General features: G+C 65.0%; 40 protein-coding genes (2 of these 40 running past the window's edge). 27 read left to right on the plus strand and 13 right to left on the minus strand.

Features of this window, described 5'->3' with window-relative positions; translation table 11 throughout:
- The 3 genes from CHB87_RS14855 to typA form a co-directional block, all read left to right on the plus strand.
- A protein-coding gene (locus tag CHB87_RS14855) for a zinc dependent phospholipase C family protein (RefSeq protein ID WP_245818012.1) crosses the window boundary here: on the plus strand, window positions 1-1,305 show its 3' portion. 21 nt of this gene lie to the left of the window's left edge; 1,305 of the gene's 1,326 nt are visible here — the last part of the coding sequence; its start codon lies off the left edge, out of view; the stop codon is at window positions 1,303-1,305.
- A 111-nt stretch (window positions 1,306-1,416) separates the two neighbouring features.
- Window positions 1,417-1,854, plus strand: coding sequence for a hypothetical protein (locus tag CHB87_RS22635; RefSeq protein WP_245818013.1), 438 nt, complete (start codon window positions 1,417-1,419; stop codon window positions 1,852-1,854).
- Between the two features lie 235 nt (window positions 1,855-2,089).
- Window positions 2,090-3,922 (plus strand): translational GTPase TypA, encoded by a 1,833-nt coding sequence (gene typA, locus CHB87_RS14865; RefSeq protein WP_425432485.1) that lies wholly within the window; start codon window positions 2,090-2,092, stop codon window positions 3,920-3,922.
- A 93-nt stretch (window positions 3,923-4,015) separates the two neighbouring features.
- Here typA and CHB87_RS14870 read toward each other — a convergent pair whose 3' ends face one another.
- Window positions 4,016-4,627 (minus strand): superoxide dismutase, encoded by a 612-nt coding sequence (locus CHB87_RS14870; protein WP_089409224.1) that lies wholly within the window; start codon window positions 4,625-4,627, stop codon window positions 4,016-4,018.
- A 278-nt stretch (window positions 4,628-4,905) separates the two neighbouring features.
- Here CHB87_RS14870 and CHB87_RS14875 point away from each other — a divergent pair, with 278 nt between their 5' ends.
- From CHB87_RS14875 to CHB87_RS14915, 10 genes are all read left to right on the plus strand, one after another.
- Window positions 4,906-7,392, plus strand: coding sequence for a glycoside hydrolase family 15 protein (locus CHB87_RS14875; RefSeq protein WP_089409225.1), 2,487 nt, complete (start codon window positions 4,906-4,908; stop codon window positions 7,390-7,392).
- Between the two features lie 185 nt (window positions 7,393-7,577).
- Window positions 7,578-9,572, plus strand: a complete 1,995-nt coding sequence (gene tkt / locus CHB87_RS14880; protein ID WP_089409226.1) for a transketolase — start codon at window positions 7,578-7,580, stop codon at window positions 9,570-9,572.
- Between the two features lie 134 nt (window positions 9,573-9,706).
- Window positions 9,707-9,847 (plus strand): hypothetical protein, encoded by a 141-nt coding sequence (locus CHB87_RS22330; protein WP_176441784.1) that lies wholly within the window; start codon window positions 9,707-9,709, stop codon window positions 9,845-9,847.
- Window positions 9,848-9,893: 46 nt separating this feature from the next.
- Entirely contained in the window at window positions 9,894-10,745 is an 852-nt protein-coding gene (locus tag CHB87_RS14885; protein ID WP_089409227.1) for an oxidoreductase, read from the plus strand.
- Entirely contained in the window at window positions 10,745-11,374 is a 630-nt protein-coding gene (locus CHB87_RS14890) for an HAD-IA family hydrolase (protein ID WP_245818014.1), read from the plus strand. The genes CHB87_RS14885 and CHB87_RS14890 overlap by 1 nt, the downstream gene beginning before the upstream one ends.
- A gap of 20 nt (window positions 11,375-11,394) precedes the next feature.
- Window positions 11,395-12,300, plus strand: coding sequence for a phosphogluconate dehydrogenase (NAD(+)-dependent, decarboxylating) (gnd, locus tag CHB87_RS14895; protein ID WP_089409229.1), 906 nt, complete (start codon window positions 11,395-11,397; stop codon window positions 12,298-12,300).
- A gap of 135 nt (window positions 12,301-12,435) precedes the next feature.
- Complete coding sequence (gene zwf, locus CHB87_RS14900; protein ID WP_089409230.1) at window positions 12,436-13,959, plus strand: glucose-6-phosphate dehydrogenase; 1,524 nt, start codon at window positions 12,436-12,438, stop codon at window positions 13,957-13,959.
- A gap of 288 nt (window positions 13,960-14,247) precedes the next feature.
- Window positions 14,248-15,027, plus strand: a complete 780-nt coding sequence (gene pgl / locus CHB87_RS14905; RefSeq protein ID WP_089409231.1) for a 6-phosphogluconolactonase — start codon at window positions 14,248-14,250, stop codon at window positions 15,025-15,027.
- A gap of 236 nt (window positions 15,028-15,263) precedes the next feature.
- On the plus strand, window positions 15,264-16,310 hold the full coding sequence (gene glk, locus CHB87_RS14910; protein WP_089409232.1) for a glucokinase: 1,047 nt from the start codon (window positions 15,264-15,266) through the stop codon (window positions 16,308-16,310).
- Entirely contained in the window at window positions 16,303-17,067 is a 765-nt protein-coding gene (locus tag CHB87_RS14915) for a methyltransferase domain-containing protein (protein ID WP_245818015.1), read from the plus strand. Before glk ends, CHB87_RS14915 begins: the two co-directional genes overlap by 8 nt.
- A 6-nt stretch (window positions 17,068-17,073) precedes the next feature.
- On the opposite strand, the gene CHB87_RS14920 is transcribed toward CHB87_RS14915, so the two are convergent.
- Both CHB87_RS14920 and CHB87_RS14925 read right to left on the minus strand, forming a co-directional pair.
- Entirely contained in the window at window positions 17,074-18,732 is a 1,659-nt protein-coding gene (locus CHB87_RS14920) for a retropepsin-like aspartic protease (protein ID WP_089409233.1), read from the minus strand.
- Between the two features lie 150 nt (window positions 18,733-18,882).
- Window positions 18,883-21,441, minus strand: coding sequence for a zinc-dependent metalloprotease (locus CHB87_RS14925; protein ID WP_176441785.1), 2,559 nt, complete (start codon window positions 21,439-21,441; stop codon window positions 18,883-18,885).
- Between the two features lie 501 nt (window positions 21,442-21,942).
- On the opposite strand from CHB87_RS14925, the gene CHB87_RS14930 reads away from it, so the two are divergent.
- Window positions 21,943-24,534, plus strand: a complete 2,592-nt coding sequence (locus CHB87_RS14930) for a M1 family metallopeptidase (RefSeq protein WP_089409235.1) — start codon at window positions 21,943-21,945, stop codon at window positions 24,532-24,534.
- A gap of 316 nt (window positions 24,535-24,850) precedes the next feature.
- Here the strand turns inward: CHB87_RS14930 and CHB87_RS14935 are convergent, their stop codons facing one another.
- Window positions 24,851-27,037: an NHL repeat-containing protein gene (locus tag CHB87_RS14935; protein ID WP_089409236.1), complete on the minus strand. Its 2,187-nt coding sequence runs from the start codon at window positions 27,035-27,037 to the stop codon at window positions 24,851-24,853.
- A gap of 338 nt (window positions 27,038-27,375) precedes the next feature.
- On the opposite strand from CHB87_RS14935, the gene CHB87_RS14940 reads away from it, so the two are divergent.
- From CHB87_RS14940 to CHB87_RS14990, 11 genes are all read left to right on the plus strand, one after another.
- Window positions 27,376-27,567 carry a PExPT-CTERM protein gene (locus CHB87_RS14940; RefSeq protein WP_089409237.1) on the plus strand — a complete coding sequence of 64 codons (192 nt, stop codon included), beginning with the start codon at window positions 27,376-27,378 and terminating at the stop codon, window positions 27,565-27,567.
- A gap of 66 nt (window positions 27,568-27,633) precedes the next feature.
- Window positions 27,634-29,307: an exosortase J gene (gene xrtJ, locus CHB87_RS14945; RefSeq protein WP_089409238.1), complete on the plus strand. Its 1,674-nt coding sequence runs from the start codon at window positions 27,634-27,636 to the stop codon at window positions 29,305-29,307.
- A gap of 50 nt (window positions 29,308-29,357) precedes the next feature.
- On the plus strand, window positions 29,358-31,277 hold the full coding sequence (locus CHB87_RS14950) for a hypothetical protein (protein WP_089409239.1): 1,920 nt from the start codon (window positions 29,358-29,360) through the stop codon (window positions 31,275-31,277).
- Window positions 31,278-31,558: 281 nt separating this feature from the next.
- Window positions 31,559-35,422, plus strand: a complete 3,864-nt coding sequence (locus CHB87_RS14955) for a carboxypeptidase-like regulatory domain-containing protein (RefSeq protein WP_089409240.1) — start codon at window positions 31,559-31,561, stop codon at window positions 35,420-35,422.
- A 152-nt stretch (window positions 35,423-35,574) separates the two neighbouring features.
- The gene (locus CHB87_RS14960; RefSeq protein WP_245818016.1) at window positions 35,575-36,426 is read left to right on the plus strand and encodes an STAS domain-containing protein; all 852 of its coding nucleotides are present in this window, start codon (window positions 35,575-35,577) and stop codon (window positions 36,424-36,426) included.
- 38 nt (window positions 36,427-36,464) lie between these two features.
- On the plus strand, window positions 36,465-36,857 hold the full coding sequence (locus CHB87_RS14965) for an STAS domain-containing protein (RefSeq protein ID WP_245818017.1): 393 nt from the start codon (window positions 36,465-36,467) through the stop codon (window positions 36,855-36,857).
- Window positions 36,838-37,242 carry an anti-sigma regulatory factor gene (locus tag CHB87_RS14970; protein ID WP_089409243.1) on the plus strand — a complete coding sequence of 135 codons (405 nt, stop codon included), beginning with the start codon at window positions 36,838-36,840 and terminating at the stop codon, window positions 37,240-37,242. Before CHB87_RS14965 ends, CHB87_RS14970 begins: the two co-directional genes overlap by 20 nt.
- Complete coding sequence (locus tag CHB87_RS14975) at window positions 37,230-38,270, plus strand: ATP-binding protein (RefSeq protein ID WP_089409244.1); 1,041 nt, start codon at window positions 37,230-37,232, stop codon at window positions 38,268-38,270. The genes CHB87_RS14970 and CHB87_RS14975 overlap by 13 nt, the downstream gene beginning before the upstream one ends.
- A complete protein-coding gene (locus CHB87_RS14980) occupies window positions 38,263-40,137 on the plus strand; it encodes an ATP-binding protein (RefSeq protein ID WP_089409245.1) in 1,875 nt (624 codons plus the stop codon). The genes CHB87_RS14975 and CHB87_RS14980 overlap by 8 nt, the downstream gene beginning before the upstream one ends.
- Window positions 40,134-41,690 (plus strand): ATP-binding protein, encoded by a 1,557-nt coding sequence (locus CHB87_RS14985; RefSeq protein WP_089409246.1) that lies wholly within the window; start codon window positions 40,134-40,136, stop codon window positions 41,688-41,690. The genes CHB87_RS14980 and CHB87_RS14985 overlap by 4 nt, the downstream gene beginning before the upstream one ends.
- A gap of 36 nt (window positions 41,691-41,726) precedes the next feature.
- Entirely contained in the window at window positions 41,727-42,917 is a 1,191-nt protein-coding gene (locus tag CHB87_RS14990; protein ID WP_089409247.1) for a glycosyltransferase family 4 protein, read from the plus strand.
- On the opposite strand, the gene CHB87_RS14995 is transcribed toward CHB87_RS14990, so the two are convergent.
- The 4 genes from CHB87_RS14995 to rlmD all read right to left on the minus strand — a co-directional run bounded on the left by CHB87_RS14995 (window position 42,883) and on the right by rlmD (window position 50,543).
- Window positions 42,883-44,118, minus strand: coding sequence for a glycosyltransferase family 4 protein (locus CHB87_RS14995; protein ID WP_176441786.1), 1,236 nt, complete (start codon window positions 44,116-44,118; stop codon window positions 42,883-42,885). The genes CHB87_RS14990 and CHB87_RS14995 overlap by 35 nt on opposite strands.
- Before the next feature lie 140 nt (window positions 44,119-44,258).
- Window positions 44,259-46,310 carry a TonB-dependent receptor gene (locus CHB87_RS15000; protein ID WP_089409249.1) on the minus strand — a complete coding sequence of 684 codons (2,052 nt, stop codon included), beginning with the start codon at window positions 46,308-46,310 and terminating at the stop codon, window positions 44,259-44,261.
- Between the two features lie 10 nt (window positions 46,311-46,320).
- Entirely contained in the window at window positions 46,321-49,044 is a 2,724-nt protein-coding gene (locus tag CHB87_RS15005; RefSeq protein WP_089409250.1) for a ComEC/Rec2 family competence protein, read from the minus strand.
- Window positions 49,045-49,229: 185 nt separating this feature from the next.
- A complete protein-coding gene (gene rlmD, locus CHB87_RS15010) occupies window positions 49,230-50,543 on the minus strand; it encodes a 23S rRNA (uracil(1939)-C(5))-methyltransferase RlmD (RefSeq protein ID WP_245818018.1) in 1,314 nt (437 codons plus the stop codon).
- Window positions 50,544-50,710: 167 nt separating this feature from the next.
- Between rlmD and CHB87_RS15015 the strand changes: the two genes are divergently transcribed.
- Window positions 50,711-51,214 (plus strand): hypothetical protein, encoded by a 504-nt coding sequence (locus tag CHB87_RS15015; RefSeq protein ID WP_089409251.1) that lies wholly within the window; start codon window positions 50,711-50,713, stop codon window positions 51,212-51,214.
- Between the two features lie 60 nt (window positions 51,215-51,274).
- Here CHB87_RS15015 and CHB87_RS15020 read toward each other — a convergent pair whose 3' ends face one another.
- From CHB87_RS15020 to nadC, 4 genes are all read right to left on the minus strand, one after another.
- Window positions 51,275-51,988, minus strand: coding sequence for a hypothetical protein (locus CHB87_RS15020; protein ID WP_176441787.1), 714 nt, complete (start codon window positions 51,986-51,988; stop codon window positions 51,275-51,277).
- Window positions 51,989-52,146: 158 nt separating this feature from the next.
- Entirely contained in the window at window positions 52,147-52,950 is an 804-nt protein-coding gene (locus CHB87_RS15025) for a type III pantothenate kinase (protein ID WP_089409252.1), read from the minus strand.
- 22 nt (window positions 52,951-52,972) lie between these two features.
- Window positions 52,973-53,773, minus strand: a complete 801-nt coding sequence (locus CHB87_RS15030; RefSeq protein ID WP_089409253.1) for a biotin--[acetyl-CoA-carboxylase] ligase — start codon at window positions 53,771-53,773, stop codon at window positions 52,973-52,975.
- Complete coding sequence (gene nadC, locus CHB87_RS15035; protein WP_089409254.1) at window positions 53,763-54,659, minus strand: carboxylating nicotinate-nucleotide diphosphorylase; 897 nt, start codon at window positions 54,657-54,659, stop codon at window positions 53,763-53,765. Before nadC ends, CHB87_RS15030 begins: the two co-directional genes overlap by 11 nt.
- Before the next feature lie 82 nt (window positions 54,660-54,741).
- Here nadC and CHB87_RS15040 point away from each other — a divergent pair, with 82 nt between their 5' ends.
- Window positions 54,742-55,191, plus strand: coding sequence for a hypothetical protein (locus CHB87_RS15040; protein WP_245818019.1), 450 nt, complete (start codon window positions 54,742-54,744; stop codon window positions 55,189-55,191).
- Window positions 55,192-56,013: 822 nt separating this feature from the next.
- Here CHB87_RS15040 and CHB87_RS15045 read toward each other — a convergent pair.
- Window positions 56,014-57,671, minus strand: the 3' portion of a protein-coding gene (locus CHB87_RS15045; protein ID WP_089409255.1) for a valine--tRNA ligase. The gene runs 1,111 nt beyond the window's last position; 1,658 of the gene's 2,769 nt are visible here — the last part of the coding sequence; its start codon lies beyond the right edge, outside the window; its stop codon occupies window positions 56,014-56,016.

The following is a 57,671-nucleotide window of genomic DNA, read 5'->3' on the forward strand; positions in this document are numbered from 1 at the left end:
ATTCTCGCGATCCTGCTGGCCGTGCTGTTGCTGGCCCCGGCGCGTCCTGGCCGCGCCTACTCCGTCCTCTCACATGAGGAGGTGGTGGATATGCTGTGGCTACCGCAGATCGTGCCCCTCCTCAAGTCGCGTTTTCCCGGCCTGACCGACGAGCAGATTCGCCACGCGCATGCCTTCGCCTATGGCGGGTCGGTCATTCAGGACATCGGTTACTACCCCTTCGGCAGCCACTATTTCTCGGACCTGCTGCACTATGTCCGCACGGGCGACTTCGTCGAGCAGCTCATCCGCGACTCGACCACGCCGGACGAGTATGCCTTCGCTCTCGGTGCGCTGGCCCATTACTGCGGCGACACGATCGGCCACCCCTTCATCAACCAGATCACCGCCGACGAGTATCCCGCGCTCCGGAAGGTCTACGGCCAGTCCGTCACCTACGACCAGAACAGCACCGCTCATCTGCGCACGGAGTTCGGCTTCGATGTCGTCGGCGTCGCCAACGGCGTCTACTCGCAGGAGGCCTACCGCGACTTCATCGGCTTCCAGGTCGCCAAGCCGCTGCTCGAACGCGCCTTCCACGAGACCTACGGGCTGAAGATGTCCGACGTCATCCGGCACGAGGATCTCGCCATCGCGACCTATCGCTACTCCGTGTCGAGCCTGATCCCGAAGATGACCAAGGTCGCGCTGGTCAGCTATCACGACCGCATCGAGCAGGCGCATCCCGGCTTCGACCGCACGAAGTTCCTCTACCGCTTCAACCGCACGGAGTTCAACAAGCAGTACGGGCGCCAGTACAAGAAGCCTGGCATCGGCACGCATGTCGCCGGGTTCTTCATCCGCATCCTGCCCAAGATTGGCCCGTTCAAGGCGCTGCAGTTGAGCATCCCCAACAGCGACGAGCAGACGATCTACCTGCGCAGCGTCAACGCCACCGTCGACCGCTATAGGCTCTACCTCAGCAAGGTCCACGCAAAGCCTGCCGATGCGCCGGACGATCCCGCGCAGGCTCCCGTCTCCACGCGGCCGCCGTTCGTGCCGGAGCTTGCCGATCTCGACATGGACACCGGCCATCCGTCCGACGAGGGCGAGTATCGCCTCGCCGATCGCACCCACGCGCATCTGCTGTCGGACCTCGCCACGGGTCGCGCGCAGGCGCCGCCGGAGCTGCGGCAGATCATGCTGACCTACTACGCGCACGCGGCCACGACCAACGACGAGCTTCGGAAGAAGCCGCGGAAGTGGAAGAAGGTTCAGACAAACCTGACGAAGATGGAAAAGCAGGGAACGGGGAACAGGGAATAGGGAATAGGGGCGAAGAGGGCGGATGCCTTTGCCATGTGCCTATTCCCTCGCTCCGCAAGGACAACTTCCTTCTTCAAATCGGTGTCTAATTAGTTGCATCAGGAGGAAGTCATGCACGTTATGAAAGCTCTCGCACTGCCCGTTCTTGCCGCAGCACTCTTTGCCGCGACCCCCGCTGCCGCTCCCGCGCAGATCTCGATCGGCATCGGTGTCGGCGAGCCGGTCTGCCCTTACGGTTACTTCGATTACGCTCCGTACTCCTGCGCCCCTTACGGCTACTACGGCCCGGAGTGGTTCAACGGTGGAGTCTTCATCGGCGCCGGTCGCTGGTTTCATGGCCCCGCTGGTTTCCACGGCCACGTCGATAACCGCTGGGATCCGCACCATGGCTACCACGGTCCGCTGCCCGAGCAGCATGCGCAGCCGTTCAGCCACTTCCAGCCGAATGAGGCTCGCGGTCCGCAGGGCGTCGTCCATGAGGATCACCCGGAGCACTTCCAGGGTGGCGGACACATGGAAGCCGGTCACGCCGGCGGCGGACGTCGCTAAACTGAATCTCGCGGCATAACGGAAGCCCCGCTTTCGACCGAGTCGGGTCGCAGGCGGGGCTTCCGTGTGTCTGCCGAAAAGGATGAAGAAACGGCAAAACCGCTCATAATCCGGACGTTGTTCGTTCGACAGCCCATCCGTGCGCTAAACTAGGAGTGACGCGCAAATTGCCACCTCCAGCCATCCATGCAGTCAGGCCGGGATCAGCGCGCACAGAATAGGACATCCGATAGCCGTGAGCACCTCCGTAGAAGCCATTCGCAATATCGCCATCATCGCCCACGTCGACCACGGCAAGACCACGCTCGTCGACGCCATGCTCCGCCAGTCCGGCACCTTCCGCTCGAACGAAGCCGTCGCCGAGCGCGTCATGGACTCGAACGACCTCGAAAAAGAGCGCGGCATCACCATTCTCGCGAAGAACACGGCGATCCACTACAAGGATTCGAAGATCAACATCGTCGACACGCCGGGCCACGCCGACTTCGGCGGTGAGGTCGAGCGCGCGCTGAAGATGGTGGACGGCGTCGTTCTGCTCGTTGACGCCAGCGAAGGTCCGCTGCCGCAGACCCGCTACGTGCTTTCGAAGGCGCTCGAAGCCAAGCTGACGCCGATCATCGTCGTCAACAAGATCGACCGTCCCGACGCCCGTCCGCAGGAGGTTCTGAACGAGGTATACGACCTGTTCATCGACCTCGACGCCGACGAAGAGATTCTGGACTTCCCGGTCATCTACACCAACGGCAAGGCCGGCACCGCGACCATGGACCTCAGCGTCCCCGGCACCGACCTGCAGCCGCTCTTCGAGCTGATCTTCAAGACGATTCCCGAGGCCCCCGGCACGCCCGATGGCGACCTCCAGATCCTCGTCACCAACCTCGACTACTCGGACTACCTCGGACGTCTCGCGATCGGTCGCGTCTTCAACGGCACGCTGAAGGTCGGCCAGGAAGTGAATCTGTCGAAGATCGACGGCTCGCTCGTTCCGGTCAAAGTCACCAAGCTCTTTACCTTCAACGGTTTGAAGCGTGAAGACACCACCGAGACTGCGGTCGGCGATATCGTCGCCATCGCCGGCATCGCGGGCATCACGATCGGCGAGAGCTTCTGCGCGCTCGAAAATCCCAAGCCGTTGCCGATCATCAAGATCGACGAACCGACGATCGCGATCAACTTCTCGGTGAACAACTCGCCCTTCGCCGGTCGTGAGGGCAAGTTCGTCACCAGCCGCAATATCAAGGACCGCCTGGAGCGCGAGCTGCTGACCAACGTCTCGATCCGCGTCGAAGACACCGGTTCGCCCGAGACCTTCAAGGTGCTGGGCCGCGGTGAGCTTCAGCTCTCCGTGCTCATCGAGATGATGCGCCGCGAAGGCTTCGAGCTGATGGTCTCGCGTCCGACGATCGTCACCAAGCGCGTCGACGGCGCCCTGATGGAGCCCTCCGAGATTCTGACCATCGACATTCCGGAGAACTTCGTCGGTACCGTCATCGAGCGCCTCGGACCCAGAAAGGGCGAGATGACCCGCATGGCGAACCACGGTTCGGGTCGCGTCCGCATGGAGTTCAAGGTGCCCTCGCGCGGTCTGATCGGCCTTCGCAACGAGATGCTGACCGAGACTCGCGGCACGATCGTCATGAACTCGATCGCCGGCGACTATATTCCCTACCAGGGTGAGATTCCGCAGCGTCCCTCGGGCGCGCTCATCTCCGACCGCCAGGGCGTCACGACCACCTACGCGCTCGACGGCGTGCAGGAGCGCGGCGTGCTCTTCATCGGCGACGGCGTCGAGGTCTACGAGGGCATGCTGGTCGGCGAGCACTCGCGCGACAACGACCTGGATGTCAACGCAGTGCGTGAAAAGAAGCTCACGAACATGCGCGCCTCCGGTTCGGACGACGCTCTCCGCCTGGTTCCGTTCAAGGTCCTCACCCTCGAGCAGTCCATCGAGTTCATCGCCGACGACGAGCTCGTCGAGGTGACCCCGAAGTCGCTGCGCATGCGCAAGAAGGTCCTGCAGGCCAACCGCCGTCCCAAGGGCTCGCGCGGCGGCTCGCATCTGGAGTAGTTTTTTTATCGTGCGGCAACAAGCAAAAGCCCTCCGTCGCGGAGGGCTTTCGCTTTTGTTGCGGGACTTCATGCTTCTGGGCGCGAAGAAAAACTACTTCTTCGCGATCGCAAAGCGCTTGTTGATCTCGTCCCAGTTCACGGTGTTCCACCACGCCGCGAGGTAGTCCGGGCGCTTGTTCTGGTACTTCAGGTAGTAAGCGTGCTCCCAGACGTCGTTGCCGAGGATCGGGTAGAGGCCGTCCGAAAGCGGCGAGTCCTGGTTCGGCTTCGTCACGATGGCGAGCTTGCCGTCCTTATAGACCACGAAGCCCCAGCCGGCGCCGAACTGCTTGGCGGTGGTCTCGTTGAAGGTCTTCTTGAAGGTTTCGAAGTCGCCGAAGGCTTCCTTGATCGCGCTGGCGATCTCGCCCGTTGGCTCGCCGCCGCCGCCCGGCTTCATGATCTCCCAGAACATGGTGTGGTTCACGTGGCCGCCGCCGTTGTTGCGAACGACGGTGCGGACGTCCTCAGGCACGCTGGCGAGGTCCGCGACCAGCTCTTCGGGCGTCTTCTTGCCCAGCTCGGCATGCTTCTCGACCGCGCCGTTCAGGTTCGTCACATAGGTCTGGTGGTGCTTGTCATGGTGCAGCTTCATCGTTGCTTCGTCGATGTAGGGCTCAAGTCCAGCGTAGTCGTAGGGCAAAGGGGGAAGTTCAAAGGCCACGGTATTCTCCTGTCGTGCTTGAGTTGCGGTTGCTTTGGTTCTTGCTCTTCTTCGGTTGTCATTCCCTAAGGGAATCTGCTTTTGCTTCTGCTCTGCTGCGTCTTCCTAGAGTCTCACGGGCCGGTGAATGGAAATCTTTACCCGCACACAAACGGTTCGATGCCATCTTGCTCCAAGGCGATGCAACCTTACAAGTGTTGCTCCCGTTTCGGTGCGATTTCCGCCCGAATCGCTGCGCCCTCTGTCCGTCCGGCGCGTTTTGAGTTCTAATCAAGCCAATGAACGCTCTCTCCGCTGCATATCGCTGGCTGGATGACGACGGTCCTGCATTTGGATCGCCCGGGCTCGAACCACGCTGGACCTCGAGCAAGAAGGACGCCGTTTCGACCGCTTACGCCGCGTCGAGCCGTGTCTGGTTCACCGTCTCGCACGGCACCCTGAACGAGATCTACTACCCCACCATCGACCGTCCGCAGACCCGCGACATGGAGCTGCTCTTCACCGACGGCGAGACGTTTTTCCACGAAGAAAAGCGCGACTTCGAGTATGACTTCTCGTACATCGATGAGGACGCGCTCGCCGTGCGTGTGGTCGCGAGCGACCTCGGCGGCCGGTACACCGTCACCAAGGAGTTCATCACCGACCCGCACCATCCGGTCGTACTGATGAACGTCAAGATCAGCGGCGACGAGAGCGTACTCTCGCGCCTGAAGTGTTACGCCCTGCTGGCGCCGCATCTGAACGGCGGCGGCGCGGACAACTCCGCCCGCTCGATCGAGATCGCCGGCCAGCGCGCCATTCTGTGCTGGAAGGACGCCACCGCGCTCGCGATGGGCGTGGATTGCGGCTTCACGCGCAGCTCCTGCGGCTACGTGGGTTCGAGCGACGGCTATCAGGATCTCTCCGGCAACATGAAGATGGAGTGGAACTTCGGCCAGGCGCTCAACGGCAACATCGCCGTCATGGGCGAGATCGACATCGCGAAGCACCGCGAGTTTACCCTGGCGCTGGCGCTGGGCGACGGCCCGCACGCCGCGCTCGCCGGCATGATGCAGACGCTTTCGACGCCCTATGCGCTGCATGTCAAGCGGTTCATCGAGCAGTGGCACCGGGCGGAGTCGCCCACCAAGCTGGCCTCGGCCTCGACCGACAAGGGCCGTCTGATGCGCATCTCGCACCACATCATCCTGACGCACGAGGACAAGACGTACTCGGGCGCGTTCATCGCGTCGGCGTCGATTCCCTGGGGCGCGTCGAAGGGCGACGACGATCTCGGCGGATACCACCTGGTCTGGACGCGCGACATGGTGCAGTCCGCGACCGCGATCCTGGCCTGTGGACGAACGGACACCGCACGCCGTGCGCTGGTCTATCTGGCCTGCACGCAGCGGCCGGACGGCGGCTTCGCGCAGAACTTCTGGATCGACGGAACGGCCTACTGGACGGGCATTCAGCTCGACGAGGTCGCCTTCCCGATCATCCTCGCCTGGCGGCTCTGGAAGCTGGACGGACTAGGCAACTTCGACGTCTTCCCGTTTGTCGAGCGGGCGGCGGCCTTCCTGGTCAAGTATGCGCCGGTGACCCAGCAGGAGCGATGGGAGGAGAACGCGGGATATTCTCCCTCGACGCTCGCGGCGGTCATCTCCGCGCTGGTCTGCGCGGCCGATATCGCCTGCGACCACAAGGCGCAGGAGCTTTCGAACTTCCTGCTCAGCTACGCGGACTGGCTCGAAGCGCACCTGGACGAGTGGACCACCACCGACGACGGCGTGCTGCTGCCCGGCGTCAAGCGCCATTACATGCGCATTCGTCCGCCGGCAGTGGGCGAGCCCTTCCACAATCCGCAGGCCGCGCCGGGCACGATTCACATCGCCAATCGCGGTCCGGGCGAGAAGTACGACTACGACGCCCGCGAGGTGATCGACGGCGGCTTCCTCGAACTCGTCCGCTACGGCATCCGCCGCGCCGACGATCCGCTGGTGATCGACTCGCTCAAGGTTGTCGACTCCTGCCTGAAGATCGAGACGCCCTATGGCGATGCATGGCGCCGTTACAACCACGACGGCTACGGCCAGAAGAAAGATGGCGGTCCCTTCGAGCACTGGGGACAGGGCCGCGCCTGGCCGCTGCTGGGCGGCGAACGCGCCCACTACGATCTGGCCGCGGGCAAGGATGTGAAGTCTTATATCACGGCGTTCGAGCAGTTCAGCTCCATCGGAGGCATGCTGCCGGAGCAGATCTGGGATCACGACGATATGCCGTCCGAAGGGCTCTATCTCGGCCGCTCGGCCGGCTCGGCGCAGCCGCTGGTCTGGGCGCACGCGGAGTATATCAAGCTGCTCCGGTCGACCTCGGACGGCAAGGTCTTCGACCGCATCTCGGTCGTGGCCGATCGTTACGCCGTCGAACCGGGCACACGGACCTTCACCAGCGGCATCGAGGTCTTCCAGATGGCGCGGCCGATCTCGTCTGTACCGGCGGGGCAGTCGCTGCGCATCGTCGATCCGGACCGCTTCCGCGTGATCTACACGCTGGACGACTGGGCGACGACCTGGAGTCTGGAGTCGCGCACGGTCGGCTACCCGGGCAGCTTTGTGGATATCCCCACGCTCAAGGGCGCGGCCTTTCCCGCGACGCTCACCTTTACACTCTACTGGCCGGCAGGGAACAATAAGGCGGAGCGCTGGCTGGGCCGGAATATCGAAGTTGCGGTCAATCCGGTCCCGCCACCCACCGCACCCGTGGAGGCGAAACCTGCGGTTTAGGGCGAATCCCGATGCACGAACTGTGAATCTCACCTCCAACCCGCGCCCGTTCTCCGCTTTTTGACCACGTAGCCGTCTTCCGAAGGCGTTCCCGCTAGTACACTGATTACGAAAGTCCAGACTTTGAAAGAATTCCTCGTGCGCCCGCTCACAGCAGTTGGCCACGACCAAATTTCAGGAGCAGAATGAGCGAACTCTCGCAGCACGAACTCGACCAACTCTCGATCAACACCCTCCGTTTCCTCGCTGTGGACCAGGTCGAAAAGGCCAAGAACGGCCACCCTGGCGCCCCGCTGGGCTGCGCTCCGATCGCCTATCTGCTCTATCACAAGTTCATGAAGCACGATCCGTCGGACCCGAAGTGGTCCAACCGCGACCGCTTCGTTCTGTCCAACGGCCACGCGTCGGCGCTGATCTATGGCATGGTGCATCTCGCGGGCTACGACCTGCCGATGAACCAGCTTGAGAACTTCCGCGAGTGGGGTTCGCATACGCCGGGTCACCCGGAGTACGGCGAGACCCCGGGCGTCGAGGTCACCACCGGGCCCCTGGGTCAGGGTCTGGGCATGGCCGTCGGCCTCGCGATCGCGGAGAAGCACCTCGCGGCGATCTACAACCACGAGAATCACACCCCGGTCGACCATCACACCTACGTCCTCTGCGGCGACGGCGACCTGATGGAAGGCATCTCGCACGAGAGCTGTTCGCTGGCCGGAACGCTGGGTCTCGGCAAGCTGATCGTGCTGTACGACGATAACCTCATCTCGCTCGACGGACCGACCGACCTCTCGTACACCGAAGATGTCGTGAAGCGCTTCGAGGCGTATCACTGGCACGTCCAGACCGTCACCGACGGCAACGATCTGGTCGCGCTGACCGAGGCGATCCAGAACGCGAAGAACGAGACCACCCGTCCGTCGCTGATCAAGGTCCGCACCGTGATCGGCTATGGCAGCCCCAAGGCCGGCACGAAGGGCGTTCACGGCGAGGCGCTCGGAGAGAAGGCCGCCAAGGAGACCAAGAAGAACCTCGGCTTCCCCGAGGACAAGATGTTCTACGTCCCCGAAGAGGCCGGCAAGAACTGGCTCCAGATCAAGGAGAACGGCGCGAAGTATCACGCGGAGTGGGACGCGAAGTATGCGGAGTATGCCAAGGCGTATCCCGAGTTGGCGGCGCAGTACGACCGCACCACCGCGATGAAGCTGGCCGAGGGCTGGGAGTCGAAGATTCCCGTCTTCCCGACCGACAAGCCGGTCGCCACGCGTAACGCCGGCCAGGTCGTGATGAACGCCATCGCGGGCGTCGTGCCGGAGCTGTTTGGCGGCGCGGCCGACCTGACCAGCTCGACCAAGACCATCTTCAAGGATTCGCCGAGCTTCCACGTCGATCCCAAGGGCCGCAACGTCTTCTTCGGCGTGCGCGAGTTCGGCATGATGGCCGCGGTCAACGGCATCGCAGCGCATGGCGGTCTGATCCCGTTCGGCTCGACCTTCTTCACCTTCTCGGACTACTGCCGTTCGGCGATGCGCATGGGCGCGCTGATGTCGGTCCATTCGCTCTACGTCTACACGCACGATTCGATCGGCCTGGGCGCCGACGGCCCGACGCACCAGCCGGTGGAGCACCTGATGAGCCTGCGCGCGATTCCACAGCTCACGGACTTCCGTCCGGCGGATGCGAACGAGACCTCCGCCTGCTGGCAGCTTGCGCTCGAGCGCAAGTCGGCGAGCTTCATGGCGCTCTCCCGCCAGGATCTGCCGGTGCTCGATAACGAGAAGTACAACGTTCACGCAGGCGTTCGCAAGGGCGCATACGCGCTCGATTCGACAGGCAAGGACGTCATCCTGATCGGCGTCGGCTCCGAGGTCGAACTGGTGCTGAAGGCGGCGGAAGAGCTGAAGGCAACCGGCATCGGCGCGACCGTCATCTCCATGCCGAGCTTCAAGATCTACGACGAGCAGGACGAGGCTTACAAGGCCGAGCTGCTGCCCGAGGGGATTCCGAAGGTTGCGGTCGAGGCCGGCGCCACCATGGGCTGGTACAAGTACATCGGTCACAACGGCGTCGCCATCGGCGTGGACCGGTTCGGCGCCTCGGCTCCTGGACCGCTCGTGATGGAGAAGCTGGGCATCTCGGTCGCGCACATCGTCGAAGCAGCCAAGAAGCTGGTCAAAAAGTAACACGGAGGCGAAGGCGGAGCCCGCAAGGCTCCGCCTTCGCACGTGCCTCGCCTTCTGTCGTTGCCTGTTCCTTTGTCTGTCATTCCCGCAGGGAATCTGCTTTTGTCTTGTATTCCTTCCATCGGAGAAGCAACATGGTCACCAGCGAACGCGAGATGGTCAAGAAGACGACCGAAGTTCCCGCGGAGGAGCGCTTCACCTCGCTCCAGCCTACCTATGAAGACACCGTACCTCCCGACGCGGACGACGCGTGGGACGACGACGCGGGCTACTGATCGAACGCGTTGAGCGCGGTACACGGGCCAGGAGGTTCAGATCGTTATGAGTGAAAATATCCAACGCGTATGGTTCATCACCGGCTCTTCGGCCGGCTTCGGTCGAATTTTGACCGATAAGGCGCTTCGCCGTGGAGACAAAGTCGTCGCCACTGCGCGCACGATCGAACACCTCGCCGACTTTGCCGCCAATTACCCCGATCTTTGCCTCACACTTCCTCTGGATGTCACCGACGCGGCCTCGGTTGACAGCGCAGTCTCCCAGGCGCTCGTCCACTTCGGACACATCGACGTGCTGGTCAACAACGCCGGGTACGGCCTCGCCGGCGCCATCGAAGAGGCGACCGAAGCCGAGTTCATGCCGGTCTTCGAGACCAACGTCTTCGGCCTCATCCGGTTGACACGCGCGCTTCTGCCGCAGTTCCGCAAGCAGCGCTCGGGCAACATCGTCAACCTTTCATCGATCGCAGGACTCATCGGCTCCCCAGGCTGGGGATACTACAACGCCAGCAAGTTCGCGGTCAACGGCTTCTCGGAGGCGTTGGCGGCGGAGCTTGCGCCGCTCGGCATCCACGTCACCATCGTCGAGCCGGGGCCATTCCGGACCGAGTTCCTCGGCCGCTCCGGCCAGGAGGCGAAGCTGCGCATCGCCGACTACGACCCCACCGCCGGCAAGACGCGGGAGTACATGGCGGATCAGAACGGCAAGCAAAAGGGCGATCCCGTCAAGGCGGTCGACGCCATAATCGCCGCCGTGGACGCGCCCTTTCCTCCCCGGCACCTCGTCCTCGGTTCGGTCGCCTTCAACCGCTTCCACCAGCGACTCGACCAGTGGAAGCAGGAGCTTGCCGCATGGCAGGAGACCTCGCTTGGCGCCGACTTTCCGGAGGCCGAATAGTGGCGTCCACCTCCATTCGGACATTGTTCTGGGACATTGGCGGCGTGCTGCTGACCAATGGCTGGGACCGCTCGCAACGCACCCGGGTTCTCTCCCGGCTGGGCGTCGATCTTGAAAAGTACGAGGCGAAGCATCCCGCGGCCAACTACACCTGGGAGCGCGGCCTGACCGACGCCCGAACGTTTTTCCGCACCACCGTCTTTGAGCAGAATCCCGATCTCGAACTCTCCTTCGATGTTCTCTGGCCCCAGGTCTGCGCGGAAAGCAAGGTGCTCAACGCAGAGTGCCTGGACATGCTCTCGGAGCTGCAGCAGGCCGGAAGGCTATCCATCGCCACCCTCAACAACGAGTCGCGCGAGCTGAACAACTATCGCCTCGACGCCTTCAAACTTCGTACCCTCTTTGACTACTTCATCTGCTCCGGCTACTGCGGAGAGATGAAGCCGCTGCCCGGCATCTACCGGACGGCCATCGAAACCTCGGGCTATCCGCCCGAGACCTCTCTCTTCATCGACGACAAGCAGGAAAACTGCGATGCCGCCATCGCCCAGGGAATGCAGGCGATCCGATTTGAATCCCCCGCGCAGCTCCGCGTCGAGCTCGCCCAACATGGCATAACAGTCTCTTAGAACGCGAAAGGAATACTACAGTGGAACTTGGAATTATCGGTCTTGGCAAAATGGGCGCAAACATGGCGGAGCGCCTCCGTCTCGCAGGGCACAAGGTGGTCGGCTTCGACTTCAACAAGGAGGCGGTCGACAAGCTCACCGCAGCCGGTTCGGTCGGCGTCAGCTCGCTGGAGGACCTGGTAAAGAACCTCTCCGCGCCGCGCGCGGTGTGGATCATGGTGCCGGCCGGCCAGCCGGTCGACGACACCATCGCGAAGCTAGAACAGTACATGGAGAAGGGCGACACCTTCATCGACGGCGGCAACACGAACTACAAGGACACGCAGCGCCGCCATGCCGAAGCTGCTGCCAAGGGCTTCGAGTACATCGACTGCGGCACCTCGGGCGGCATCTGGGGCCTGAAGGAGGGTTACTCCCTCATGATCGGCGGCGACAAGGCGCCGGTCGAGCGTCTGAACCCGATCTTCGAGGCGCTGGCGCCTTCGCCGACCGAGGGCTGGGGCCACGTCGGCCCGTCCGGCGCCGGCCACTTCACCAAGATGGTCCACAACGGCATCGAGTACGGCCTGATGCAGGCGTACGCCGAGGGCTTTTCGATTCTGAAGGCCAAGGACACGCTCGGCCTCGACCTCGAGCAGATCTCGACCATCTGGCAGAAGGGTTCGGTCGTCCGTTCGTGGCTGCTGGATCTGACCGCCGACGCGCTGAAGAAGAACCCCACGCTCGACGGCATGGAGGCCTATGTGCCGGACTCCGGCGAGGGCCGCTGGACCGTCTTCGAGGCGATCGACCTGAACATCTCCGCGCCGGTCATCACGGAGTCGCTCATCCGCCGGCTGCGTTCGCGCGAGAACAACAACTTTACCGACCGTATGATTTCGATCATGCGCAATGAGTTCGGCGGCCACGCCATCAAGAAAAGCTGAACCCTTGCAATGCGTTTGACGATCCAACGAACTGGCGCCCCATCCATCGCAAGGTTTCAAGCGATGGATGGGTTTTCGCTATACGGAAGCGCCGATTCTGGCCAAGATCTGTTCGAGAACGATTTGGAGTAAGCCATGTCCACCACCTCTACGCCCGCAGCCGTCACGCAAGCTGCCAATGAGCGCATCCCCGAGCCGTGCGTCGTCGTTATCTTCGGCGCCTCCGGCGATCTGACCAAGCGCAAGCTGCTGCCCGCGCTTTACCACCTGGAGCAGTCCGGCCTGCTGCCCAAGGACTTCACCGTCGTCGGCGTCGCGCGCCGCGATCTCTCCGCGACCTTCGCGCCGGACATGAAGGATGGCATCCTGAAGGGCGGCGGCGTCGAAGCCGAAGACCCGAAGCTCGCGCCGTTCATGGATCGCGTGAAGTACTTCGCGACCAACTTCGACGATGACGCCGGCTTCGAGGCGCTCAAGGCGTACCTTGCCGACCTCGACGGCCAGTTCGGCACGAAGGGCAACCGCCTCTTCTACCTCGCCGTGGCGCCGGAGTTCTTCGCCGACATCATCGCCCGCCTGGGCAAGCACGGCATGGCGAAGCCCGAGAAGGGCGCGAGCAACTGGGTCCGCGTCATCATCGAGAAGCCCTTCGGCACCGACCTTGCCAGCGCGCGCAAGCTGAACGACGATGTAAACGCGGTCCTGAGCGAGAAGCAGATCTTCCGCATCGACCACTATCTCGGCAAGGAAACCGTTCAGAACATCCTCGTCTTCCGCTTCGGCAACGGCATCTTCGAGCCGGTGTGGAACCGCAACTTCATCGATCACGTCGAGATCACCGCCGCCGAGTCGATCGGCATCGAGGGTCGCGGACCGTTCTACGAGCAGGCCGGCGCATTGCGCGACGTGCTCCAGAACCACGTGATGGAAGTGCTTTCGTTCGTCGCGATGGAGCCACCGGATTCGTTCGAGGCGGCCGCCGTCCGCACCGAGAAGCTGAAGGTCTGGCGCGCCATCGAGCCGATTCCGGTCGAAGACACCGTCCGCGGCCAGTACGGTCCGGGCAAGGTCGACGGCAAGGATGTCATCGGCTATCGCCAGGAAGACCGCGTCGATCCGGAGTCGCAGCGCGAGACCTTCGCCGCGGCCAAGCTGCAGATCGAGAACTGGCGCTGGGCAGGCGTACCGTTCTACATCCGCGCGGCGAAGCGGCTTGAAAAGCGCGTCACCGAAGTCACGATCGTCTTCAAGCAGCCGCCGCTCCATCTGTTCAAGTCGGGCGGCAAGGGCAGCATCGAGCCGAATGTGATCTCCATGCGCATCCAGCCGGATGAGGGCATCTCGCTGCAGTTCGGCACGAAGGTTCCCGGCCCGACGACCAATGTCGCGCAGGTGAACATGAACTTCAGCTACGCGGAGGCCTTCGGCAAGAGCTCGGCCAACGGCTACGAACGCCTGCTGCTGGACGCGATGCTGGGCGACGCAACGCTCTTCGCGCACCGCGACGGCGTCGAGGCCACCTGGGCGCTGTTCACCCCGATCCTCGAAGCATGGGCCGCGACCAAGCCGGACTTCCCGAACTACGACGCCGGCTCGTGGGGTCCGCAGGAGTCCTGCGACCTGCTCGCCAAGAGCGGCCGTAGCTGGGGCAAGCTGTAAGGGATCGCCTCCGCCATTTGTCATCCTGGGCGGAGCGAAGAACCTGCGTTTGCCTTTGTCCGCCTCGGCATCCTGAACGAAACGCAGCTCCTTGGCTTCGCGCGGGGGCTTCGCGCGGGATGACAAGCTGATGGGGGCGGGGCATCTCCCAACCCAGGTTCCTCTATCGCAGTCGTAAATTCCCCGGATGCCGTGCAACAATACGGCATCCGGTTTCATTTCATCGAAGCTGTCGTTCGCAATCCAGCATCCTACGAACATACTCATCCGGGGGAGATTTACTCGTTCATGCCGCGTCCCGTCACCATCACCAATCGAGTCTTTCCCACCTCGTCTGAGGTGGCCTTCGCCGCCGCCGAACTCTTCGCGAGCACCGTCGCCGCCGCCGTCGAGGAGCGCGGTCTTGCCCGCGTCGCCATCTCCGGCGGGTCGACCCCGAAGGTTGTCTTCGCGCTGCTGGCCGATCCCGCGCAGCCCTTTCTCGCCAGCATTCCGTGGGCGAAGCTACAGCTTTTCTGGGTGGACGAGCGCTGCGTCGCGCCGACCGAGCCGGACTCGAACTATCGCATGACGAACGAGCAGATGCTTTCGAAGGTTCCCCTGCCGGCTGAAAACATCCACCGGATGGAAGGTGAACTCGACCCGGAGGTCGCCGCCGCTCGCTACGAGAGCGATATTCGCAACACCTTCAAGCTCGAAGGCGCCGAGACCCCGACCTTCGACCTGATCCTGCTGGGCATGGGCGACGACGGCCACACGGCCTCGCTCTTCCCGCACACCGAGGGTCTGGACGCGATCGCACCCATCGTCATCGCCAACCACGTTCCGCAGAAGGATACCTGGCGCATCTCGCTGACCTGGCCGGTCATCAACCAGGGCAGGGAGGTGGCGTTCCTGATCGAAGGCGCGGCCAAGGCAGACGTGCTGCATGCGGTCTTCACCGGCCCCTACCAGCCGGAGACCTATCCCTCGCAGTTGATCCGTCCGGCGAGCGGTCGGCTCACGCTGCTGCTCGACGCAGGCGCGGCGAGCAAGCTGCCCGCGGGCGACACGATTCGGCTTTCGTAGAGTCCGCTGCGGCCTTTGCCCCTGTCTGTTCTTGCCCGAAGAGAATCTGCTTCTGTTGTTGCAGTTGTCGTTATCTGCTCCATTCGGACAGCCAAACCGTACTCGGCGGCTAAAGCCGCAAAACCAATGCAAGCATTTACGGCACGGCTGAAGCCGCGCCCTTAAGCAAAACGGTCGAACTCAAACAGTAGACCCAGTCAGGGAACCACGAGCAGCAACTCAGGAGCATTGCACCCATGATTCTTGCAGGCGACGTCGGCGGCACCAAGGTTCATCTCGCGCTTTACCAGTTCGAAGACGGTACGCTGAAGTCCATCCGCGACCAGAAGTTTCCCGCGCACCAGTTCGCGAATCTGGACAGCGTGGTCGACAAGTTTCTCGGCGCCGACGGCGATCGTCCGGCGGAGGACCGCACGAAGATCGCCGCGGCCTGCTTCGGCTGTCCCGGCCCGGTGCGCGACGGCCACCTGAAGCTGACGAATCTGCCCTGGACGCTCGACTCGCGCGACCTGGTGAAGTCGCTGCACATCGAGCACATCTTCCTCATCAACGACCTGGAGGCCAATGGCTACGGCATTCCGGAGCTGGCGAAGGAGAGCATCTTCACGCTCCACGAGGGCGATAAGGACGCCATCGGGCATCGCGGCCTGGTCTCGGCCGGCACCGGTCTCGGCGAGGCGCTGCTCATCTGGGACGGCAAAAATCACCGGCCGATTCCTTCCGAGGGAGGCCACTGCGACTTTGCCGCACGCAACGATCGTGAGATCGCGCTGCTGAACTATCTGCGCGGCGAGCTGAAGGGACGCGTATCGTTCGAGCGCGTCGTCTCGGGTATCGGCATCAAGAACATCTACGCCTACCTGCGCGATGTCGAGAAGTTGCACGAGCCGGAGTGGCTGAAGCAGCGGCTCGCGAACGAGGATCCCAACTTCGTCATCGGCACCTGCGCCGAGGATGGTTCGAGCTCCATCTGCTTCGAGACAATGAAGATCTTCTCCGCTGCGTTCGGCGCGGAGGCGGGCAACGTCGCGCTGAAGGTGCTGGCGATGGGCGGCATCTACCTGGGCGGCGGCATCGCGCCGAAGACGCTGAAGACGCTGCAGAGCGGGGCGTTCATCCATGCGTTCCTCGACAAGGGACGCCTCTCGCCGCTGCTCCAGTCCGTGCCCGTCCGCGTCATTCTGGACGATACCTGCGCGCTGCTGGGCGCGGCGGCCTATGCAGAAGCCCGCGCGGCCGAGCTCTCCGGCCACTCTGAGCGCGCGGCCTCGGTACATGGCTGATTACGTCGTCAGCCTTTCGACCGAGATCGATCTTTCGCGGCGCGCCGACCTTGCCTCCAACCCGGAGCAGATGGATCAGCCGTGCGCGTACGCCGATCTTCGCGAGTGTCTGCTCGATATCGCCGAGATCAACCGGCTCACCTTCGCCTACCGGCCCACGCTGCACTGGCTGAACCACGTTCACGCGGTGTTGCCGCGGCTGGGGCGGCCGCTGCAGATTCTCGACGTGGGCTGCGGCTATGGCGACGGTCTGCGGCGTATCCGGCGATGGGCGTTCGAAAAGAACCTGCCCGTCGTGCTCACCGGCATCGACCGGAACCCGCAGGCGATCCGCGCCGCGCGCAAGGCCACGCATCCGGGCGAAAACATCACCTTTCTCGAAGGGGATATCTTTTCCTACGAGCAGGAGGCGGGCGTCGACATCGTCGTCAGCTCGCTGCTGACGCATCATTTTGAAGACCCACAGATCGTCCGCTTCCTCGATTGGATGGAGTCGAACGCGCGCCTCGGCTGGTTCGTCAACGACCTGCACCGGCAGCAGCGGGCGTATACGGTCTTCCGTCTCGCCTCGCGGTTCATGGGCTGGCACCGCTTCGTGAAGCACGATGGCGCGGTGTCGATCCTGCGCAGCTTTCGCGCGGAGGACTGGCGGCGGCTGGCGACCGAGGCCGCGCTTTCGCCCGACACCTACCAGATTCGCGAGTACCGCCCGGCTCGGCTGTGCGTGGCGCGGGTGAAGCTGGCGCGGCTGCGGTAGGCCGGCTTAGTGTGCGCTGCCTGGCCTGTCGTGCTCCGGATCGAAGTCCAGTTTGATGAGGTTGTCGCGGTAGTCGATGTGGAGGGTGACCCGGTGCAGAACGGTTGCGCCGAGCAGGCCGGAGACCTCTACTCCTTCGTCGTGCGAAAGCCGAGTGGTGTCCATCGCCGTTACTTCGTATACCGGCTGTTTCAGGTGCGCGAAGTAAAAGTTCAGGCCCTCGGTGGAGTAGACCCTTTTTACATCGCCGGCTATGCCGTGAACGCCTACCGTATAGTCGTTGTGGACCTTGGTAACCCCGCTGGCGGCATCTGGCGAGATGAGGATCGAGTCCGAACCGGTGTCGACGATGAAGAGCTTGTCTTTGCTGGTCCGCTTTTGTTTTTCGTCGGTCATCGTCACGGGAACCAGAAGGTTATGGCCGATCCTATAGACCTTTGTCCAATCCTGCATCTCTGGGGCAATGTACCGATCGTATCGGTGACTCTCCTCGTTCTTATCGATGGCTACGACAGCTTTCGACGCTTCATCGCCTGTGGTGTCCAGTGAGGCGGTCAGCTTGTCCGTCTCGCCCGGACGCTTTGGCAGGGGATCGATTCGCAGCTCCATCTTTGGAAAATCCAGAGTAAGAAGGTACTTGCTGAAGACGTTGCCGCCGATCAGTCCGTCGATATCAAGGGCGCGCCGCCGCTCCAGGATGTGAACCGCGCAGTTCTGAAACTCCATGTCGCCGATGCGCACGCTTTCGACGTGTGCGATCGAGGTCGCGACCTCCCCCTCGTCGCCGATTCCATCGGAGGCTGTCTTCTGCTCCCGCAGCAGACCAAGTCCGGACGCCGCGCCGCGTGAGAGCACCAGTCCGCTGGCGCCGGTATCGATCTCGAGGCGTCGCCGCTTTCCGTTGAAACTTACATCGAGCGCGAGCCCGGCCACGCGTTTGCCGTCGAGCATGGGCTGGATCGCCACCCGGTCGCTTTCGATACGCCGGATCATGGTGCATTCGTCTTTCTCGGAGTCGTTGGCATGGGCGAGGGCGTCAGCCACGCGCTCCTTGCGCTTCGATGCAAGCACCTTGTCCTCCCGCAGTACTGCGGCCGTCTCTTCCATGCGTCGGGCGCGCGGCAAGGTATTGATCCATTGCCAACGGATTTCGGGGTCGACGGGGTCCAGACGATGCGCCAGTTCGATATGCTTCTGGCCTGTCGCAAAGTTGCCTTTCATATCGTCCAGCCGCGCGGTCAGCAGATAGACGCGGGCGTTGCAGGTGTCGAGGGTGTGGGCTAGTTCTGCATTCGCAGCGGCATTGGCCAGCTCACCCTCGCGAAAGAGCTCTTCGGCCAGCGTCTCGATGGCCACTGCATTCTTCGGTTCGGCCTTCGCCCAGGCCTGCGACTGGTCGACAGCTTCATTCAGCTCATTCTGTTCGATCAGCGTCCGAATCGTGCCGGCTTTGCCCGTGTTGGGATCGGTCTTTGCCATCTCCCGGTAGAGATTCAACGCAGCGCTATACTCGTCCCGCGCGAGCGCCGCCTCGGCGTCCGAGAGCGCTGTTTTGCGCATAGTGCAGTTCACCCTTGGAGGCGTTGCGCCGGTTTGAGCTTTACCATACCCCGTGCCGAGCATCAGGCCTGCCAACGTGGCGCACACGATCTTCCCCAGGTTCATCCCGCTCCATCCCCCAACTGTCAAAGTGTCCCTTCACCCTAACCTGAGAAGAACGCTTTTCAAAATACTTTTCCGGATGCGTTCCCAAAAAAGAAAGGCCGTGGAGGCGCATACCTCGCGCCCTCACGGCCTATGTTGAAAGCAGACAGGCTACGGCAGGAAGGTCAGCTCCGGCTCGATCGGCGCGCCGGCCGGGATCGTGGTCGGCGTCAGCGGACCTTGCGGGCCGAACGGGTTCGGCGCGGAGGTGGCCGCGCCGCTACCGCCTGCGCCGCCACGGCCCGAGAGCTGGTCCAGCGCCGCAGCGTAGAAGGCCTGCGTCTCCGGGCTCAGCGACGCGTCCTTCGACTTGCTGGTCGCGAACTCGCGCATCTTCGCCAGCTCGGCCTTGGCCTCGGCCTTCGCCAGCGGAGACGCCTGCGCGCTGCCGGCCAGCGCCGACATGTAGTCCAGCACGGTCTGGTCGACCGTCAGCTTGGTCTGACCGGCGAGGCCGTCGGGCAGCGGAGCGTACCAGGTCGCCTTCAGCGTCGTCTCGAGCACCTCGTTCAGGCTCGGCAACGACGCGTCGCGCGCGTGGAACTCCAGCAGGCGCGTGGCGCGCGTCGGCTCGAGCAGCGCGGAGAGGGTCGTGTCGGCCGCGGCCCGTACCGGCGCCATCGGGTCGAAGACCACGCCCGCATAGCCCTGGAAGGACTCCTGCGTGCGCGGCATGCTCGGCGGACGCGGCGGGAAGAGCGTCAGAATCCGCTCCGGCAGCGTCAGCACGGCGGGGTCGAGCGTCTTCAACATGGAAGCGAGCGCGGCGCGCTGCTCGTCGCCGGGAATGGTCTTGGTGATGAGCTGGCCGTCGCCACGCACGGCGTAGCGATAGTCCTGTCCCGCGATCGACTGCGAGACCGCCTCGACCTGGTAGCGATGCAGCAGGTAGACCGGCACGAGCACGTCTTCGAGCTCGGCCACAGGCGCGCCGGGACGGATGGCGGACTCGCCGAAGTTCTTCAGCGCGATCTCGCGCACCTTCATCAGGCGGTCGAGCTCGGCGGTCGAATTGGCGCCGTTGTCCCACTGAGAGGAGTGCGGATTCACGGTCGTCGCGCCGACGTCGATGATCCAGTAAAGGCCGCGCTTGGCCGCGTCGGTGATGATCTTGTCCTGCCCGGCCTTCTCCTGCGCGGGCGTCGTGCCCGGCGGGTACTGGTGATAGGCGAAGTTGATCGCGACCTTATCCCACTCGCCGAGACCGGGCTGGTAGGCGTGGCTGAAGTCCAGCTTGCCGTCCTTGATCTCGATGTTGGGGAAGGGGTAGTCCTCGACCGATGCGCCCATGCCTTCGGCGCTCGATGCGTGGTTGTGGCTCTGGCCGATGGTGTGGCCGCTCTCGTGCGCCGCGAGATGCCGCATGCGCTGCAGCACCAGCGCCATCTGCTGCGGATCGGGCTTGCCGTCCTTCACATAGGGCGAGAGCAGGGAATCGGTGATGAGGAAGTCCTGGCGCTCGCGGCCCGCGGTGAGCGTGACCTCGCCCTTCAGAATCTCGCCGGTGCGCGGGTCGATGACGCTGAGGCCGTTCGAGAAGGCGCGGTTCTCACCCTCCACCCACATGATGACGTTGTAGCGCAGGTCGTACGGATCGGCGCCCTCGGGCAGCAGCTTGGCCTCGAACGCGTTCGAGAAGCCGGCGGCGAGGAAGGCGTCCTTCCACCAGCTCAGGCCTTCGAGCAGCGCGCTGCGGATCGGCTCCGGCGCGCCGCGGTCGACGTAGTAGACGATCGGCTTGATGGGGTCGCTGACGGCCTTGGTGGGGTCTTTCTTTTCGAGGCGGAAGCGGGTGAGGTAGCGCGTCAGGCGCGGCTCGCCGATCGGCTTCGACCAGTCGTTGAAGCTGGTGTTGACGAGCGATCCAGCGCGCTGATCGAACAGGCGCGGCTTGTAGTCGTCGTCGGGCAGCTCGATCAGAGACTGGCGCTCGCGCAGCGTGATGCTGTGCTCGTCCGGCGCGACCGCGGCCAGGCTGTCTCCGCCGCGCCCGCCGCCGCCACCGCCACGACCGGCGCGTGCGGCTGCAGCTCCACCGCCCTCGTCGGTGTAGGTCAGCAGGGTTTCGATCTCGGTATTCAGGGGGAAGTTCTTGGTGTTCTCGGGCATCACCATGCTGCGCGCGGGGTCCAACCGGTAGGCGCCCAGGCGTCCGGCGAAGTCCTGCGCGTCGCGGGTGAAGAACTCGGTGGCGTCGACCAGCACGTGGGTGTCGTCGGTCTCGGCGGCGAGCGGGAATGCGGCCAGCACGGACTCCGGGAAGGCGTCCTTGACGGCTGCCTGCTCGGCGGGGTCAGGATTGCCGGCGCGCCAGAGGGTGTTCTCCGCCGTCAGCAGAATCTTCGGTCCCACGCGCGAGAAGTGAACGACGAAGGGCTGGCTCACCGCGCCGCGATTCAGGCCGTTGGTCCCGGCGCCGGCCGCGATGTGGCGGACATAGAGGAACTGCTTGTTCCACTTCGAGATCTCGAGATAAATCTTGCCGGTCTTGTTGTCGAGGTAGACGGGGAAGAAGCCGTCCTTTTTGGTCAAGGAGCCGACGCGCTGCTCGACGGTCGGCAGCGGGCCGCCCATGGGCGCGCCCATCTCTCCACCGCCGCGCCGGCCGCCGGGCATCTGTCCGCCTTGCGCCAGGGCCAGGCCCGTCGCGCCCATTACACAACTTGCCACTGCATTGCGAATCCATACGCGATTCATAAGTTCGACCCTCGGAAATTTCTACAGGTTGTTTCGGAGACTGGAAAAAGAGAGAGGCGTTCGGACAAGGCCGGAACGGCACTCCACGGAATAGCTCTGAGCTTCAGATCGACTCGACGGGGAGTGTTTTTTTGACGTTGCGTCGGTGCGCTGAGACGCAGCGACACTTGTATTGTGGCAGATTCGCGCGTGCGCGGCGGGGATGCGTGCGGGTATCGGCCGCCAGGCGCCTGGCGCACCCACAGATGCTGTCATCGCGAGCGTAGCGAGGGAGCTGCTTTTGTCTTTGTGTCTTCACCGAAACGCAGGTCCTTCGCTGCGCTCAGGATGACAAGCGTGTGTCTCAGGATGACAAGCGTGTGTCTCAGGATGACAAGCGTGTGCGCGATAGGACAAGAGGACACGAATTGCAGGAACGAAGAATCCTCGCTCCCCGTATTCTGGTGTTAACAGTCCAAGTGACCTGAGGCTTTCATGAACTTTCGCCCCACCCTGCTCGCACTTCTTTTCGCCGCGTCAGCCGCTCAACTCGAAGCCCAGCGCCTGCCCACCAACGTGCATCCCGAGCACTACAAGCTCGAGATCGCGCCCTATCTCGACAAGGCCGTCTTTGAAGGACTCGAGACCATCGACGTCACGCTCGACCAGCCCTCGGCGACCGTCACGCTGAACTGCCTGGAGATCGACGTTCGCAAGGTGACGGCCGGCGGCCAGACCGGGACCGTCAGCTACAACCCCGCGCTGGAGCAGGCGACCTTTACGTTTCCCCAGCCTCTGCCGGCGGGCAAGTCCAGCATCCAGGTCGTCTACTCCGGCATCCTTAACGACAAGCTGCGCGGTTTCTATCTCTCGAAGACCAAGGCCCGCAACTACGCCGTGACGCAGTTCGAATCGACCGATGCGCGCCGCGCCTTCCCGAGCTTCGACGAGCCGGCCATGAAGGCGACCTTCGACGTCTCGCTGACGATCGACGCGGCGGACACAGCCATCTCGAACGGCCCCATCATCGCGGATTCGCCCGCCGGACCCGGCAAGCATACCCTGACCTTCGGCACTACGCCGAAGATGTCGACGTATCTCGTCGCGTTCCTGGTCGGCGACTTCGCCTGCGAAAAAGGCAAGTCGGATGGCATTCCGATCCGCGTCTGCACCACGCCGGACAAGGTGAAGCTGACGAAGTTCGCCGTGAAGTCGGCCGAGTTCACGCTGCATTATTACGACCAGTACTTCGGCATCAAGTACCCGATGGCCAAGCTCGACCTGATCGGCATTCCCGACTTCGAGGCCGGCGCCATGGAGAACTTCGGCGCCATCACCTATCGCGAGACCGACCTGCTGGTCGACGAGAAGACCGGCGCGGTGAACTCGAAGAAGGAGGTCTCGTCCGTCATCGCGCACGAGATGGCGCACCAGTGGTTCGGCGACATGGTGACCATGCAGTGGTGGGACAACCTGTGGCTGAACGAGGGCTTCGCCACCTGGATGCAGGACAAGGCCGCGGCGGCGTGGCACCCGGAGTGGAAGTTCCCGCAGGATGTCGCCAGCTCCGTGCAGGGCACGCTGAACCTCGACGCCATCAAGACCACGCACCCCATCCTCGCCAAGGACACCCAGACGCCCGCGCAGATCGCCGAGCTCTTCGACGGCATCACCTATGGCAAGGGCGGCGCGGTGCTGGGCATGGTCGAGAACTTCCTTGGCCCGGAGGTCTTCCGGCAGGGCGTACACAACTATCTGCAGGCGCACATGTTCGGCAACGCGACGGCGGAGGACTTCTGGACTGCCCAGACCGCAAACTCGCACCAGCCGGTCGACAAGATCATGCAGAGCTTCATCGTCCAGCCAGGCGTGCCGCTGCTGACCTTCGGCGACGTGCAGGCCAGCGGCTACCCGGTGACACAAAGCCGCTTCTACCTCGCGCCGGAGTCGGTTGCGGACAAGTCGACCGGCGGCTGGACCGTTCCCGTCTGCGTCAAGTCGGCTACCGGCCCCGTCTGCAAGATTCTGACGCCCGCCGATTCGTCGCTTTCGCTGCTTGGGTCGTCCGCTCCGACGTATCTCTTCGCCAATGCCGCCGGTAAGGGCTACTACCGTGTCTCGTACAGTCCGGCGCAGTTGCAGGCGATCATCGCCGGCGTCAATACGCTGACGCCGCCCGAGAAGCTCGACCTGCTGGGCGACCGCTGGGCGCTTACGCGCGCCGGTCAGGCCAAGGTGGGCGAGTACCTCGACCTGGCGCTGGCGCTCAAGCAGGATGCCGACGCCTCGGTCGTGCAGAACGCGCTGAGCTACATCGCCACCATCAACGCGCGCATCGCCAATGCCGACGATACCGCGCAGCTCAACGAGAAGATGCGCAAGGAGCTTGGCCCGGTCTACGCATCGCTCGGCAAGCCGAGCAAGAAGGATGCCTACGACAAGGACGAGATCCGCAACGCGCTCTTCGCCGTGCTGGGTCGCGCGAAGGATCCCGCCGTGCTGGCCGAGGCCTCGAAGCTGACCGACGACCTCTTCTCCGGCGATCCCGCGCGGATGAAGTCGGCGAAGGAATCGCCGCTGGCCGACACGGCCATCTACGTCGCCGCCGCGCAGGGGGACGAGGCTCTTTACAACAAGCTGCAGACCGTCAGCCAGAAGGCGACCGACGATCCCGGCCTGCAGACGCAGGCGCTGTTCACGCTGGCCGACTTTCAGAACCCGCTGCTGGTGGTCCGCACGCTGGACTACGCGGTCTCGGGCCAGGTGCGCAATCAGGACTCGTGGATTCTGATCGCCCGCGAGCTGCAGCAGCCGGAGACCCGCGAGGTCGCCTGGCAGTACGTGCAGCAGCACTGGGAGAAGGTGTCCGCGCAGTTCACGACCGCCTCCGGCGCACGCATCGTCACGGCGGTGGGCAGCTTCTGTACCGTCGCCCAGCGCAAGGAGGTTGCGGACTTCTTCGCCACGCACAAGGTGGAGGCCGCCGAACGCACGCTAACACAGTCGATCGACAGCATCGACGCCTGCATCCAGTTGCGTGCGAAGCAGGAGCCGAATCTGCGCCAGTGGCTTAGCACGCACCAGTAGGCGCCGCCTTTGGGTCTATAGTAACCGCCCAAAATGTTCGTCATCCTGAGCGAAGCGAAGGACCCCTGTATTTCGTCTTTGCTGTTGTTTGTTCTTGCAGCGTAGCCATGCCAAGCGAGAACAAGCAACGGCAAATGCCAATACGGGGGTCCTTCACTACGTTCAGGATGACGGGTATCGTTCGGATGACGGGTGTTGTTCAGGATGACGGGCATTGTTCAGGATGACGGGCATTCTCGGCAACAGTATGAAGCAACAACAAAAGCGCCGCCGGAAGAACATCTCCGGCGGCGCTTCTGTCATTGCTGGAGGCGAATTACGGCTTCTGGCCGACTCCGTGCCCGCCCGCCGTGCCGTTCTTCAGCGCGAGGGCGATCGGCGTCACCGTGGGTGAAGCCGCGCCGACGATCTCGAAGACCGAGCTTGCATCGGTTGCGCCGCTCGCCGGGTTGTTCGCGATCCACACGTTGCCCGACGGGTCGATGCCGACGCCTGCCGGGTTGCTCATGCCGAGGTGGTTGTAGCCGACCACGTTGAAGGGCGACGTGCCGGAGTTGACCGAGCTGAGCACCACGCCTGCGCTGTTCAGCTCCATCACCGACCCGCCGGTTGTCGTGCCGCTGGTCTGCTTGTTGTTCGCGGTCCAGACGTTGCCGGAGCCGTCGACCGCCAGGTAGCGTGCGCCGCCGATGGTGGTGGCATCGCCGTAAGCCTGGCCGCCGGCGACGGTGGCGGAGCTGCTCGAGAGCGTCAGCAGATCGAGCTGGTCGAAGCCGCTGCCGCTTGTGACGCCGTTGGCGACCCACATCTGCGGCGTCGTTCCGTTGTACCCCGCGGCCAGGCCGAAGGGCTCTGAGATCGTGCCGAGGCTGATCGCGTTGTAGGTGTTGGAGGTGGTGTTGGAGGGAACGGTGCAGACCGCCGCATAAGGCGTCGCGCCGCAGGAGCTGAGGTCGATGTTCGAGAGCTGGTAGACGTAGGTGGAGCTGGTCAAGACGGTGCCGCTCGAAGCCCAGAGATTCGCCGGGGTCGCGGTGTCGATGGCCATGAACTGCGGCTCGAGCGTGCTGTTGGTGCAGCTGGCCGTGCAGACGGTGGCCTGGCCCACGGTCGGGAAGCGGACCTCGTTGGTGGCGTTCAGGACGCCGCCGACGAACTCGCCGAACTCGAATCCGGCGGACGAGCTGGACTCGCCGACGTATACGTTGTTGTTGCCGTCGATGGCGATGCCGAAGGAGCTCTTGCCGAGGCCGATCGGCGCGGGGCTGGTGCCGCCGGGGACGTACTCGAAGACGTACGCGGAGCTGGAGCTGGTCGTGATCCAGGAGTTGCCGTTGGTGTCGATGGCGATGTTGCGCGGGCTCAGCGAGGCCATGGCCAGACCGCCGATGGTGGTGACGCTGGCCAGCGGGCTGCCGGTTGGGCTCAGCTCGCTCAGCATGGAGGTCGTCGTGCCGCTGGCGACCCAGACATTGCCGCCTGCGTCGATGGCGAGGCCGAGCGGCTGCGCCAGGATCGTGCTCGTCGAACCGGTGTAGAGGATGCCGAGCGTCCAGTCGGAGGGCTGTGTGCCGCCGACGAACGGAGGCGTCGAGCTGGTCAGGTTGAAGAGCGCGGCCAGATTGTTGGCCGATCCGTTGGCGTTCGTGCTAGTCGGGTTCAGGCTCATGTAAACCGCGGCCTGCAGGGTGTCGGTCGGCGCGGTCTTGCCGGTTGGCACGACGTCGGCGAAGAGCGTGGGGCAGGGCGAGCTGGCGGTGCCGTCGGAGTTGACGCACGCGGCGATGATGTTGGCGATGGTGTACAGCTTGGTCGCCTCCGGCGTCGTCGTGACGGTGAAGCCGGCGTTGGTGAGGGTGGCGCTCGTCACGGCGTTGCCGCTGGAAAAGCTCACGAGGTTGTTCACCGTTCCGAAGGCGTTGGTGATGCCGACCTGACCCTGCGTCGTGCTCGGCGCGCCGAAGCTGTCCGTGCTGGCCGTGCCGAAGGTCGGGGTGAAGTACTGTCCGAGCGCAAAGGCGGCGGCCACCGTGGTGACCTCGTTGATGTTGATGAAGGTGGAGGGCGACAGATTGCCGCAGGCTCCGAGCGCGGCCATCAGTTGAATGGACGAGTTGGTGGTCGAGCCGCCCAGTCCGGGGTTTCCACCGGAGGCGGTGATGTAGGTCAGCGCGGAGCTGCTGGGGCAGGTGTAGCTGCCAAGGGTGAAGCCGCCGGTCGCGTTGGTCGTGACGGCCGAGCCGAGCTTCGAGGCAGCCGAGCCATAGCCGGTCGCGCCGACGGCCCAAAGCTGGATGGAGGCGCTGGAGACAGGCTGCTGTCCGCCGTGGACGCCGCCCTGCAACGCGTCGCCCAGCACCGGGGATGCATCGCTAACGGTGCTGATCGGACCAATGCCGCAACCCACCGGAAATACGGCGATCGCTGCCGCGGCCAGGGCCAACGCCAGCTTCGAGCAGAAGGTCATGCGGTTCTGCGTGTCGAGAGGATTGAAACGGTTCATAACTTGGGACTCCATTGTTGCGTATTTGTTGAGATTTGGGAGAGCTAAGCGATCTCTCCGCCGACCGGGTCACCTGCGGGCTGCGTCGGATCGGTAGACCGTTTCGTCTCTTCGCCCCGCGCCATCACTGAGTTTTTCGAGCCGTCAGTGGTTCTACCTCTCAAGCCGCCCAAGTCTACGCGGGCTGAACCATCTTTGGAAAGAGATTTCCAAGTTTTTTTGTTTTCGAATGCAGTAAACGTTGAAGGAGATTCCGTCGCGGTCCGATCTGGGAGGACTCGTCTCGATCCATTGACAAGAGGTTTTGGGTGAGGTAACTTCCGGTGGAGGCCCGACACATGAAAATTTCTTCATTTACCCTTCTTGCGGTTGCCCTGTTGCTTGTCGTCGCCGCTCCTCTCCATGCGCAGACCGGCTGCGACAACTCGCCCGAGAACCCCACCGTGGTTCTTGCCCTGGTCGGCTCCGCAGGCGCATTCGTCTCCGCCGCCCGTGCTCGCATCCGCGCGCGCCGCAACGCCGGCAAGTAACCGGAGCGTCGCCCGAGCGGATGGGCCGGGCTTGCTCCGGCCATCCGTCTCCGCGACGGACTGCACATGTCGACCTTCTCTACCGCTAAAGCCTTACCCCCAGCCCTGACGCGGACCGGCGCTCTATCTCCCGCGTTCGCGGCCGGAGCAGCGGCTCTGCTCACGGTGCTGGGAGTCGCGTCCATCTGGCCGACCGCGCAGGCGCTGTGGGGTCTATGGACGACCGATGCGCTCAAATCCATCGGCATGGTCGTGCCCGCGGTCAGCTTCCTGCTCATCCTGCGGGTGTGGCGTTCGCTGCGGTGGGAGATGGACGGAACCTGGTGGGGACTCGCGATCCTCGCGATCACCGCCGTCGCGGTCGCGATCCGCAACCAGTCGGTCCTGATGCTGGTGCTGTCGCCCTCATGGACCATCTATTTTCCGCCTCATTCGCTGGTTGCCTTTGCATACGGCGCGGGCGCGGTTCTGCTCTTCGGCGGGCGGCGGCTGTTTCGCGCGTCGCTGTTTCCGATCATTCTGCTCTGGTTCGTCAATCCCATTCCGCACATCTTCAACGTCTATGTGGATCTGCCGCTGCAGCGCGCCTCGGCGCATATCGCGCGCGGCTTCGCCATGGCGCTGGGCCAGCCGCTCACGGCGGACCGGATGCGGCTGATGTTCACGCCCAACTTCGGCATGTTCATCGCGCCGGGCTGCAACGGCATTCGCGGCGCCGTGACGATGGGTTTCATCGCGCTGATCGCGGGCTACCTGTACCGCTTCCGCTGGCGCGCGCATGTGCTGGTGGTGCTGGGCGCGGTCTTCCTGGGGTACGTGTTCAACTTCGTCAGACTTTGCACGCTGGTGCTCTATTACCTGCTGGCGCTGCATGTTCCGTCGCTGCAGGATAAGGCGGAGAACGCCGACTACCTCATCGGGGCAGCGCTTTTTCTGATCGCCTGCATGATGTTGTTCACGGCCATCCAGCGGCTGGGCGCGAAGGCCAGTCTTGATCGCGGCGAGACGGAGCAGACCTCCGTGCTGGCTCTGCCGCTCGCGCCTGCGAGCGATGCTCCGTCCCGCGGCGTGAATCTGCGGCTGGCGGCCATGGCGGTCTTTACGATCTTCTCCTGCTTCATCGTCGTGCGGCGCATGGAGGCGCAGCGTCCCAACGCCGCTCTGTTGGCGGATGAGAGCGCGCTGGGCGCGTTTCCGGAGACCGCCGGCGGCTTCCACCTCGTGCGCCGGTGGAATGAGAATCTGATCGGCGGCGCGCTGCTCTTCCATTGGGCGGAGTATGCGCCGGTCAGCGGCGAAGGCAGTCATGTCTCGATCGGCGTCTCGCCCGTGCTGGGCTCGCACGATACGCTCATCTGCCACTCCGCTCGCGGCGAGGATCCGCTGTGGCAGGGGGAGACTGTCTTTCCGACCGCGGGCAGCGATCCCGTCGCCTTCCATACCTCGTTCTACAACGACGGCGCGACGCAGTTTCTCGAGGCGACGACGCTCTGCAACGGCTCGACCTGCGGCGAGCACTCCGCCGCGCAGATGAACTTCGGATTCGTCTACAGCCGTCCTGATCCGAAGACGCTGCTCAGCCAGGAGGCGAGCCGGCCCATCCCGATCCTGCTGAAGGTGGAGACGATCGACACCACCCTTCCGGTAGATATTGCAAGAAAACAGCTTAACGGCGACCTGCAGGCCTTTCTTTCCGCCGTGAATCTGGATAATCTGACCAAGCCCTATCGCCGCAACTGACGCGCGCCGCCAACGGGCACGCGCAGGCTAGCTTCCTGTCGAGGTCTCACGTGCAACTCCCGGCTCTTCCCGTACTCCGTCTCCGCGGCGCGCTCGCCGCCGTCACCTGCTCACTGGCTCTCTCACTCGCCGGATGCGGCACATCCGGCACGGCCGGTACGCCGGTGACCCCGGCCTGTACGCCGACCGTGGCTCCGGTGACCGCGCCCGCCACGCCCGTCGCGACCGGCACGCTGACCGGCGTCGCGATGAGCGTGAAGGTGCTCGCCGGCGTGCAGCCCATCACGGGCGCATCGGTCCAGCTCTACGCGGCGGGCATGACCGGTCTCGGCTCCGCGCCGACGGCGCTGGCCTCGGCGGTGACAACCGCCAGCACGGGCGCGGCTTCGATCCCCGCCGGCTACACCTGCCCGGCGACCAACTCGCAGCTCTACGTGGTCTCGCGTGGCGGCCAGGCCGGTTCGGCCGCGGCCAACTCCGGCATCGTGCTGATGACCGCGCTCGGCGCGTGCAACCAGCAGACAGCGGGAGAAGCTGTCGTCGTGAACGAGGTGACGACGGTCGCGGCGGCGTACGCGCTCTCGCAGTTCATGGCCGCGGGCGGGGTGGTGGGGGCGACCTCGACCAATGTCACCGGCATCGCCAACGCCTTCGCAACCGCCATCAACCTGGCGAACCCCGCGCTCGGCACATCGCCCGGCTCGACCTTTCCCACCAATGGCGTCTCGCCCGCGCCGCGCATCGACAGCGTCGCCAACCTGCTGAACGCCTGCACCTCGGGCACGGCCGCTACAGGATGCAGCCAGCTCTACACGCTGACCGCGAACAGCCCCGGCGTTGCGCCGACGAATACGCTCGATGCGGCCTTCAACCTCGCGCGCAACCCCGGCACGAGCATTGCGACGCGCTACACGCAGTCGCTGGTCAGCACGGCGTTTTCGCCCGTGCTCGCGGCCGCGCCGGCGGACTGGACCATGACGATCACCTACTCGGGCGGCGGCATGAACAGCCCCTCCGGCCTGGGCATCGATTCGGCGGGCAACGTGCGCGTGGCCAACTACTTCAACGTGGCGTCGGCCTTCTCGCCGATCGGCGCGCCGCTCTATCCGTCGGGCGTTACGGGTTTGGGGCTGGACAACTCCTACGGCCTCGCCGTCGACGCGAACGATAACGCCTGGATCCCGAACGAGCAGAGCCCCTACGCGGTCAACTCCTCCTTCGGTTCGGTCTCGGTGCTGAACAAGGCGGGCGCCTCGCAGGCGGGTTCGAACGGGTACTCGGCCGGTGGTCTGAACTACCCCATCGCCGTGGCGATCGATGTGAATACGACGTCCTGGGTGGTGGACTACGGCAACTCGCACCTGACGCTGCTCTCGAATACCGGTACGCCGCTTTCGGGCGCGTCTGGCTATACGACGCCGCTCTTCGCCTTCCCTGTGGCGGTCGCGATCGACGGCAACCACTACGGATGGATCGCCAACCAGAGCAGCAATACCGTGACCAAGGTCGCGCCCGACGGCAGCAGCTTCACCAACTACACCTGCTGCACCGGCGCCTCGGCCGTGGCGGTGGACCAGCAGAATAACGTCTGGGTGGCAAATTTCTACGGCGACAGCGTCTCGCAGATCAATAGCTGCGGCACGGTGGTCTCGACCGGCTATACGGCAAGCGGTTCGCTGAATCACCCCCAGTCGGTCGCCATCGACGGCGCGGGAACGGTGTGGGTGGCAAACTTCCGTCAGACCTACATTACGGAGCTGGCTGGTTCGACCACATCGAGTCCCGGCGCGGCGCTCTCACCCTCGGGAGGCTTCGGCGCGGACGCGGGCCTGCTTGAGGCCTACGCGCTCGCGATCGCCCCCAGCGGCGACATCTGGGTGAGCAACTTCGGCAGCAACACGCTGACGGAGTTTGTCGGTCTGGCGCGGCCTGTTCGTACGCCGTTGCTCTCCACGCCACAGCTTCCGTAGACAGTTACCGGCTACTCGTGCCGACGCAACTTCGCCCGCGCCTCGCTTCGAGGGCGGGCGAAGTTGCGTCGGCCGTTCTATTTGGGACTTGAATTTTTTCCCGAAAGTAAACGCTAACGGTATTTCGTCGCGCAACTTTTGTGGCAAATCACTTGACAGTGGTCCATCCAGTGGATCAGAGTTGCATTCGCGGCTGGGTGGTCCGACCATCCAGTTTGATGAGAGCGCGGCTTCCATGCGCGCCCACGAACGTCTGCAACCCTTACGCGAGGCTTCAAATCATGTACCTTACCTTCATCAGCAATGTCCTGCGACCCGGCATTCGGTCCGCTTCGCAGACTCTTCGCAACCTCTTTCTCGGGGTTGCCGCCATCTTCTTCCTGTGCGCTTCCGTCGCCAGCGCGCAACTCTCCGGCAAGGGCCAGATCAAGGGTTCCGTCCTGGACGGAACCGGAGCGGTTGTTTCGTCCGCCACCGTCGTCGCCACCTCCACCACGCGCGGCACGAAGATCACCAGCACCACGACCTCCGCGGGCGACTACACGGTTCCGGCGCTCGATGCCGATATCTACACGGTCGAGGTCAGCGCCCCGGGCTTCAAGACCACCAAGCAGCAGAATGTCACCGTCAATGCGCTGGAGACGGCGGTGGTCAATGTAAGCCTCACGCTCGGCGAGACGACCGAGTCGGTGACGATCAGCGCGGCGCCGCCGCAGCTTGAGACCACCAACGCCACCCTGGGCTCGACGATGGAGAGCGATATGTACTCCGCTCTGCCGATCGAGATGGGCGCCTACGGCCAGCCGGATCAGCGCCGGGCAACGGACTTCGCCTTCCTGATGCCAGGCGTGCAGGGCAACAACACCACCGGCAATGCCACCACCAACACCGGCATCGTCAACGGATCGGGCAGCAAGGGCGCGGTCTCGGATGTGTATGTCGACGGCGTCGCCTTTGTGCGCGCGGGCGGCAACGGCGACCCGCGTTACGTTTGGACGGCCATCTCGGTCGACGCGGTCGATCAGCTTCAGGTGCAGACCAGCGGATACTCGGCCATCTATGAGGGCCAGGGCATTCAGAACTACACCATCAAGCAGGGCGGATCGAAGTACCACGGCTCCGTCTACGAGTTTTTCCGCAACACCGCGCTCGACACCTGGGGCTTCTTCGGCTCAGCCCCCAATCCCGTCACCGGCCTTGTCAAGAAGCCGAGCGAAAACAGCAACGAGTTCGGCATCAACCTGAGCGGTCCGCTCGTACCGTTCGGACGCTTCAAGGATAAGCTCTTCTTCTACGGAAACTACAACGGCTTCCGCTACGCGAACACCACGCCCACGCCGATGACCTTCCCGACTCTCGCTGAGCGTGGCGGCGACTTCAGCGCCACCGGCGTGAATATCTACGATCCCTCGACCCAGACGGCCTGCACCTCGCACAGCACCAACGGCCCTTGCCGCTATCAGTATGGGTACGGCTACAGCGGAACGGCCGGCCCCGGCGGCGGACCCGTCGCCACCGGCGCCGCGATCAACGTCATTCCCGCGAGCCAGTTTTCGGCCGTCGCGGTGAACATGCAGCAGTTTCTGCCCTCCGTGCCCAACAGCGCGGGTCTGCTGAACAATTACATCGCACCCAACAAGAACGGCCTCGTCAACTGGTCGACGACGGACCGTATCGACTACAACATCAGCGCGGCAGACACGGTGACGATGGTGGCCGCCATTGGCCGCCAGGCCAGCTCCACGCCTGCGGCTCAGACGACCGCGGGCCGCAACGTCGGACCGATCCCCTATAACTACGGCCAGGCCTTCACCCCGAAGACGGCTGTCGGCATCGTCGAAGAGACGCACATCTTTACCCCGCATCTGGTCAACCAGATCAAGTACGGCTATGCCCGCTACAACGGACCGACCTACGACACGGATGAGCTTCCCGCCTATTCGGCCTCGTCGCTCGGACTCACCAATCTGCCTGCCGGCGCCGCGCAGGCCGCCTTCCCCATCACGACCTTCGCGGGTACGGACGCGCCGACCAATTGGGCCGGTACGACTCCGGGCGTCACCATTGCGCAGAACTACACGCTGGTCGACAACGTCCAGTGGGTCAAGGGAGCGCATACCTTCACTCTCGGCGCCCAGATCGCCTGGATGCTGTACAACGTCAACAACGCCACCGGCGGCACCACGCCGTTGACACTCGCCAACGCCGTCACGGAGACGGCCGGTATCACGGCGTCCAGCAATACCGCGCCGAAGTACGCCGCGCTGGCCAGCTCCGGTCTCTCCTATGCCAGCTTCCTCGTCGGTCAGATCGATAAGGCGAGCTACACCCAGTACCTGCAGCAGATCTTCGGCGCGCGCTTCCGTCCGATCTCGCCCTACATCCAGGACAACTGGAAGGTGAACTCGAAGCTGACGCTCGATCTGGGCCTGCGCTACGACTACTTCCCATCGATCCGGGAGGTCCACGACGCCGGCAGCTTCTTCAACCCGACCCTCGCCAACCCCGTTACCGGCGTACCCGGAGCTCTGCAGTTCACTGGAAACGGCGCAAATACCTGCAACTGCGACTCGCCCGTACATAACTACATGAAGAACTTCGGTCCACGTCTCGGACTGGCCTATCAGATTGAGCCGAAGACGGTCATTCACGCCAGCTACGGCGTCATGTTCACGCACGGCGGCGCGGTAGGCGGTTCGGCCTCCAGTCTCGGAACGCTTGGATTCTCGAGCGCTTTGAGCGCCTCGTCGAACGGCTCGCTGCTCAGCACGGCGCCGCTTACCGGAACCAACGGCGCGGTTCCCACGGCGGCGCCGGCCAGCGGCGCGGCTTCGGGCAACGGCTTCGGCACAGGCTACACCACGGCCACCGGTTACACCGGCACGCCGTCGTCGATGGGCTACGACGATCCTTACCTCGGCGGCCGCGCTCCCGAGTTCATCAACTGGACCCTGGGCTTCCAGCACCAGTGGACGCAGGCGATCGCCTCGACCATCACCTACGTCGGTTCCCAGGGCCACTTCCTGCCCACCGACGGCGGCAACCCGCGCGGCTACTACTCCGACCAGCTCGATCCGAAGTACGCGCTCACGCTCGGCTCGAACCTCGCTCTCACCGGCGCCGCGTTGACGACGTATTGCGCGGCCAATGTCAACGTCTGCCCCTCGTACACCAGCACCTTCAACACCAGCCAGCCGCTCAGCCAGTTGCTGAAGCCGTTCCCGTTCCACACGGTCAGCGACACCTTCGGCTATGTCGCCAACTCCAACTACCACGCGCTGCAGGCGTCGTTGAATATGCGTCCGTCGCATGGCCTCACGTTCATGGCGAACTACACCTGGTCGCGCTCGATCGACGATGGCGGCACCTTCCGCACCGGCTACGCCATCCCGGCGGGAGAGATCGTCAACAATCCCAATCTTTCCTATGCTCAGGACCGCATCGAGCGTACCGTCTCCACTTCCAACCAGCCCCACCACGTCGTGGTGACCAGCGTATGGAACCTGCCGTTCGGCTCGAACGTGCTCAACGGCAACCGCTATGAGCGTGCGGTCCTCGGCGGGTACAAGCTGTCGGGCATCTTCCAGGCCTTCTCCGGTTCGCCGCTGGCGATTACCGGTTCGGCCTGCCAGACCAATCCTGCGGTCTCCACCTGCGAACCGACGCTCAACCCCAGCTTCGCCGGCGGCGCTCGCCAGAACGGCAAGTGGGGCAAGGGAGTGACGACCGCTACCTACAACCAGACCAACAACCCTGCGTCTTACTTCATCGTTCCCAGCGTCGCCAGCACGACCACGACGCCGACCGGACCCTTCATCAACCCCGTGGCTCCCTCAGGTCAGACGACGGTTCTCAATACCGCCACCGTACCTGCGTACACCATCGGCAACTCGCCCCGCACGGCGCCGTATAACCTTTACGGCCCGGGCAACTACCAGCTCGACCTGGCTCTGGTTCGCAGCTTCCCGCTGCACCTGACCGAGTCTTCCCGGTTCAATATCCGCGCGGAGTGGTATAACGTCACCAATCACACGTGGTTTGCCGTCGCCAGCACCGCGGTCGGCAACGCAAACTTCGGGCAGGTAACGGCAAACACCGCCGCACCTCGCAAATCAGTACAGCTCAGCGGGCGTATCGAGTTCTAAGCCATCACTCTCCCAGCCGTACGATGCCGCTCGACCTTCGAGCGGCATCGTCGTCTGCGTGGCCGATGTATGTGTGCGGGATATGACATAATCACACTGCCGCAGATAGATCGTTTGCGGCCCCCAGAGGCCACTCCTTGAGCACAGTTACTTTGTCCCATCTTCTTCGCAGTCAAGAGTCCTCGCTTCTCGAAGCCTGGCTGGCCGAGCAGCGCCGCAGCGGAAACGTGCGCAACCTGATCGCCGACAGCGACCTCAAGCGGCAGTCTGCGGAGTTCATCCAACTGCTGCAGCAGACCGTCGCCGAGGGCGACTCGACCGATTACTCCAGCTCCACGATCTCCCGCGAGATGCGCCGCTTTCTCGACAGCATCACCGGCGACCGCGCGCAGCTTGGCTTTTCGCCCAGCGAGACGGCGACGTTCATCTTCTCGTTCAAGCGTCCGCTCTTCGAGGCGATCCGCACCAGCACGAACGACGTCACCGCGCAGATCGACGAGGTCTGGAACTCCAGCCTGCTGCTCGACCGCCTTGGCCTGTATGTGACGGAGTCGCACCAGAAGGCGCGTGAGGGTATCATCCTGCGCCAGCAGCAGGAGATGCTCGAACTCTCCACGCCGGTCGTCAAGCTGTGGGATGGCGTGCTCGCCCTGCCGATTATCGGCACGCTCGACAGCTCGCGCACCCAGACGATCATGGAGTCGCTGCTTGAGCGCATCGTCGAGACGGGTTCGGAGATCGCCATCATCGACATCACCGGCGTACCGACGGTGGACACGCTGACGGCGCAGCATCTGCTGAAGACCGTCACGGCCGCGCGGCTGATGGGCGCGGAGTGCATCATCTCCGGCATCCGTCCGCAGATCGCGCAGACGATCGTTCATCTGGGCGTGGAGCTGGGCGATGTCGTCACGAAGGCCTCGCTGGCCGACGCCTTCAAGATCGCGCTGCAGCGTACGGGCTTTGCCCTGGCCAAGCGCTCCTCGATCACAGCGGTTAAGTAGCGACAGGGGACACGATGGAACACATACCCATATTACGAATGGGAGAGTTTCTGCTGATCACCGTTCAGGTGGACATGCATGACCGGCTGGCCATGAAGCTGCAGGACGATCTCACGGAGCGGATCGTGCGCTTCGGCTCGCGCGGCGTGCTGATCGACATCTCGGGCCTCGAAATCGTCGACTCGTTTATTGGGCGCATGCTGGGCAATATCGCCTCGGTCTCGCGCATTCTGGATGCGGAGACGGTGGTGGTCGGGATGCAGCCGGCGGTGGCGATCACGCTGGTGGAGCTTGGTCTGGAGCTGCCGGGCATCCGCACCGCGCTGTCGGTCGAGCGCGGCATGCAGATCCTGCGCAGGGAGGCGGAGCTGGCCGGCCTGGAAGTGCTCAAGGACGCAAATATGGAGGAAGATGGAAATCCTCCAGAGTGACGTGCTGCAAATTCGCCAGCCCGAGGATATCGTACTGGTGCGTACAGCGGTTCGAAAGATTGCGATTGCGAGCAAACTCGGCCTCGTCGACCAGACCAAGCTGGTGACGGCGGCGAGCGAGATTGCGCGCAATACGCTGGACTATGGACTGGGCGGCGAGGTGCGCGTCGATATGGTCCGGGACGCGCGGACGGGGGTTCGCCTCACCTTCACGGACGAGGGACCGGGCATACCGGATCTGGAGCGCGCGATGACGGACGGCTGGACCTCGGGCAAGGGCATGGGACTTGGACTCAGTGGAACCCGCAGGCTGATGGATGAGTTCCAGATTGCATCCAAGGTCGGAGAAGGGACCACGGTAACGATCGCGAAATGGAGCCGCTAAGGCAGTCCGAATCACACCCCATCGAACACCCGACGCAGGTGGCGGCGGCCCGGCGCGCCGTGCATCGGCTGGGCGAGCGGCTGGGCTTCGACGAGGAGACTGTCGCGCGGGCCGAGATCGTCGTCGCCGAGCTGGCGAACAATATCCTGCAGCACGCCACGCATGGGCAGATTCTGCTGAGCGCCTCGCCCTCGCGCGACGGAGCGCGATCGGACGCGATTCAAATCGTCGCGATCGACAAGGGACCCGGCATCGCCAGCATCGAACGTGCGCAGTTGGATGGCTACAGCACGGGCTCGACGCCGGGGCTGGGGCTGGGCGCGTCGCAGCGACAGGCGCAGAGCTTTGGCATCTTCTCCGAACTGGGCAAGGGGGTCGTCGCCGCGGCCTCCGTGTCGCCGGCCGCTTCTCTCTCCAGAGGCGACGATACGGTGGTTCTGTGTACGGCGCTGCTGGGAGAGAGCGTGAACGGCGACTCGTGGGCCACGCGCACCGTCTCCGGGCGCGACCTCTACCTGTTGGTCGACGGCCTGGGCCACGGGATTCTGGCGAACGAGGCATCGAGCTTGGCGACGCAGCTCTTCCTGCAGGGGCTCGAGACGCGGCCGGGGATCGGCCTCGCCGAGCTGCTGCAGCAGATGCACGGCCCCATGCACGCCACGCGCGGGGCGGCCATCGCCATCGTCGCGGTGGATCGCGCGACGCGGGTGGCGACCTGCTGCGGCATCGGCAACATCAGTTGCGTGCTGGTGGCGCTCGATAACACGACGCGGTCGATGGTCTCGCATAACGGAACGCTGGGCCACCAGATGCGCCGCCTGCAGGAGTTTCAATACCCGTTCGATCCGGGTACGCTGCTCATCATGCACTCGGACGGGCTTTCGACCCACTGGAAGATGAGTCAGTATCCCCGGCTGGTGCATGGCGCCCCCGCGACCATCGCCGGCGTGCTCTATCGCGATGCGATCCGCGGTCGCGACGACGCGACGATCCTGGTCAGTCGGCTGACAGGGGTGGCTCATGGCTAAGTCGTCCATCGCCAAGACCGCCGCCTCGCGCAGTCTGCTCACCGTGCAGATGACGCAGGAGACCGATTTTCTGGTCGCCCGTCAGCGAGCCAAGCAGATCGCCGCCATCCTGGGCTTCGACCTGCAGGATCAGACGCGCATCGCCACGGCGGTCTCGGAGATCGCGCGCAATGCGTTCGAATATGCGGGCGGCGGACGCGCGGAGTATTTTCTCGATCCCGAGGAGCAGAGCCAAAGGCCGAGCCTGCGCATCGTCATCGCGGACAAAGGGAGTGGCATCCCGCATCTGGACTCGATCTGGGGCGGCACCTATAAGTCGACGACCGGCATGGGCATGGGGCTGGTCGGCGCGCGGCGTCTGCTCGACGACTTCGATCTGACGACCGGCGCCACGGGCACGACGGCGGTGCTGATCAAGCGGCTGCCGCGCCATGCGCCCGCGCCGCCCGCGATCTCGAAGATCGCCGCCGAGCTGGCGCAGTCTGCCTCGGGCTCGGTCGTGGGTCTGTCTGACCAGAATCGCGAGCTGATGACGCTGCTGGGCGACCTGCGCACGCGCGAGATCGAGTTGCAGACGCTGAATGAGGAGTTGGAGGAGACCAATCGCGGCGTGCTGGTGCTCTACGCGGAGCTGGAGGACAAGGCGCAGGCCGTGCAGGCGGCGTCGGAGATGAAGACGCGTTTCCTGTCCGGCGTCACGCATGAGCTGCGCACGCCGTTGAACTCCATCGTCTCGCTCTCGCGCCTGCTGCTGGCGCATACGGACGGGGATTTGAACGCGGAGCAGGACAAGCAGGTGCAGTTCATCCTGCGTTCGGCCCAGAATCTGAGCGAGATGGTGAACGACCTGCTCGATGTAGCCAAGATCGAGGCGGGCAAGACCAGCATCAAGCTGACCGTGTTCACGGTGGCCGACATCTTCGCCGGTCTGCGCGGCATGTTCCGGCCGCTGGCGCTGAACGAAAACGTCAAGCTGCACTTCGAGATTCCGGTCCGGCCGATGATGCTGCGCAGCGACGAGGGCAAGATCGCGCAGATTCTGCGCAACTTCGTCTCGAACGCGCTGAAGTTCACGGAGCGCGGCACGGTGACGGTCACGGCGGAGGAGATTCCCCCGCCCGCCGGCGCGCCGTTGTCCGGGAATATGGGTTGCGTCGTCTTCTCGGTCGCGGATACCGGCATCGGCATCGCGCCCGAACACACCGAGATGGTGATGCAGGAGTGGGGGCAGGTGGATTCGCCGAGCCACCATCGGCAGAAAGGAAGCGGCCTGGGGCTGCCGCTCTCGCGCAGTCTGGCGGAGTTGCTGGGCGGCCATGTCGACTTCACCTCGCAGGTCGGCGTAGGCTCGACCTTCCGTCTGATCCTGCCTGCGCTGGTGAGCGCCTCAAGCTCCGAGACCTCCGCGTCGGAGTCCGCCGCGCCGTTGCCGCACATCCTGATGGTGGATGACGACGAGGTCTCCCGCTACCTGCTGCGGCGTACGCTTTCGGGCTACACCACGGCGGAGATTCACGAGGCAGCCACGGGGCAGGCCGCGCTGGAGGCGATCCGGAACAACCCGCCCAGCCTGCTTTTTCTGGACCTTGTCATGCCCGGCATGTCCGGCACGGAGGTGGCTCGACAACTGCGCGCGCAGCCGCAGACGCGCGATCTTCCGATCGTTCTGCATACCTCGATGACGCTTTCGGAGGAGGAGCGGCGTGCCTTCGAGGCGCTCGGACTGACCATCCTGTCCAAACGCGCGACGGCGCTGAACGCCGGCGGCGACATCCAGATCGAACAGGACGAGTTGAACGCGCAGCTCGAACGCGCGCTCCTTCAAGTAGGTTTATGTAACATGCATCACAGGCGGCCCCAGGGATGATTCAGCCACGGAACCGCAGAATTCTGTACGTCGACGACACCGAAGAGCAGCGTTACGCCATGCGCCGCATCCTCGAAAGCGCCGGTTTCACGGTGATCGAGGCGGGCACGGGTACGGAGGCGCTGCGCGCCCTGGAGGCGCCAGGGAGCGATCGCATTGAACTGGTCATCCTCGACGTCAAGCTGCCGGATATGTCCGGCTACGACGTCTGCCGGCGGATCAAGAGCGCGCCGGCGACCGCGTCCATGCCGGTGCTGCAGGTCTCGGCCAGCTTCGCGGACCCGGTGCTGCGGGCGTCCGGCTTCTCGGGCGGCGCGGACGCCTATGTGGCGCAGCCGGTGCATCCCAGCGAACTGCTTTCGCTCGTCAACGCGCTCATGCGCACGTACGACTCCGAGAAGACGCTGCGTTTTCAGGCCCAGGTCAGCTCGCGGCTGGTCGCCTCGCTGAACTATGAGGAGACGCTCCGGAGCATTGAGACGGTCTTTCAGCCGCTCTTCGCCGACCGGTGCTACGTACTGCTGCACGGGGGCGCGGCCAATGAAGATCTCACCGCGCCGGCCGATGTCGATAGCTCTCTGCCTTTGCCGCCGGAGCTGGAGCCGCTGGCGCGCGAGGTTGCGGAGACGGGCGTATCCCGCATGATCGACAGCGCAACGCTGATTGTGCCGTTGCAGGTTGGGCGCAAACGCCTGGGCGCGCTGGTCTTTCAACTGCTCGATGCGCGGCGTGTCTACCTCGCCTCGAACCTCTCGCTGGCCGAGAATCTCGCCGATCGCGCCGCGCTGGCGCTGCAGAATGCGAGCCTCTACACCGCGCAGCAGGCCGCGCAGAAGGCGCTGGTGCAGAGCGAGAAGCTCGCCGCGGCGGGCCGCCTTTCAGCCGCCATCGCGCATGAGATCAACAATCCGCTGGAGTCGATCACGAACCTGATGTACCTGATCGACACCTCGCCCGAGATTACGCCGACGCTGAAGGGCTATGTGCAGGAGGCGCTGTCGGAGCTTTCGCGGCTGACGCACATCGCGCGGCAATCGCTGGGCTTCTACCGCGAACTCACCGGCCCGATCACCTTCGACCTGAACGAATCCGTTGAGAGCACGCTGCAGATCTACCTGAAGCGCTTTCAGGCGCGACATGTGGAGATCGAGCGCGACTACCACCCGGGCAAACTCGAGATGATCGGCGTCAAGGGCGAGATCCGGCAGGTGATCTCGAACCTGCTGGTGAACGCCTACGACGCGATGGGCGGCGAGGGGATTCTGCGGCTCGAAACCGCGCTCCTGCCGCCGGATGCGAACGTTCCCGGCGCGCAGCCGATGGTGCTGCTGCGCGCCACGGACAATGGCTCGGGCATCCGGCCGGAGAACCTGAACCGCATCTTCGAGCCGTTCTTCACGACGAAGGAGGGCACCGGCACGGGACTCGGCCTGTGGGTGTCGGAGAATATCGTCCGCAAGCATGGCGGCGCGATCCGCGTCGTCAGCCACACGGAGGGGCCGGAGCGCGGGACGAGCTTCGAAGTGACGCTGCCGGTCGGGCCGGCTGTCTAGGCTCATGCGACGGTTATACTCAACCCACACGTACCCATGAAGATCGTTCAAGCCACCTTCGGAGTCTTCCATCATTTCGAACTGGCCCGCGAACTCCTCCGTCGCGGACACCTGGAGCGGATCTACAGCACCTTTCCCTGGCGGCGGCTGCGGCGTGAGGGGATTCCGCGCGAGCTGGTGGAGACCTTTCCCTGGGTACACGCCACGCAGTTTGTGCTGGGGCGCGTGCCGGGGCTGCCGCCGGCGGTCGACGTCTATCTCGACCGGCTGCTCGGCACGTCCTTCGACAGTTGGACGGCCCGGCGGATGCCCGCGTGCGACGCGCTGATCGCGCTCTCGGGCACGGGGCTCGAGAATGGCCGGGTGGCGAGGAGCCGGGGCGGAAGGTTCATCTGCGATCGCGGCTCGACGCACCGCGTTCATCAGGCGGAGATCGTCGAGCAGGAGCATCGCATCTGGAAGCAGCCCTTTCGGCCGGACGCGCAGCGCACCGTGAGCCGGGAGCTGGCGATCTACGATCTGGCGGATGCGATCGTGGTGCCGTCGCTGGCCGCGCGGCGCAGCTTTCTCGAACGCGGCCATGCGCCGGAGAAGGTTCACGCCATCCCCTACGGCGTGCGGCTGGAGAGCTTCAGCCCGCGGGGCGCGCCGCCTGTCGACCGCTTCGAGGTGCTCTACGTCGGCGGTGTTGCGCTGCGCAAGGGCATACCGTACCTGTTGCAGGCGTTTGCCGCTCTGCGCCATCCGAACAAGCGGCTGCGCATCGTCGGCTGGATCGCGCAGGAGGTGAAGGCGCTGCTCGCCACGCTGCCGCAGGATGGGGTGGAGTGGCTGGGCGCGCTGCCGCAGTCGGAGCTGCCGGCGATGATGAGCGCCAGCCACGCGCTGGTGCTGCCCAGCATCGAGGACGGCTTCGGTCTGGTGGTTCCGCAGTCGATGGCCTGCGGGTGCGTGCCGATCTGCTCGGCCAACGCGGGCGCGGCGGACGCCATCGCGGACGGCGTCGACGGCTTCATCGTGGAGGCTCGCCGGGCGGACCTGATCGCCGGGCGGCTGCAGCAACTGGCGGACGATCCCGCGCTGCGCGAGCGCATATCCGCCGCCGCGCTGGCGAGCGTCCGCCGGTTGGGCGGCTGGACGCAGTATGGCGATCAGTGGGAGTCGCTGCTGTTGCAGCTCACCACCCCGCAACTCACGACCCCGGTAGTAGCCGCTCCATCGCCGTGACGATCCCGTCCGCTGTCCGGTCCCAGCTCAGGTCGGCCTCGAAGCGCGCGCGCGCGGTCTCCGCCATCGCGATGTAGGCCTCGCGGTCGCGCCAGAGCGTCAGCATGCGCTCGACGTAGGCGCTGGCGCGGGCGCCGTCGGGAAAGACGAGGCCGGTGACGCCGTCGGCGATGACCGAGGGCAGCGCGTCGACCGCGCGGGAGACGGGCGGCAGGGCAAAGGCCTGCGCCTCGACGAACGCAATGCCGTAGCACTCCGCCAGCGTTGGCACGACGAGGAAGTGCGAACGTAGAAAGAGCTCTTCGAGCGCCGCGCTCTCTTCCGGTACATCCTGGCGCAGCAGGCCGTGGACGGTGACGAAGCCGCCCTCGCCGGGCTTGGCGCAGATCATGGACTCCGGCAGTTTGGGGCGGCAGCCGACCAGGTGCAGCCGCACCGGCTGGCCTGCCTGCTGCATCTGCCGCGCGACCTCGACCGCCAGCGGACCGCCCTTGCGCTCCCAGTCGCGGCCGACGAAGAGCAGCTCCAGCATATCGCTCCGGCTGCGTTCGCGGACGCGCGCCATCAGCTCCTCGCGGCCGATCGAGGGGGTCCAGTTGGCGCCGAGCGGGGTGACGTGCAGCCGCTCGCTCAGTCCCAGATCGCGTCGCGTGCCGCTCTGCGAGTAGAGCCGCAGCGCCTCGCCGCAGGCCCACTGCGAGCCGAAGCAGAGCCCGTCCAGCCCACGCGCCGCGCGGGCCTCGTCTTCGGCATAGCGCGCGGCCCAGCGCGGCATCGGCTCCCAGCGCTCGTAGGCCTGCCGCCAGGCGAGCCACGGGGCGTCGCTGAACATGAAGATTTGCGGTGCGGTTGCAGGCCCGCGCTCGAAGCCGCGGCGTTCGAGATACGCCACGCACTGGCTGGAGATGGAGAGCACGGCGTCCGGCTGTACGCGCTGGATCTCGGCGCGCACCTCGCTGGCCGTCCGCTTCAGCGCGGGCACGGTCATCCAGAGCGGATGCTTCGGCGGGTTGCCGCCGAGGATCAGCCGCTTGGCGACCTCGACCGGATGCCGCATCGGCGGTCCTGGCCGGAAGACGGTCAGCCGCTCCACGCGGCGCTCCAGCGCGGCGCGCAGGGAGTAGGGAATCCCGCTCCAGGACTTTGGGTCGAAGGCATCCTCGACCGTCGTCAGAAGCAGGTGTTTGAGTTGGGACGTCATCAGTTCAAATGATAGCCGCAGGGATACGGTGGGCGCCGGGTGCCCCATCCTTCGCGCCGTTTGCGAAGGGTGGGACGTATGCTGTCTGACCATCTTACGTCCCACCCTTCGATGAAGCCGAAGGATGGGGCGCCCGAACTCTATTGGCCGCCCCAGCGGAGGCGCAGGCCGCCCAGCGCGGTGAAGGGCGTGCCCAGCGTCAGGTTCGGCGTGCGCGCGGTCTCGATGCTGCGGTTCAGCAGATTCTGGGCGGAGACGTAGGCGGTCAGATGGCGGCCCACACGGCTTTCGGCGTAGGCGTCCAGCACGAAGAAGCTGTGCAGCTCATAGAGGTTGGAGCTGTCGTCGAAGGCGTGTCCGCTCTCGCGCGCGGCCAGGGTGAACGCCGCCGGTCCTCGCCGGTAGCGGGCTTGCGCGGTGGTGGAGTGGCGCGGAACCTGCGGAATCCAGAGGCCGACGAGCGGGGGCGTCTGCGCGGCGAAGGCCGTCACGACGGCGTGCGCGTACTGGTAGCCGAGGTTGATCGAGAGCGAACGCAGAGGATGGAGCTGCGCCGCCAGCTCAACGCCTTGGCTCTGAATCTGGCCGAGGTTCTCGCGCTTCAGGGTCTGCGTCGTCGCCGTGCTCGAAAGGAGGACGGTCGAGACGGGCCGGTTGATCTCGGTCCAGAAGTAGGTCGCCTGCACGGCGGCGCGCTTCGAGGGCAGGCTCCAGTTCAGGCCGCCCTCGGCGCCGGTGGCTCGCTCGGAGAGCAGGGCGGAGTTGGCGAGCGTCGTCTGCTGGCCGACCTGGCCGGTGCGGTAGAGCTCGTTCATGGTCGGCGTACGGAAGGCGCGGAAGCCCGCCGCATGGAGCGCGAAGCCGCGCGGCAGCGTGCGGACGAGGCCGAGGCGAGGGCTGAAGACGAGCTCGTGGCGGTCGGAGATCGGGGTTGTCGTCTGCGGGGCGGTTGCGGTCGCGCGGGCGACGGTCTGGGTGGCGAGGTTGGCGGCCTCGTCCACGCGCAGGCTGCCGGCGCCTGACCAGCCGCCGTGCTCGGCGACCAGTTCGCCGAAGCCGCCGAAGAAGCGCTGCCGGGCGGAGACATCCTGCACGCCGTTGGGCGCGCCGGCGGTGTAGGGGGTCTCGAAGTCCGTCGCGCGGGTGTCGCGCAGGTCGCCGCCGGCGACCGCCGCGATGTGCGAAAGGTGGGCGGATGCGTCCGCCGAGGCGCCGAACTCCTGGGTTTCGACTCGCTGCAGTCTCGTCAGCGATTCAGACGAACGCGTCGGGGTGATGGACGAAAAGCTCTGGCGGTAGGCCTCGTCGCTGCCGAAGCCGCGTACGCGCCCGCTCACGCGCGGTCCGGCGGTCCAGTCGTCACCCGCTGCGTAGCGCCACAGGCGCGTGCCGTTGGTCTGGAGCGGCGTGCCGTTGCCGTGGGCTTCGTTCAGCACGTTGCCCATCAGGTAGGCGCGGCCGGATCGGGGAAGCGAGCGGCTGAGGACGAGGCGGCCGTTCTGGAAGTGGACGTTCGAGGGCACGTCGACCGCGCCGCGAATGCTGGGCGCGACGATGGTGTAGCCGTCGGTGCGGAAGCTCTGCCCGGCGGCGAGCGCGTCCCAGCGGCCGTGTTGGAGGTCGCCGCGCGCGCTGTCGTCGGTCGTGTCTTCGGAGCCTGCGGCGAGGTCGGCGTCGCCGAGCAATGGGCCGGGTCTGGCGGGAATCACGTCGATGACGCCGCCGAGCGCGCTCGAACCGTAGAGGTCGGAGCCGCCGCCCGAGGCCAGCGTGATCGCCTCGACCGTCTCGGGCGGCATCTCGTTCCAGTGAATCCAGCCGCCGAAGGGATCGTTCAGCGGGACGGAGTCCGACAGCACGAGCGTCCGGCTGGCGGCGGTCGAACCCAGTCCGCGCAGGCTGATGCCTTCGCTGGTCGGGTTGGCGACCCAACTGCTCGACCGGCGAAAGAGTTCGAAGCCCGCGTGCTGGCGCAGGCGCTCGTCGAGCGTCAGCGCCGGATACTGGGTCAGGTCGTCGACGCTGAGGGTGGACGTGGTGTTCGCGGTTGGCCCCATGTCGACCCCGGAACGGGTGGTCGTGACGTTGACGCTCTGCTGCACGGGCTGCGTTGGGGAGGTGGCCGGCTCCTGCGCGGCGCACGTCCCGGCAAGCAGCAACAGGGCGGGTACGAGGCGTGCGTCGGGACTCATAGCTTCGAGTCTAGCAACCGGCGGCAGGGCAGGCAGCGGATGAGCCGCCGGCGCCGACGATCTTCGCCTGGATGCCGCCGTCTCGGCCCAGCAGGAAGGTTGTGAGTCCGGACTGGTCGGTGCGGTAGAGCGTTGCGCCCGAGGCCGCGAGCCGGTCGACGACCTCCGCGCGCGGATGCCCGAAGGTGTTGGCGCGGCCCACGCTGATGACGGCGTCGCGCGGCGCGGCTGCGGCGAGGAAGGCAGCGGTGGTCGAGGTCAGGCTGCCATGATGGCCGACCTTCAGGAGCGTCACGGGCGCGATGCCGACGGCGACCATCGCCTGCTCGCTGCGCCGCTCGGCGTCGCCTTCGAGCAGCACGGAGGCCGCGCCGAACTGCAAGCGCATGACCAGCGAGTCGTCGTTCTTCGGCGCGCCGGTGTTGCTGTAGGCAGAGGCCGGCGAGAGGACTGCGATCTTCACCTCGCCCCAGTTCTGCGCGTCGCCCGCGTGCAGGTGGCGGACGGCGATGCCCAGGTCTCTCGCCTCCTGCAGGAGCGCGGCGTATCCGGTTGAGCCGGGATCGATTCCGACCCAGAGCTCGCGCGGGCGAAAGCTGCGCAGCACCGCCGGCATCCCGCCCATGTGGTCGGAGTGCGCGTGGGTCAGGGCGACGACGTCCAGCCGGCGCATGCGCCGCGACCAGAGATAGGGCGAGACGACCTCCTCACCGATATCGAAGCTGGTCTGGATAGCCGATTGCGCGGCATATGCTCCAACCGGTCCGCCCGCGTCCACCAGCATCGACCGGCCATCGGGCGCGACGACCAGCAGGGAGTCGCCCTGGCCGACGTCGAGCGCGGAGACCTCGAGCATGCCCGGCGCGCGCACGACCGGCTCCGGCCACAGCACGCATGAGGCGATCAGCGGCAGCGCGGCGACCGCTGCCCATGCGCCCCAGCGTCCACGCCGCACCGCCCACGCGCAGGCCAGCCACGCGGCGACGGCGAGGACGCCGATCCACCAGACCGGGCCGGGCACGCGGACGTCGGCAGCGGCGAGGTGGCTCAGCCGGCCGATGCCCCAGCGTACGGCGTGCAGCAGCAGCGCGGTCGCCGCGGCGGGGGGCAGCGCCAGCCAGGGGCTGGCCAGCGACGCCGCGAAGGTGAGCACGGCCAGCGGCGCCAGCACGGCGATCAGCGGGATGACCAGCATGTTCGCGGGCACGGCGAAGACGGCTGCACGATGGAAGTAAAGCGCCATCGGGAGCGCCATCACCAGCTCGGCGACGACGCCGATCAGCGCCAGCTCCAGCGTCCAGAGCAGCGCGCGGATGAGCAGGCGCGGCGCGGGGAGCGCCCATCGGCCCAGCAGCCGGGCCAGCCATTCGCCCCATAGCTCGACCATCAGGCGCAGTTGTTGCACGCGCGGAGGCAGGCGCCGGTCTGGCCCGCCAAGGCCGTGAAGATAGGGCAGAAAGCTGCGCTCGCCCAGCGGCCCGGCGATGCCCGCGATGGCGACCACCGCCAGCGCCGTCATCTGGAAGCTGGCGGTGAAGAGGCTGGCGGGCGACCAGATCAGCATCCCGAGGATGGCCGTTCCGAGGGAGTTCAACGAGTCGCTCTGGCGCGACATCAGCCGCGCGATCAGGTAGAGCGACGTCATCGCCAGGGCGCGCTGTACGGGCTGGCCGAAGCCTGTCAGCACGGCGTAGGCCGTCGCCAGGGCGAGCGTGACGGCGGTCGCGACCCAGGGTCTGAGGCGGAGCCGCCGCAGCGCCCAGAAGACGCCCGCCGCCAGCAGGGCCACGTGTAGACCGGAGACGACGAAGAGGTGGAACGAGCCGGTCCGCTCGAAGCCCGACCGTAGCGCGTGGTGCAGGCCGCTGCGTTCGCCGAAGAGCATGGCGTCCAGCATCGCCGCGTCGTTCGCGTCCAGGCGGAGCAGGGCTGGAAGCAAACGGTTGGCGTGCGCGGCGGCGAGATGATCCAAGCGCGCCGCCGCCCAGCTTTGCAGGGCCTGGATGCGGCAATGGGCTTCTTCCCAGCCGCGGGCGCTATCCCAGCCGGGACCGGCGATGTGCAGGCGGTCGGCGCGCAGGCTGCCGCGGGTGGAGATGCCCTCGGCCAGCAACTGGTCGGCGTACTGGAAGGCGCCTGGGTCGAGGTAGCGCTCGGGCAGCTTCAACCGCAGGGCCAGCTCGACGGCGTCGCCGCAGTTCAGTTTGGGTAAAGTGTCGCCGTAGACCGTGGCGCGCAGGCCGCCGGAGATCGCGATCATCCTGGAGATGTCCGGGGTCAGGTACTCCACGGCGTCGACCGCGACATCGACCGAGAGCGCATGTTCGGCGCCTTCCAAGGGCTCCTCGGCCAGCTCGCCGAAGTCGGCGATGTCCTGATCCTGCTGGGTGTTCTGTGCAGATAGAGGATGGATGCGGATGATGTGTCCGCGCACGGTGCGGCTCAGGCCGTCGGCGTAGGCCATCAGCGGGGTTGTCGTGGGCGGACGTGGCTCCCAGTGGGCCGCCGCGAGTCCCGCGAACGCCCAGACCGCGGCGACGGGGAGCCACGAACCGCGCGCGTCCCGCTGGATGAGGAACGCGGCGAGCGCCACGAGAACGAGGAGCGCAGTCGCGAGCGGCCGAGGCGCCGGGGAGATCCAGTGCTCGGCGCCGATGCCCAGCGCGAACCACAGCGCGGCGGCCGCCATGGGGGCTCGGCGAAACCGCATCCGCGTCACTTGCTCTGGCTGCATCGTGCGTCCTCGTGGTGCTCTGGGAGAACTTGTTTTTACAACATTCCGCTCATCCTACAAAGTCCGTCCTCTCGACCGGAGCATCGCGGCTGTCTCGCGACGCGCGGTGCAACGACCAAAGCCAATACGGGGGTCTCTCCACTACGCTTCGCTTCGGTCGAGATGACGAGATTTTGGGCAGGAGACTACTGGTCTGCGAATCGCAGGACGACGACCGACTCCATATGGAAGGTCTGGGGGAAGAGGTCGACCATGTGCAACTGGTCGACGCGATAACCGGCGCCGGTCAGCACCTTCAGATCGCGGGCCAGGGTCACAGGGTCGCAGGAGACGTAGACCAGCTCCGGCGCGCGCAGGCGGCCGAGCAGATGGCAGCCCTCGGCGCCGACGCCGGCGCGCGGCGGGTCCATGACGATCAGCTCGGGGCGCGTGCGCTGCAGCACCTGGGCGCGCAGGAAGTCGAGCGTCGGCGCGTGGACGGCCTGCACCTTGCCGCTGGTCTTGCGTTCCACCTGTGCAAGATCGAGCGCCGCGACCTCGCCGCCCTCGACCGCGACGATCCGGTCAAATCCTGCCGCAAGCGCCTGAGAAAAAAGGCCTACGCCGGCGAAGAGATCCCAGGCGAGCGCGCCTTTGCGGCCGGCGGCGACGAGCGCAACCAGCTCCTCGACCAGGAAGCGGTTGACCTGGAAGAAGGCGCCGCGGCTGACCCAGTATTTTGTACCTGCGGCGTCGTAGTTCAGACCGGCCGCGCCCCAGTTTGCGCCGTCCCAGCCCTTGCGGGTGCGGCGGCTGAGCTCAGGGTCGAGCTTCATGCCCGCGCCGGTCAGCTCCGGCACGGCGGCCTTCACGCGCTCGCAGAATCCCGTAAAGCCTTCTTTTTCAAAGCGAGCGGTGTCGGCGTCGCGCAGGAAGAGGCCGATCTGCAGGCGGCTTTCGTCGGGTGCGCAGAAGAGTTCGACCTCGGTCGCGGCGGCTAGCCAACGTCTGCAAGTGGCGTCCTCGGCGGCCAGCCGGATGAGCGCTTCGGCCGCTCGCCAGAGCAGCGGGGCGGCGATGGGGCACATCGCGATGGGCAGGAACTCGTTCGACGCGCGACGGCTGTAGCCCACCTGCACCTTGCCCGCGACAACGGCGACGCGCATCCGCACACGGTTGCGATAGCCCCACGGGTCGGCTGTATGTGGTTGAATCGGAGGCAGTTCCGTCAGGCCCTCCGCAGCGAAGAGGACGCGCAGGATGCCTGCCTTCAGCTCCGTCTGGGTGGGGTAGCTGGCGTGCTGATACTGGCAGCCGCCGCATTGGCCGAAGTGGACGCAGGCGGGCGCGATCCGGGCGGGCGAAGGCTCGAGCACCGCCGCCAGCTCGCCGTCGCGGATCTCGACCAGCTCCCCCGGAAGGGCGTAGGACACGGAGATCTGCTTTCCGTCCGCCGTACCCTCGATCAAACCGCCGTACAAGGCCTTTTCCAGCCGAACCGTCTCCACCGCCACGTTCACCGCCCCTCAACCTCCATCCTACCCGTCCGGAGGCCGGCACAACTTTTTTGCGGCGTTGACGTTCTTATAACCAAGGCAGCGGGGCAAGGCTGGAAAAAGAAAGTCCAGCCTAAACCGGACGCTCAAGCATCAAACTGGTGTATGCCAGTCGCCCCGCAGGAGGGCCTATGAAATACCTTCGGTATCTCGCATTACTCAGCATCTTGATTCTCCCGTTCGGTTTCACCCAGACTGCCAATGCGCAGATTGGAGTCGGAATCGGTGTCGGCGTCCCTTATGGCGGTTACGGCTACGCTGCCCCGGTTTGCACTTACGGCTATTACGACTACGCTCCGTATGCCTGCGCGCCTTATGGCTACTACGGTCCTGAGTGGTTCAACGGCGGCATCTTCATCGGCGCCGGCCCGTGGTTCCGCGGCGGATGGGGCTATGGTCGCGGCGGCTACGGCTACCGTGGCGGTTACGGCTACCGCGGAGGTTACGCCGGTGGGTTCCGTGGCGGTTACGGCGCTCGCGGATATGTCGGTGGCGGCGCTCGCGGTGGCTTTGCCGGCGGCGGCGCACGTGGATTCTCCGGTGGCGGCGCGGCTCGTGGCGGCTTTGGCGGCGGCGGTGGAGCGCACGGCTTCTCCGGCGGCGGTGGTCATGGTGGCGGCGGCGGACGTCGCTAAGCTGCACAGAAACAACGAAAGGGCTGACGAATCTCGTCGGCCCTTTTTGTTTTGTCAGCCTTACTCGTGGCTCATGTAGAAGAGGCTCAGGCGGGGCAGGCCGCGAGCCTCCAGCAGGCGCTTCTGCAGGAATTGCTGCTGTACCTGTTTGATCTGGACGGCCTGCATCTTTCCCCGATAGGGGGCGAGTTCGCGGGCGGCCTGCTCGCGGAGTGCGACCAGCGTATCTTCCGGGGTCGAGGCCAGGACGGCGGCGACCATCTTCTCTTCGAGCACGGTCAGGGTGCGGTCCAGCTCTTCGAGCGGGCTGGCTGGGGTGAGCGCGTCGGCCAGTTCGCGGAGACGGAGTGCGGTCGCGGCGACCGATTCGTCATTCGTCTTTTCGAGCACGTTTGCATTCGTTCGCAGGTAGGCGGCGACGCGCTCGGTCTCGAAGCCGCTCTCGTGCTGCACATTGGCCGGAGCCATGCCGATGGCGGCCTCGGAGGCCTGCTCGGTCGCCTCCACCACGGCCTGCGAGACCCACGCGAGGCCGTTGACCTTGCGCGTCTTGCCGGGCGCGCGGGCGGCCTTGGCGTCGTGCTTGTCGAAGGCGTTGTCGATGCCGCGCAGGACGGCTTCGAGCGGTACGCCGGCCTCGCGCCAGCTCTCGATCAGCGCCCAGTCGACGGGCGAGAGCATGAGCAGGGAGCCGCGCCGCTGCTGGAAGCGCTCCTCGATCTCGGTGAAGTAGTTGAAATAGTTCAGCAATGGACTTGTTCCCTTGTTTGTCATTCCCGAAGGGAATCTGCTTTTCTTTTGCCGTTGCCTGTTCTTGATGGGATGGTTTCGTCGCAGCAAGAATAAGCAACGACAAATACGGGGCTCTCTCCACTCCGCCTCGCGATACAGCCGCGAGGCTCCGGTCGAGATGACGAGAGTTGCGGGGTACGTTAGACCCGGCGTCGCGAGCGTTCGAGGTTGCGCTCCCAAATGATTCTCAGCCCGGTCATGGTCAGGCGGTCGTCGACGAACTCGATGTACTTCGATCCGCCGGCGATGAGCTTTGCCAGGCCTCCGGTCCCGACGGTCTTGGTGTCGGGGGGCATCTCGGCCAGCATGCGTTCGAGGATGCCGTCGACCAGGCCGATGTAGCCGTAGTAGAGGCCGATCTGCAGGTTGTCGACCGTGCCGGTGCCGATGACCTTTCCTGGCTTTTTGACCTCCACGCGCGGCAGCCGGGCGGCCTTGGTGAAGAGTGCTTCCGCCGCGATGCCGAGTCCCGGCGCGATGGCGCCGCCGAGAAACTCGCCCTTGGCCGAGACGACGTCGAAGGTGGTCGCGGTGCCCATGTCGACGACGATGCAGGGCGCGCGGAAGCGGTCGTAGGCGGCGACGCAGTTGACGATGCGGTCGGCGCCGACCTCGCCGGGGTTGTCGGTCAGGACGGGCAGGCCGGTCTTGACGCCGGGTTCGATGAAGAGCGGACGAACCCTGAAGCTGGTCTCGCAGACGCGGCGCAGGGTGGCGTCGATAGGCGGCACGACGGATGCGATGACGATGCCGGTAACGACGTCGAGGCCGAGGCCTTTGTCGGCGAAGAGGCTGCGCATGACGATGCCGTACTCGTCGACCGTGCGGCGGTCGGCGGTGGTGATGCGCCAGTCCGCAATGACCTCGGGCGCGACGCCCTCGGCTGCGGGTTTGTAAAGCGCCATGACCGTATTCGAATTGCCTACATCGATTGCGAGCAGCATTGGGCCTCGTTTGTTTCCTATCTTATTCCGGCCGCACGCCGCCGGAGAGGACGGTGCGCACCGTGCCGGCGTCGTCCCGCACCTGCAAAAATCCGCGTGCATCGAGACCGCATGTTTCGCCAGTATATCCGCCCTGCTCGGGCACCTGGACGCGCATGCCGTTCACCCATGTGGAAGCATGGGCAAATCTTGCGAGCAGGGTGGAGTGCGCCATTTCGAGGGAGGTGATCTCGGCGTCGAGCGCGCGCAGCAGCGCGCTGAGCAACTCTTCGCGCGATACCGGATGCCCGGCGACGATGCGCAGGGACGTTGCCAGCTCGGCGAGGTCGGCTGGGAACTCTGCGTGGTTGATGTTGATGCCCACGCCGATGACGGCGTAGCGCAGCATGGCGGTCTCACCGGCTCGCGCGGGCAAGGCGGAGGACTCGACGAGGATGCCGCCGCACTTCTTCGCGCCGATCAGCAGGTCGTTCGGCCAGCGGATGTCGGCCCTCAGGCCGGAGGCTTCGGCGATCGCAGCCTGCGCGGCAAGGCCGGTTGCCAGCGAGAGCCAGAGGCCGCGTTCGAGCGGAAGCTGCGGCGTGACGAGCACGCTGACGTAGAGGCCGTCGCCCGCGGCCGAGTGCCAGCCATGGCCGCCGCGTCCGCGTCCGGCGGTCTGCTCGTCCGCGACCCAGACGCCAGCCGTCGCGCCGGACTGTGCGGCTTCGAGCGCAAGCTGGTTGGTCGAACCTACCGAGTCGAAGTGCTGGATGTGGCCTGCGAAGCGGGTTCCAATGAGCCGCTGATGCAGGCGCCCGAGGTCGAGCGGGCTAGCTGGCATCGAGCGAGATCCGCATGCTGAGGTCGACGGCCACGGCCGAGTGCGTCAGCGCGCCGACGGAGATGAAGTCCACGCCGGCAAGGGCGTAGTCGCGCACGGTCGCGAGGTTCATGTTGCCGGAGGCCTCGATCGGCACGCCGGGCAGGGCGGCGCGAATCTGCTTGACCGCCTTTTTCACGCCGGCCGGGGTCATGTTGTCGAGCAGGATGGACTCCGCTCCGCCCTGGATGGCCTCGTCGAGCTCCTGCTGGCTGCGGACCTCGACCTGGACGACCTGCTTGGCGCGGCGTCCGGCGAGCGCCTTGGCGAGGACGGTCGGCAGGCCGCCGCCGAGCGAGATGTGATTGTTCTTGATCAGGATGCCGTCCTGCAGGTCGAGCCGGTGGTTCACGCCTCCGCCGCAGCAGACGGCGTACTTGTCGAGCGAGCGCAGACCGGGGATGGTCTTGCGGGTGTCGAGGATGCGGGTCTGGGTGCCGGCGACGGCCTTCACGTACTCGTTCGTCAGCGTGGCGATGCCGCTCATGCGCTGCATCAGGTTCAGGATGACGCGCTCGCAGCTGAGGATGGCCGCCGCGTTGTAGCGGATGACCGCGATGGACTGGCCCTTCTTGACCTTTACGCCGTCGAAGATCTCGGGGTGGCTGATGACCTCGAAGCGGCCCATGGCCGGGGCGCCGGCTTTGGCGCGCAGGGCGGTGAAGGCCTCAAGAATAACGGGGATGGAGCCGAGGCCGGAGATGGTGCAGGCCTGCTTGGCCAGGATCGTGCCCGAAGCGCGCAGCTTGGGGTCGATCGTCAGCGCGGTGGTGACATCGCTCGCGGCCTTGTCTTCGACCAGCGCGCCCTCGAGGATGGTGCGGATGCGTTTGCTCTTCCAGTCCATGAGTCTATGGTAAACCCGTGGCTGGCTTCACAGGGCAAAAGCGGATTCCCGGCGGGAACGACAAACAAGAGAGACAAGTGTTATGAAACGGGCATCCAACGGTGTAGCCATGATGCCCCTGAGCCACCAGTTCGCCTACCTGCTGTTGCTTGCCCTGCCGATCGCCTGTGCGTCGTGGACGGTCACGCACGAGGAGGTCTTTCGCGAGCCGCGTGAGTTCTGCAAGGACAAGGCGCAGAACTGCAAGCCGCTGGTGACGCGGAAGTTTTTCTATCTCTTTACCTGCGAGTACTGCTTCTCGCACTATGTGACGGCATTTTTCCTCATCCTGACGCGGTTTCAGATGCTCTACGCGGGGTGGCGCGGGTATCTGATTGCGTGGTTTGCGCTGGTGTGGATCGCGAACGTTTACATGAGCGCGTTCAACCGGCTGCGGCTGGACATCAAGCACGAGAATGTGGAGATCGCGCACGTTCAGGCGGTGACGGAAAACGTTCAGGCGGTCCAGGCGAAGGTGGAAGCCACCACCTGACCGCGCCTCTCAAAGGCTCCGATGTTGCATGGGCCGAGGCGCGGGTCAGGCGCGACTAACGGTGCGGCATCGCCCTAAAGATGCCGCAGCTTCGGATGCACTGGCGACAGAGGGTGTCGCACCAGGCAAAGAGAGATGAACAGACCGAGCACGGGAAGGGCGATGAACGTTCCTAACCAGAAGGTCATATCCATGGCATTCTCCTCTCACTCCGCAAACAGATAGTCGCGGCAGTTAGTCCGAAGAAAGCGACCGTACCATGGGCTAACAGGTGGGTACGGGCGCTGCCGGAAGGTGCTCTTCCCAGCTACATTCGTTGTTCTATTCCTTCCTGCATACGTTTGGCAAGCGATGCGGCGCATAGAAGACGAAAATACAGCTTGCCAAAGTGGAAGAAGCCCGTTTTGGGCGTATACCGCACCAGAACGGGCTTTCCTCCCTGGTTTTACTGCTCCTCGCGCCAGTGCGGATACGGGTGCGAATCGTCATAGGCTCGCCAGAGCGAGATGGCGATGGCAACGATCGGCGGCACAAGCAGCACCCCGAGAAAGAACGTTGCGTCCATTGCAGTTCTCCTTTCTGTCCATGAACGACGTGGTTCAGGGTTAGTCCGAAGAATGCGTCCCACGCCACGGGCTAACAGGCACACGCGGGACCGTCGTTGAGGGATGAGGCTCCTCAGCGCCGAGAGCGTTTGTACTCCCTCCGGTGCAGGTTTGGCAAGCGGGATGGAACCAAAAAGAATGACCACGGAGCACGCGAATCGACATGGATTGAATCCGTGTCGATTCGCGTCGCTCCGTGGTCGTTTTTGCTGGGTTGTTATGCCTGCGGCAGAGCGTCGAGGCCGGCCTTCGTCTTATCGTAGAGTACGCGGGTCTCGGCGGCCTGCTTCTTCAGGCCTTCGACGATGTGGGCCGGCGCGCGGGCGACGAAGCCCTCGTTGCCGAGCTGCTTTTCGGCCGCGAGGAGTCCCTTTTCATACTTGGCGAGATCTTTCGTGAGGCGCTCGCGCTCGGCGGGAACGTCGATGACGCGCTCGTAGATGACCTGTACGTCGAAGCTCGCGGTCGAACGAGCGGCGTTGCCGGTGAGCGGCTCGACGGACGGCGAGACGCCGGAGACGCGGGCCATCTTGGCGAGGACGTCGGCGTTGGCGATGGCCATTTCGGTGACCTGCGCGCTACCGTGGATAAGGATCGGCGCGGCCTCCTTTTCCGGGACGCCCATCTCCTTGCGCAGGCCGCGGACGGTGACGATGAGCTGCTGGAGCTGTTCCATCGCCGGAACCGAGGGCTCGTCGGCATAGACGTCGACCGCAAGCGGGTAGCGGGTGAGGGCGATGGACTTTGCCGGAGGCTTGCCCTGATACAAGGCGTGCCAGATCTCCTCGGTGATGAACGGCATGAAGGGCGAGAGCAGGCGCAGGGCGGCCTCGAAGACGGCGACGAGGGCGGTGAGGGATGCTTCCGTTGCTGCCAGGTCGGCGCCTTCGTTGAAGTTCAGGCGCAGCTTGACCATCTCCAGGTACCAGTCGCAGAGGTCGCCCCAGAAGAACTGGTAGACGGCGTTCGCGGCCTCGTCGAAGCGGTAGGCGGCCAGTGCCGTGTCGACGGCGGCGCAGGTCGTGGAGAGTTTCGCGATGACCCAGCGGGTTTCGAGGGGTTGAGCCGGGTTATCGAGCAGCGCGGCTGCGAGCGCGGTCGTGTCGACCGTGATGCCCACTTCCTTCGCGCGGTCGATGTTCATGAAGAGGAAGCGTGCGGCGTTCCAGATCTTGTTGGCGAAGGCGCGGTAGCCGTCGGTGCGCTCCTCGCTGAAGGCGATGTCGGTGCCGGGCGAGGCCATGCTGGCGAGGGTGAAGCGCACGGCGTCGGTGCCGAAGCGGCCGATGATGCCGATGGGGTCGATGACATTGCCCTTGGTCTTCGACATCTTCTCGCGGTTGGCGTCGCGGACGAGGGCGTGGATGTAGACCTCGCGGAAGGGCACGGCCTCGGCGAGGGTGCGCTGGCTGCCATCGGCGTTCGGCACGTCGAGCATGAAGTGCGTGCCCAGCATGATCATGCGGGCGACCCAGAAGAAGAGGATGTCGAAGCCGGTGACGAGAAGGTCGGTCGGGTAGAAGGCCTCCATGTCCGGCGTGGTGTTGGGCCAGCCGAAGACGGTGAAGGGCAGCAGGCCGGACGAGAACCAGGTGTCGAGGACGTCGGTCTCCTGGGTGATTTCGGATGAGCCGCAGGTGGCGCAGCGGGTCGGCGTGGCGCGGTCGACGGTGATGGCGGAGCAGTCGCCGCAGTGCCAGGCGGGAATCTGGTGTCCCCACCAGAGCTGGCGGGAGATGCACCAGTCGTGGATGTTCTTCATCCACTCGTCGTAGGTCTTGCGGTACTGGTCGGGCGTGAATTTGATGTGACCCTGCTCGACGGCGGCGATGGCTTTGTCGGCGAGCGGCTGAATCCGGATGAACCACTGCTGCG

Source organism: Granulicella rosea (genome assembly GCF_900188085.1).
Lineage (GTDB): Bacteria > Acidobacteriota > Terriglobia > Terriglobales > Acidobacteriaceae > Edaphobacter > Edaphobacter rosea.

Coding starts and splice junctions, on each gene's coding strand:
- CHB87_RS22635 (WP_245818013.1), top strand. CDS start 1,417: ATGCACGTTATGAAAGCTCTCGCACTGCCCGTTCTTGCCGCAGCACTC.
- CHB87_RS14875 (WP_089409225.1), top strand. CDS start 4,906: ATGAACGCTCTCTCCGCTGCATATCGCTGGCTGGATGACGACGGTCCT.
- tkt (WP_089409226.1), top strand. CDS start 7,578: ATGAGCGAACTCTCGCAGCACGAACTCGACCAACTCTCGATCAACACC.
- CHB87_RS22330 (WP_176441784.1), top strand. CDS start 9,707: ATGGTCACCAGCGAACGCGAGATGGTCAAGAAGACGACCGAAGTTCCC.
- CHB87_RS14885 (WP_089409227.1), top strand. CDS start 9,894: ATGAGTGAAAATATCCAACGCGTATGGTTCATCACCGGCTCTTCGGCC.
- zwf (WP_089409230.1), top strand. CDS start 12,436: ATGTCCACCACCTCTACGCCCGCAGCCGTCACGCAAGCTGCCAATGAG.
- pgl (WP_089409231.1), top strand. CDS start 14,248: ATGCCGCGTCCCGTCACCATCACCAATCGAGTCTTTCCCACCTCGTCT.
- glk (WP_089409232.1), top strand. CDS start 15,264: ATGATTCTTGCAGGCGACGTCGGCGGCACCAAGGTTCATCTCGCGCTT.
- CHB87_RS14915 (WP_245818015.1), top strand. CDS start 16,303: ATGGCTGATTACGTCGTCAGCCTTTCGACCGAGATCGATCTTTCGCGG.
- CHB87_RS14920 (WP_089409233.1), bottom strand. CDS start 18,732: ATGAACCTGGGGAAGATCGTGTGCGCCACGTTGGCAGGCCTGATGCTC.
- CHB87_RS14930 (WP_089409235.1), top strand. CDS start 21,943: ATGAACTTTCGCCCCACCCTGCTCGCACTTCTTTTCGCCGCGTCAGCC.
- CHB87_RS14935 (WP_089409236.1), bottom strand. CDS start 27,037: ATGAACCGTTTCAATCCTCTCGACACGCAGAACCGCATGACCTTCTGC.
- CHB87_RS14940 (WP_089409237.1), top strand. CDS start 27,376: ATGAAAATTTCTTCATTTACCCTTCTTGCGGTTGCCCTGTTGCTTGTC.
- xrtJ (WP_089409238.1), top strand. CDS start 27,634: ATGTCGACCTTCTCTACCGCTAAAGCCTTACCCCCAGCCCTGACGCGG.
- CHB87_RS14955 (WP_089409240.1), top strand. CDS start 31,559: ATGTACCTTACCTTCATCAGCAATGTCCTGCGACCCGGCATTCGGTCC.
- CHB87_RS14965 (WP_245818017.1), top strand. CDS start 36,465: ATGGGAGAGTTTCTGCTGATCACCGTTCAGGTGGACATGCATGACCGG.
- CHB87_RS14970 (WP_089409243.1), top strand. CDS start 36,838: ATGGAAATCCTCCAGAGTGACGTGCTGCAAATTCGCCAGCCCGAGGAT.
- CHB87_RS14975 (WP_089409244.1), top strand. CDS start 37,230: ATGGAGCCGCTAAGGCAGTCCGAATCACACCCCATCGAACACCCGACG.
- CHB87_RS14980 (WP_089409245.1), top strand. CDS start 38,263: ATGGCTAAGTCGTCCATCGCCAAGACCGCCGCCTCGCGCAGTCTGCTC.
- CHB87_RS14985 (WP_089409246.1), top strand. CDS start 40,134: ATGATTCAGCCACGGAACCGCAGAATTCTGTACGTCGACGACACCGAA.
- CHB87_RS14990 (WP_089409247.1), top strand. CDS start 41,727: ATGAAGATCGTTCAAGCCACCTTCGGAGTCTTCCATCATTTCGAACTG.
- CHB87_RS14995 (WP_176441786.1), bottom strand. CDS start 44,118: ATGACGTCCCAACTCAAACACCTGCTTCTGACGACGGTCGAGGATGCC.
- CHB87_RS15000 (WP_089409249.1), bottom strand. CDS start 46,310: ATGAGTCCCGACGCACGCCTCGTACCCGCCCTGTTGCTGCTTGCCGGG.
- CHB87_RS15005 (WP_089409250.1), bottom strand. CDS start 49,044: ATGCAGCCAGAGCAAGTGACGCGGATGCGGTTTCGCCGAGCCCCCATG.
- CHB87_RS15015 (WP_089409251.1), top strand. CDS start 50,711: ATGAAATACCTTCGGTATCTCGCATTACTCAGCATCTTGATTCTCCCG.
- CHB87_RS15020 (WP_176441787.1), bottom strand. CDS start 51,988: ATGACAAACAAGGGAACAAGTCCATTGCTGAACTATTTCAACTACTTC.
- CHB87_RS15025 (WP_089409252.1), bottom strand. CDS start 52,950: ATGCTGCTCGCAATCGATGTAGGCAATTCGAATACGGTCATGGCGCTT.
- CHB87_RS15030 (WP_089409253.1), bottom strand. CDS start 53,773: ATGCCAGCTAGCCCGCTCGACCTCGGGCGCCTGCATCAGCGGCTCATT.
- nadC (WP_089409254.1), bottom strand. CDS start 54,659: ATGGACTGGAAGAGCAAACGCATCCGCACCATCCTCGAGGGCGCGCTG.
- CHB87_RS15040 (WP_245818019.1), top strand. CDS start 54,742: ATGAAACGGGCATCCAACGGTGTAGCCATGATGCCCCTGAGCCACCAG.